The 56,114-nt window shown below is 60.1% G+C and carries 52 protein-coding genes and 3 pseudogenes (1 of these 55 only partly in view); 20 read left to right on the forward strand and 35 right to left on the reverse strand.

Translation table 11 applies throughout. From position 1 onward, the window contains the following. The 3 genes from V6766_RS16085 to V6766_RS16095 form a co-directional block, all read right to left on the reverse strand. Positions 1–121 carry the 5' portion of an ABC transporter ATP-binding protein gene (locus V6766_RS16085; protein WP_448468126.1) on the reverse strand. It extends 986 nt beyond the left edge of the window, so the window shows 121 of its 1,107 coding nt (coding positions 1–121); it begins with the start codon at positions 119–121; its stop codon lies off the left edge, out of view. A gap of 2 nt (positions 122–123) precedes the next feature. Then, complete coding sequence (locus V6766_RS16090) at positions 124–1,206, reverse strand: extracellular solute-binding protein (RefSeq protein ID WP_448468128.1); 1,083 nt, start codon at positions 1,204–1,206, stop codon at positions 124–126. A 135-nt stretch (positions 1,207–1,341) separates the two neighbouring features. Then, positions 1,342–2,235 (reverse strand): MurR/RpiR family transcriptional regulator, encoded by an 894-nt coding sequence (locus V6766_RS16095; RefSeq protein ID WP_448468130.1) that lies wholly within the window; start codon positions 2,233–2,235, stop codon positions 1,342–1,344. Between the two features lie 115 nt (positions 2,236–2,350). Between V6766_RS16095 and V6766_RS16100 the strand changes: the two genes are divergently transcribed. From V6766_RS16100 to V6766_RS16110, 3 genes are read left to right on the forward strand one after another with little or no spacing between them, the layout of a single operon-like run. Next, a complete protein-coding gene (locus V6766_RS16100) occupies positions 2,351–3,571 on the forward strand; it encodes a diaminopropionate ammonia-lyase (protein WP_448468132.1) in 1,221 nt (406 codons plus the stop codon). Next, positions 3,568–4,818, forward strand: a complete 1,251-nt coding sequence (locus V6766_RS16105) for a Zn-dependent hydrolase (RefSeq protein ID WP_448468134.1) — start codon at positions 3,568–3,570, stop codon at positions 4,816–4,818. The genes V6766_RS16100 and V6766_RS16105 overlap by 4 nt, the downstream gene beginning before the upstream one ends. Continuing rightward, positions 4,818–5,735 (forward strand): N-carbamoyl-D-amino-acid hydrolase, encoded by a 918-nt coding sequence (locus tag V6766_RS16110; protein WP_448468136.1) that lies wholly within the window; start codon positions 4,818–4,820, stop codon positions 5,733–5,735. The genes V6766_RS16105 and V6766_RS16110 overlap by 1 nt, the downstream gene beginning before the upstream one ends. Positions 5,736–5,737: 2 nt before the next feature. On the opposite strand, the gene V6766_RS16115 is transcribed toward V6766_RS16110, so the two are convergent. The 9 genes from V6766_RS16115 to V6766_RS16155 form a co-directional block, all read right to left on the reverse strand. Next, complete coding sequence (locus V6766_RS16115) at positions 5,738–6,181, reverse strand: NAD(P)H-binding protein (protein ID WP_448468138.1); 444 nt, start codon at positions 6,179–6,181, stop codon at positions 5,738–5,740. 532 nt (positions 6,182–6,713) lie between these two features. Continuing rightward, positions 6,714–7,379: an alcohol dehydrogenase catalytic domain-containing protein gene (locus tag V6766_RS16120; RefSeq protein WP_448468140.1), complete on the reverse strand. Its 666-nt coding sequence runs from the start codon at positions 7,377–7,379 to the stop codon at positions 6,714–6,716. A gap of 10 nt (positions 7,380–7,389) precedes the next feature. Next, complete coding sequence (locus V6766_RS16125; protein ID WP_448468223.1) at positions 7,390–8,172, reverse strand: SDR family NAD(P)-dependent oxidoreductase; 783 nt, start codon at positions 8,170–8,172, stop codon at positions 7,390–7,392. A gap of 11 nt (positions 8,173–8,183) precedes the next feature. After that, positions 8,184–9,839: an ABC transporter ATP-binding protein gene (locus V6766_RS16130; protein ID WP_448468142.1), complete on the reverse strand. Its 1,656-nt coding sequence runs from the start codon at positions 9,837–9,839 to the stop codon at positions 8,184–8,186. Continuing rightward, positions 9,832–10,653, reverse strand: a complete 822-nt coding sequence (locus V6766_RS16135; RefSeq protein ID WP_448468144.1) for an ABC transporter permease — start codon at positions 10,651–10,653, stop codon at positions 9,832–9,834. The genes V6766_RS16130 and V6766_RS16135 overlap by 8 nt, the downstream gene beginning before the upstream one ends. 10 nt (positions 10,654–10,663) lie before the next feature. Further along, positions 10,664–11,623 (reverse strand): ABC transporter permease, encoded by a 960-nt coding sequence (locus tag V6766_RS16140; protein WP_448468146.1) that lies wholly within the window; start codon positions 11,621–11,623, stop codon positions 10,664–10,666. A 7-nt stretch (positions 11,624–11,630) separates the two neighbouring features. Then, positions 11,631–13,217 carry an ABC transporter substrate-binding protein gene (locus V6766_RS16145; RefSeq protein ID WP_448468149.1) on the reverse strand — a complete coding sequence of 529 codons (1,587 nt, stop codon included), beginning with the start codon at positions 13,215–13,217 and terminating at the stop codon, positions 11,631–11,633. A gap of 114 nt (positions 13,218–13,331) precedes the next feature. Continuing rightward, complete coding sequence (locus tag V6766_RS16150; RefSeq protein ID WP_448468151.1) at positions 13,332–14,777, reverse strand: carnitine 3-dehydrogenase; 1,446 nt, start codon at positions 14,775–14,777, stop codon at positions 13,332–13,334. Then, positions 14,777–15,697, reverse strand: coding sequence for a 3-keto-5-aminohexanoate cleavage protein (locus V6766_RS16155; protein WP_448468153.1), 921 nt, complete (start codon positions 15,695–15,697; stop codon positions 14,777–14,779). Before V6766_RS16155 ends, V6766_RS16150 begins: the two co-directional genes overlap by 1 nt. A 424-nt stretch (positions 15,698–16,121) precedes the next feature. Between V6766_RS16155 and V6766_RS16160 the strand changes: the two genes are divergently transcribed. Continuing rightward, positions 16,122–17,048, forward strand: coding sequence for a GlxA family transcriptional regulator (locus tag V6766_RS16160; protein ID WP_448468155.1), 927 nt, complete (start codon positions 16,122–16,124; stop codon positions 17,046–17,048). Between the two features lie 7 nt (positions 17,049–17,055). On the opposite strand, the gene V6766_RS16165 is transcribed toward V6766_RS16160, so the two are convergent. Continuing rightward, positions 17,056–17,940, reverse strand: a complete 885-nt coding sequence (locus tag V6766_RS16165) for an alpha/beta hydrolase (protein ID WP_448468157.1) — start codon at positions 17,938–17,940, stop codon at positions 17,056–17,058. A gap of 217 nt (positions 17,941–18,157) precedes the next feature. Between V6766_RS16165 and V6766_RS16170 the strand changes: the two genes are divergently transcribed. Then, positions 18,158–18,535 carry a GFA family protein gene (locus V6766_RS16170; protein ID WP_448468225.1) on the forward strand — a complete coding sequence of 126 codons (378 nt, stop codon included), beginning with the start codon at positions 18,158–18,160 and terminating at the stop codon, positions 18,533–18,535. 546 nt (positions 18,536–19,081) lie between these two features. Here the strand turns inward: V6766_RS16170 and V6766_RS16175 are convergent. From V6766_RS16175 to V6766_RS16240, 14 genes and pseudogenes are all read right to left on the reverse strand, one after another. Further along, positions 19,082–19,843: a TIM barrel protein gene (locus V6766_RS16175; protein ID WP_448468159.1), complete on the reverse strand. Its 762-nt coding sequence runs from the start codon at positions 19,841–19,843 to the stop codon at positions 19,082–19,084. After that, positions 19,840–20,490, reverse strand: coding sequence for a 3-oxo-tetronate 4-phosphate decarboxylase (gene otnC, locus V6766_RS16180; protein ID WP_448468161.1), 651 nt, complete (start codon positions 20,488–20,490; stop codon positions 19,840–19,842). The genes V6766_RS16175 and otnC overlap by 4 nt, the downstream gene beginning before the upstream one ends. After that, entirely contained in the window at positions 20,487–20,651 is a 165-nt protein-coding gene (locus V6766_RS16185; protein ID WP_448468163.1) for a nucleotide-binding domain containing protein, read from the reverse strand. Before V6766_RS16185 ends, otnC begins: the two co-directional genes overlap by 4 nt. Positions 20,652–20,893: 242 nt before the next feature. Beyond that, a pseudogene (locus V6766_RS16190) lies at positions 20,894–21,726 on the reverse strand (four-carbon acid sugar kinase family protein). A gap of 81 nt (positions 21,727–21,807) precedes the next feature. After that, positions 21,808–22,569 carry an SDR family NAD(P)-dependent oxidoreductase gene (locus V6766_RS16195; RefSeq protein ID WP_448468165.1) on the reverse strand — a complete coding sequence of 254 codons (762 nt, stop codon included), beginning with the start codon at positions 22,567–22,569 and terminating at the stop codon, positions 21,808–21,810. Beyond that, on the reverse strand, positions 22,566–23,897 hold the full coding sequence (hisD, locus tag V6766_RS16200; RefSeq protein WP_448468167.1) for a histidinol dehydrogenase: 1,332 nt from the start codon (positions 23,895–23,897) through the stop codon (positions 22,566–22,568). The genes V6766_RS16195 and hisD overlap by 4 nt, the downstream gene beginning before the upstream one ends. Before the next feature lie 60 nt (positions 23,898–23,957). After that, a complete protein-coding gene (locus tag V6766_RS16205; RefSeq protein ID WP_448468169.1) occupies positions 23,958–24,899 on the reverse strand; it encodes a 3-hydroxyacyl-CoA dehydrogenase in 942 nt (313 codons plus the stop codon). Next, entirely contained in the window at positions 24,899–25,789 is an 891-nt protein-coding gene (locus tag V6766_RS16210; RefSeq protein WP_448468171.1) for an N-acyl homoserine lactonase family protein, read from the reverse strand. The genes V6766_RS16205 and V6766_RS16210 overlap by 1 nt, the downstream gene beginning before the upstream one ends. A 35-nt stretch (positions 25,790–25,824) precedes the next feature. Continuing rightward, the gene (locus V6766_RS16215; RefSeq protein WP_448468173.1) at positions 25,825–26,373 is read right to left on the reverse strand and encodes a hypothetical protein; all 549 of its coding nucleotides are present in this window, start codon (positions 26,371–26,373) and stop codon (positions 25,825–25,827) included. Further along, on the reverse strand, positions 26,360–27,382 hold the full coding sequence (locus V6766_RS16220) for a LacI family DNA-binding transcriptional regulator (protein ID WP_448468175.1): 1,023 nt from the start codon (positions 27,380–27,382) through the stop codon (positions 26,360–26,362). The genes V6766_RS16215 and V6766_RS16220 overlap by 14 nt, the downstream gene beginning before the upstream one ends. Positions 27,383–27,590: 208 nt before the next feature. Beyond that, positions 27,591–28,808 (reverse strand): sugar ABC transporter substrate-binding protein, encoded by a 1,218-nt coding sequence (locus V6766_RS16225; RefSeq protein WP_448468177.1) that lies wholly within the window; start codon positions 28,806–28,808, stop codon positions 27,591–27,593. A 44-nt stretch (positions 28,809–28,852) separates the two neighbouring features. Next, positions 28,853–29,878 (reverse strand): ABC transporter permease, encoded by a 1,026-nt coding sequence (locus V6766_RS16230; protein WP_448468179.1) that lies wholly within the window; start codon positions 29,876–29,878, stop codon positions 28,853–28,855. Further along, the gene (locus tag V6766_RS16235; RefSeq protein WP_448468181.1) at positions 29,875–30,873 is read right to left on the reverse strand and encodes an ABC transporter permease; all 999 of its coding nucleotides are present in this window, start codon (positions 30,871–30,873) and stop codon (positions 29,875–29,877) included. Before V6766_RS16235 ends, V6766_RS16230 begins: the two co-directional genes overlap by 4 nt. After that, positions 30,870–32,435 (reverse strand): sugar ABC transporter ATP-binding protein, encoded by a 1,566-nt coding sequence (locus V6766_RS16240; protein ID WP_448468183.1) that lies wholly within the window; start codon positions 32,433–32,435, stop codon positions 30,870–30,872. The genes V6766_RS16235 and V6766_RS16240 overlap by 4 nt, the downstream gene beginning before the upstream one ends. 314 nt (positions 32,436–32,749) lie before the next feature. Here V6766_RS16240 and V6766_RS16245 point away from each other — a divergent pair. Further along, positions 32,750–32,878 (forward strand): annotated as a pseudogene (locus V6766_RS16245) (IS3 family transposase); the annotation flags it as partial. Positions 32,879–33,765: 887 nt separating this feature from the next. Here V6766_RS16245 and V6766_RS16250 read toward each other — a convergent pair. Beyond that, positions 33,766–34,692, reverse strand: coding sequence for a LysR family transcriptional regulator (locus V6766_RS16250; protein WP_448468185.1), 927 nt, complete (start codon positions 34,690–34,692; stop codon positions 33,766–33,768). 71 nt (positions 34,693–34,763) lie between these two features. Between V6766_RS16250 and V6766_RS16255 the strand changes: the two genes are divergently transcribed. Both V6766_RS16255 and V6766_RS16260 read left to right on the forward strand, forming a co-directional pair. Then, complete coding sequence (locus V6766_RS16255) at positions 34,764–35,006, forward strand: hypothetical protein (RefSeq protein ID WP_448468187.1); 243 nt, start codon at positions 34,764–34,766, stop codon at positions 35,004–35,006. A 30-nt stretch (positions 35,007–35,036) separates the two neighbouring features. Next, positions 35,037–35,699: an alpha/beta hydrolase fold domain-containing protein gene (locus tag V6766_RS16260; RefSeq protein WP_448468189.1), complete on the forward strand. Its 663-nt coding sequence runs from the start codon at positions 35,037–35,039 to the stop codon at positions 35,697–35,699. Between the two features lie 191 nt (positions 35,700–35,890). Here the strand turns inward: V6766_RS16260 and V6766_RS16265 are convergent, their stop codons facing one another. From V6766_RS16265 to V6766_RS16290, 6 genes and pseudogenes are all read right to left on the reverse strand, one after another. Further along, a complete protein-coding gene (locus V6766_RS16265; RefSeq protein ID WP_448468191.1) occupies positions 35,891–36,121 on the reverse strand; it encodes a helix-turn-helix transcriptional regulator in 231 nt (76 codons plus the stop codon). A 338-nt stretch (positions 36,122–36,459) separates the two neighbouring features. Further along, entirely contained in the window at positions 36,460–37,386 is a 927-nt protein-coding gene (locus V6766_RS16270; RefSeq protein WP_448468193.1) for a hypothetical protein, read from the reverse strand. Further along, entirely contained in the window at positions 37,383–37,547 is a 165-nt protein-coding gene (locus V6766_RS16275; protein WP_448468195.1) for a hypothetical protein, read from the reverse strand. The genes V6766_RS16270 and V6766_RS16275 overlap by 4 nt, the downstream gene beginning before the upstream one ends. 312 nt (positions 37,548–37,859) lie before the next feature. After that, positions 37,860–37,994, reverse strand: a complete 135-nt coding sequence (locus tag V6766_RS16280; protein WP_448468227.1) for a GCN5 family acetyltransferase — start codon at positions 37,992–37,994, stop codon at positions 37,860–37,862. A gap of 6 nt (positions 37,995–38,000) precedes the next feature. After that, positions 38,001–38,369: pseudogene (locus V6766_RS16285) on the reverse strand (GNAT family N-acetyltransferase); the annotation flags it as partial. 3 nt (positions 38,370–38,372) lie between these two features. Beyond that, positions 38,373–38,672, reverse strand: coding sequence for a type II toxin-antitoxin system TacA family antitoxin (locus V6766_RS16290; protein ID WP_372084976.1), 300 nt, complete (start codon positions 38,670–38,672; stop codon positions 38,373–38,375). A gap of 338 nt (positions 38,673–39,010) precedes the next feature. On the opposite strand from V6766_RS16290, the gene V6766_RS16295 reads away from it, so the two are divergent. Genes V6766_RS16295 through V6766_RS16305 form a run of 3 tightly spaced genes read left to right on the forward strand, consistent with a single transcriptional unit; the run spans position 39,011 to position 40,874 of the window. Beyond that, on the forward strand, positions 39,011–39,190 hold the full coding sequence (locus V6766_RS16295; RefSeq protein ID WP_448468197.1) for a hypothetical protein: 180 nt from the start codon (positions 39,011–39,013) through the stop codon (positions 39,188–39,190). 19 nt (positions 39,191–39,209) lie between these two features. Beyond that, a complete protein-coding gene (locus V6766_RS16300) occupies positions 39,210–40,277 on the forward strand; it encodes a recombinase family protein (protein ID WP_448468199.1) in 1,068 nt (355 codons plus the stop codon). Then, positions 40,278–40,874 (forward strand): hypothetical protein, encoded by a 597-nt coding sequence (locus V6766_RS16305; RefSeq protein WP_448468201.1) that lies wholly within the window; start codon positions 40,278–40,280, stop codon positions 40,872–40,874. Position 40,875: 1 nt separating this feature from the next. Here the strand turns inward: V6766_RS16305 and V6766_RS16310 are convergent, their stop codons facing one another. Then, positions 40,876–42,021, reverse strand: a complete 1,146-nt coding sequence (locus tag V6766_RS16310) for a cysteine desulfurase family protein (RefSeq protein WP_448468203.1) — start codon at positions 42,019–42,021, stop codon at positions 40,876–40,878. Positions 42,022–42,097: 76 nt separating this feature from the next. Between V6766_RS16310 and V6766_RS16315 the strand changes: the two genes are divergently transcribed. The 9 genes from V6766_RS16315 to V6766_RS16355 all read left to right on the forward strand — a co-directional run. Next, complete coding sequence (locus tag V6766_RS16315) at positions 42,098–43,036, forward strand: DUF4007 family protein (RefSeq protein WP_448468205.1); 939 nt, start codon at positions 42,098–42,100, stop codon at positions 43,034–43,036. After that, positions 43,033–46,326, forward strand: a complete 3,294-nt coding sequence (locus V6766_RS16320) for an ATP-binding protein (protein ID WP_448468207.1) — start codon at positions 43,033–43,035, stop codon at positions 46,324–46,326. The genes V6766_RS16315 and V6766_RS16320 overlap by 4 nt, the downstream gene beginning before the upstream one ends. Continuing rightward, the gene (locus V6766_RS16325) at positions 46,323–47,156 is read left to right on the forward strand and encodes a phosphoadenosine phosphosulfate reductase domain-containing protein (RefSeq protein ID WP_448468209.1); all 834 of its coding nucleotides are present in this window, start codon (positions 46,323–46,325) and stop codon (positions 47,154–47,156) included. Before V6766_RS16320 ends, V6766_RS16325 begins: the two co-directional genes overlap by 4 nt. A gap of 39 nt (positions 47,157–47,195) precedes the next feature. Next, positions 47,196–49,592 carry a sensor histidine kinase gene (locus V6766_RS16330; protein WP_448468211.1) on the forward strand — a complete coding sequence of 799 codons (2,397 nt, stop codon included), beginning with the start codon at positions 47,196–47,198 and terminating at the stop codon, positions 49,590–49,592. Continuing rightward, entirely contained in the window at positions 49,589–51,535 is a 1,947-nt protein-coding gene (locus tag V6766_RS16335) for a hypothetical protein (RefSeq protein WP_448468213.1), read from the forward strand. The genes V6766_RS16330 and V6766_RS16335 overlap by 4 nt, the downstream gene beginning before the upstream one ends. Before the next feature lie 3 nt (positions 51,536–51,538). Continuing rightward, positions 51,539–53,989 carry a hypothetical protein gene (locus tag V6766_RS16340; protein ID WP_448468215.1) on the forward strand — a complete coding sequence of 817 codons (2,451 nt, stop codon included), beginning with the start codon at positions 51,539–51,541 and terminating at the stop codon, positions 53,987–53,989. Positions 53,990–54,223: 234 nt separating this feature from the next. After that, positions 54,224–55,183 (forward strand): ArdC family protein, encoded by a 960-nt coding sequence (locus V6766_RS16345; protein WP_448468217.1) that lies wholly within the window; start codon positions 54,224–54,226, stop codon positions 55,181–55,183. Next, positions 55,180–55,557 (forward strand): DUF2958 domain-containing protein, encoded by a 378-nt coding sequence (locus V6766_RS16350; RefSeq protein WP_448468219.1) that lies wholly within the window; start codon positions 55,180–55,182, stop codon positions 55,555–55,557. Before V6766_RS16345 ends, V6766_RS16350 begins: the two co-directional genes overlap by 4 nt. 133 nt (positions 55,558–55,690) lie before the next feature. Next, on the forward strand, positions 55,691–56,114 hold a 424-nt coding region (locus tag V6766_RS16355), incomplete at its 3' end, for a ParB/Srx family N-terminal domain-containing protein (RefSeq protein ID WP_448468221.1).

The raw sequence follows: 56,114 nt of genomic DNA on the forward strand, positions 1-56,114 counted from the left end.
CAAAATCGATGCCGCGCACGGCATGGACCTTGCCATATTCCTTGTGGACGGCCACGCCCTTCAAAAGGGGCGCGGCGGCCCTTGCGGCCTCGACCGGTTTCGTCGGGGATGCGGATTTCATGCTTAGCTGGCCTTCACTTCGTTCCAGATGGCGACCCAGTCATTGTAGCGCGGCGGGTTCTGTTTCCAGACAAAGCTGTCCATCACCGACAGATCGCTGATGAAGATCTTTTCCTTCTGGTCCTCCGAGAGCATATCGCGCGCGGCAGAGGTCGACTGGGCATAGGGACCGCCGAAGGCGAGTTTTTCGCCATACTGGGGCCCGAGCAGATAGTTGACAAGATTGAAGACCGCATCGAGCTTCTCGCCTTCGACGCCTGCGGGAACGGCAAGCGTGTCGCACCAGCCGATGACGCCCTGTTTCGGCTTGGCCATGCCCATGTCGAGGCCGCGCTCCTTCAGGTCGTAGTAGGGCGGGACCCAGGAGAAGGCGCAGACGACTTCGCCGGAGGCAAAGAGATTGGTGAGATCGCCGATCGAATTCCAGTAGGTGCGCAGAAGCTTCTTTTGGGCCATCAGCGCCTTCTTGATTTCGGCGAGTTGTTTGTCGTCCATCACAAACATTTCGTCGCGCGGAATGCCGAGATACATGGCGGCGATCATGATGCCTTCCAGCGCATAGTCGCGCATGGCGAGCTTGCCGGCATATTTGTCGCCCTCGAAGAAGACCGTCCAGTCCGGCTCTGCGTCCATCAGATCGGCGCGATAGACGATCGGATTGATGCCCCAGTAGAAGGGTATGCCGTAGGCCTTGCCGTCCTTCTTGCCGAGATGGGTGTTCTTGAAGGTGTCGTAGAGCAGGTCGCCGTTGGTCACCTTGGAAAAATCGATCGGCTGCAACAGGTCGGAGGCGACGTAGTACTCCACCTTGTCGAGGCCGGGCGTGATCAGGTCGACGGCGGAAGCACCACCGGCGCGCAGCTTGGCGAACTGCTCGTCATCCGTGCCGATGAAGGTCTTGGTGATATTGATGCCCGGATTTTCGCTGAGGAAAGCGGAGAGATAGTCCGGCTTGGCCAGGTTTTCCCAGGTCATCCAGGCAATGTCGGTGGCGGCGAAGGCGCGGCCGAGCGGTGAGAATGCGCTCAGCGCCGCACCGGCGGCAGCCGTTTTCAGAAGTCCGCGGCGATTGATGTCAAAAGTCATTGCTCGATCCCTTTTCAAAGTTCCCCATTGTCATTCGAGGTGATGGCCGACGGTTTTCGCGCGACCCGGATCAAGTAAAAACCTTTTTCATAAATTCATCAAGGTGAAAATTATGTTTCATTTTTCGGCAATTGACTAAGCCTTGGGCAATTTGCGCGTCACAAGCGGCGCGCCGAGCTGATCAAGCGCCGAATGCAGCTCCTCGATCTCGGCTAAGCGATCGACCGCCTCCTCGCCCAGAACCTGGCTGGTCGTTGAACAGAGGTAATTGATCAGGCTCATCGGCGCGACATAGCTGTCGAACAGCGCATGGCCGCGATTGTGGCAACGCAGCGTCAGCGTCGCCAGTTGCGCCGTTCGCGCCGCCGTCATATCGGCAATCAGCAGGATCGGCGTACCGGCCTTCTGCACGGCGGCCATGATGTCGCGCAACTGCGCGGGCCGGCGGCGAAAGCCGAAGACCAGAAACAGATCCTCCGGACCCATGCCGGCAAGCTCCTCGCCCATGGACATGCCGGCTGCGGGAATCAGCCGTACATCAGGCTTCAGATTGACCAGCAGCGCCCGAGCATAGGTGGCAAGCGCCATGGAATTGCGGAAACCAAGGATCCAGATGCGCTTTGCCCTGGCCAGCATTGCCACCGCGCGCTCGATCTCGTTCTCGCCCAGCATTTCCGCCGTGCGCGTCAGGTTCTGCAGGTCCTGGGCGACATGCAGGCCGAAATCGCCGGCCGAAAGCCTTTTGCCGCCCGTGCCCGTCAGTTCGTAAAGCGGCGAACCCCAGTCCTCGCTCTGGCGCGCCATCACCCGCGCCTCGTTATAGCTGGCATAGCCGAGCCGCTTGAAGAAACGCGCCGCGGTGGCGTTGGAAATGCTGGCCTTCGCGGCCAACTCGCCGGCGGTGAAGCTTGCCAGATTGTTCTGCGATTCCATCACCACTGCCGCGAGGCGTCGCTCCGATGCGGTGAGCTCGTCATAGATCTCCATGATCCGCACATCGATCGGTCGGCTGTCATCCTGCTCGCTCATGGCCCGCCCTTTTCATGATACTTCATTTACGAAAAATTATTTTCATTTTTTGTTGACTGATCCATCGCCGGAGCTATCCTTCGCATAGTTTCGTGATTTTTGGAATGTTTCCGCAATGACCAAAGACTTCTCCGCCTTCCGGGCACGCCTCGTCTCCGGCCACCCCCATGGCAAAGGCCCCTACCCTGACGCGTTCAAGGAAACGTTGAGCCTGGCTGCCGGAAAGCGGGCCTTCGAGACCGTGACCGCCTGGTCCGGCTATGCCGAGACGCCGCTTGTCGCTCTCGCGCCGCTTGCTGAAACGACCGGCGTCGGCGCGATCCACTTCAAGCACGAGGCCGGACGCTTCGGTCTCGGCTCGTTCAAGGCGCTTGGCGGGGCCTATGCGGTTTTCAGGTTGCTGGAGGCGAAGATTACCGAGAAGACCGGCGAGTCCGTTGAAATCGCCGCACTGCTCGATGGCGCATATGCAGACATCGTTTCCGACATCACCGTCACCTGCGCCACCGACGGCAATCACGGACGGTCTGTCGCCTGGGGCGCGAGCCTCTTTGGCTGCAAGGCGGTGATCTTCATCCACGAGACCGTTTCCAAGGCACGCGAGGATGCGATCGCCCATTACGGCGCACGGGTTGTGCGCGCCAAGGGCAATTACGACGACAGCATTCGCGAGGCAGCCCGTCAGGCGGATGCAAACGGCTGGTTTGTGGTCTCAGACACCTCCTATCCGGGCTATACCGATATCCCCCGCAATGTGATGCAGGGCTACAGCGTGATGGCCGAAGAGGCGATCCGCCAGTTGGACGGCAAGCCGCCGACCCATATCTTCATTCAGGGCGGTGTTGGCGGCCTTGCTGCCGCCGTCACCGCGCATTTCTGGGAGACTTTTGGCGCCGATGCGCCCCGCGTCATCGTCGTTGAGCCGGAAAACGCCGCCTGCCTTCTGGAAAGCGCGGCCGCCGGAAAGCCCACCGTGGTCGGTGGCGCGCTGGACACGATCATGGCGGGCCTTGCCTGCGGCGAGCCATCGATCATCGCCTGGCCGATCCTTGAGGCAGGCGTTTCAGAATTCATCGAGATCGAGGACGAGGCAGCAGCCGAGACCATGCGGCTTCTGGCCTCAGGTGACGCCGGCAGGCCGCTAGCCAGCGGCGAAAGTGGCGTGGCCGGGCTCTCCGGCTTCCTCTGCGCCGCCGCCCGGCCGGACTGGAAAGAAACGCTCGGCCTTAGCCCCAAATCCGTCATCCTCTGCTTCGGCAGCGAAGGCGATACCGATCCGGCGCTCTATGAGGAAATCGTTGGCCATCCCGCAAGCGAAGTGGAGCAAGGCCAATGATGATCAATGCTCTTCGCATCGATGGCGCGCGCCTCGTCGCCCGCCTTGAAAAGCTTGGCACAATCGGCGCGCTTGAAGGTGGTGGCGTTTCGCGACTTGCGCTGACGGCGGACGAAAAGCGCGGCCGCGACCACCTTGTCGACGAGATGAAGGCCCTCGGCCTCACGATCTCCATCGACCCGATCGGCAACATTTTCGGCACCCGCAAGGGACGAAGCGACGGCCCGGTCGTCATGCTCGGCTCGCATATCGATACGGTCGCCGCCGGCGGACTTTACGATGGGGCGCTCGGCGTTCTGGCCGGCCTCGAGGTTGTCGCAACGCTCAATGACGCCGGGATCGAGACCGAACACCCGGTCGTGGTTGCCGCCTTCACCAATGAGGAGGGTGCGCGTTTTCAGCCGGACATGCTCGGCAGCGTCGTCTTTGCCGGCGTCATGCCGCTGGAAGAAGCGCTCGATATCGTCAGTATCGATGGCAAGCGGCTCGGTGACGAACTTGCGGCGATCGGCTATGCCGGAAAAGATGTCGGGCCGAAGGATATCGCCGCCTATTTCGAACTGCATATCGAGCAGGGGCCGGTGCTGGAGGACGAGGGCCTGCAGATTGGCGTGGTGCGCGGCGTGCAGGGCATTTCCTGGACCGAGATCACCATCTCCGGGCGCTCGGCCCATGCCGGGACCACGCCGATTCGCTTGCGCCGAGATGCAGGCCTTGCCGCGGCCCGCATTGCCGCCGGCGTCGGCGATCTGGTGCGCGAGATTGGCGGGGACATGGTCGGCACGATCGGCGCCATCAACCTTTCCCCCAACCTCGTCAATGTCGTTGCCGAAAAGGCCGTGATCACCGTCGACCTGCGCCACCCTGATGCCGAAACCCTGACAAGGGCCCGGGCGTCGCTTGCAAATCTCGTCAGCGATGTAGCGCTGAAGGAAGACGTCGAGATCACCGCCCGCACGCTTGCCGATTTTCCCCCGGCCGATTTTGCGCCGGCGCTTGTCGACAGTGTCGAACAGGCGGCCATCGGCCTTGGCCTTTCAACCCGGCGGATGTTTTCGGGCGCCGGCCATGATGCCCAGCTCATCGCGAGCCTTGCGCCAGCGGCCATGGTTTTCGTTCCGAGCGTCAACGGCATCAGCCACAACGTCACGGAATTTACTGCACCGGCAGATCTCGAGAATGGCGCGAACGTGCTGCTGCAGGCAGCGCTTCACAAGGCCATGCCAACCAATGGAGAAAATGCCTGATGGCAAGATTTATTGTTGTCGGCGCGGCCCAGCTCGGCCCGATCGCCCGTTCGGAAACCCGCGCCAGCGTCGTCGAGCGCATGATCGCCCTCCTGGAGAAGGCCGCCAGCCGGCAATGCGATGTCGTTGCCTTTCCCGAACTAGCGCTGACGACCTTTTTTCCGCGCTGGTTCATGGAAGATCAGGCCGAAGTCGATTTCTTCTTCGAAAGATCCATGCCGAATGACGATGTTGCGCCGCTTTTTACCCGCGCGAAAGAGCTGAAGATCGGCTTTTCGCTCGGCTATGGCGAGCTGACCGAGATCGACGGCGTCACCCATCGCTACAATACAACGATCATCGTCGAAAAGACCGGCGAGATCGTGCACCGCTATCGCAAGATCCACCTGCCCGGCCACCCCGGACACGAGCCCTGGCGGCCGTTCCAGCATCTGGAGAAGCGCTATTTCGAGCCGGGACCTGAGCCGTTTTCAACGGCTGAGGCCTTTGGCGGCGTCTTCGGCCAGGCGATCTGCAACGACCGCCGCTGGCCGGAGACCTATCGCGAGCTGGCGCTGCGCGGGGCGGAAATGGTGCTGATCGGCTACAACACGCCGGTGCACTACCCGCTCGCCCCCGAGCACGACCATCTGCAGAACTTCCACAATCACCTGAGCCTGCAGGCCGGCGCCTACCAGAACGGCATGTGGGTCGTCGGCATCGCCAAGGCGGGCAAGGAGGAAGGCTGCGACCTGATTGGCCAGAGCTGCATCGTCGCCCCCACCGGCGAGATCGTCGCCATGGCCGGCTCGCTGTCCGACGAGCTGATCACCTATGATTGCGACCTCGACCGCTGCAAGGAAATCCGCGAAAACATCTTCAACTTCCGCCTGCACCGACGGCCGGAGCTTTATACCGCGCTGACGAAGACGGACTGAGTTCAGCCGCGAACAAGGCTGGCAACCGCCTCTTCGGCCGGCGTTTCACCGTCCGTGAGTTCGATGATCTCCCGCCGGATCTCCGGATGCTCGATCAGGCTTGCCAGCACGCGCGCGACATTGCCGCGCGCCACATTGCCGTAGGGCACCGCCGGGCCGAGGGTCACCTTTCCGTCGCCGTCCTCATGCTGAAGCGTTCCGGGCCGCACGATCACCCGGTCGAGCCCCGAGGACGCAAGGGTGACATCGGCCCGTTTCTTTTCCGTCATGTAATGCTCGAACCGGTCATTGCGCTCGCGCCTGCGACCGGCTTCCGGAAAGGCCGAGACGAGATAAAACCGGGCGATACCGAGCCTTTCGGCCGCTTTCGCCGCCTTTTCCGGCCCGTCGCCATCAATGGCCGTGGTTCTCTCGAGCCCGCTTCCGGCCGCCCCTGCCGAGAACACGATGGCATCGCAGCCTTCAGCGGCACGGACAAATCGTCTTCAGCCATTTCCATGAGGTCGCCCGATACCGGCTCGCCGCCGGCAGCCTTGATCTGATTAGCCTGCTCAGCAATCCCCTCGAAATCGAGGTCGATCCAGGATGCATCGCCGAGACTGTCACTGCGGCCGAGTGTCACGAAGGGCGTGTTCGCGCGTCGCAGAATATTGAAACGTTCATCGTGCGTACGAGTCGCCGTCAGAATCACTACATCAACAATTCGTTGCGCCACCATGCGCTGGAGAAAACTGCCGGGGTCCTCGTCACGCGAACACAGAGGAAGCACGAGATCGAGCTTGTGCTTCTTCAATGCGGCCTGCAGACCGCGGATCACGCCGAAAAAGAAGTTGTCATTGTTCTCGCCCAGGCTGTTGCCTTGTGTCAGGATCAGGCCGACCGTGCTCGTCGTCCCCTTCCTCAAGCTGCGGCCCGACTGGTTGGGCACATAGCCAACCTCCATCGCCGCCTTCAAAACCCGCTCGCGCGTCTGCGCATTCACGTCCGCCTTGCCGTCAGCGCACGCGACACCGCACCAAACGACAGTTGCAGGTGATCAGCGAGCTGGCGAATGCCCGCCATGGTCTCTCCAATTTTGAGGTTCGTACCTCTACTGACAGCAGAAGCTGTCTGGCAGTGGCGATCACGCGGGTGCCGGAAAGCGCCGCCCACTGAATGGCATAAAAGCCGACCCGGCCCGCCCCGCCGGTGACGAGCACGGTCTTGCCATTCACCGATCCATCGGCAAAGACGCAGCGATGCGCGGTCATGGCCGGAATGCCGAGGCAGGCGCCGACTTCGAAGCTTGCTGCCTCCGGCAGGCACGGTGCATGGGCCGACGGCAGCGCTGACATATTCCGCAGCCGTGCCGAAACGGCGGCCGTATTGCGCATTGAAGGTGAAGACCCGTTCGCCGACGCGCGAAGACGGCACGCCCTCGCCCACCGCTTCGATCACGCCGGCGCCATCTCTGTGGGGAATGACATAGCCGTCATCGAGCAGGTTCGGGAAGGAGGCCATCCGTTTCTTGGTATCGGACGGATTGACGGCACTGGTCTCGAGCTTCACCAGCACTTCGCCGGGGCCGGCGACCGGCGTTTCGACATCGCCGTAGATCAGCACCTCATCGGCGGGGCCGAAAGTTTCGAACCGGATGGCTTTCATCATAACGCTCCTAAAAGGGGACTGAGAGGCTTTCGGTGTGCCCATCGACGGCGATCACCTGGCCGGACACCATGCCCGCATCCCTCGACGCCAGAAACACGCACATGCGGGCGATATCGTCGGCGCTGACAAATTTGCGCATGGACGCCTGGCTCTCGTAGATCCTGCGCACATCGCCTGCGTCCATGCCACGGTTTTTTGCATCGCGCGCAATGACGCCATCGATACGCGGGCCTTCCACCGATCCGGGACAGATGGCATTGGCGCGGATGCCGAAGGGGCCAAGCTCCATCGCCAGCGTCTTTGTGAGCCCGATGATAGCCCATTTGGAGGCAGCATAGGAGGTGCGGTTCGGATAGCCGAAAAGCGCGGCCGTCGAGGCGATGTTGATGATCGCGCCCTGCCCCTTCGCCTTCATCGCCGGCACCGCTTCCTTGAGGAAATAGAATGTGCCGTTGACATTGACATCCATGGTGCGGCGGAAGTCGTCGGCATCGACCGCTTCCACCGGCGCATTCATGCCGGAAATGCCGGCATTGTTGACCAGAAGGTCGAGCCTGCCACCGGTCGCCGCAAGAACCTCCGCCACCAGACGAGAAACCGCCGCCTCGTCGGCGACATTGCAGACGCTGGCGGTGACGCCGGCGGCCTGCATGCTTTCGACGGCATTAGGGTCGACATCGCAGATGAACACGCGAAACCCCTCGGCCTTCAGATTGAGGGCGATCGCCTTGCCGATGCCGGAGCCGGCGCCGGTGACCAGAGCCACCGGGCCATCAGTTTCGGGTCTCATTGCAGACAAGATCAGGCTCCTTCAGGCACGGCTGAAGCCGGCAGATGCTCCGCGAGCAGTTCCAACGTATCTTCCAGCCAGCCGATCCGCATTTCCGGCACGGAGCGCATCAAAAGCTCGGTGTAATCGTCAAACGGCGGCGACAGGACCTCCTGCTTGCCGCCATAGCGCACCACTTCGCCCTGATACATGACCGCAATCGTGTCGGCGACTTCGCGCACGGCGGCGATGTCATGGGTGATGAAGATATAGCTGACGCCATCTTTCAGCTGAAGATCGCGCAGCAGCTTCAGGATGCCCTTGGCGACCAGCGGGTCAAGCGCGCTCGTCACCTCGTCGCAGATGATCAGCTTCGGCTTGGCGGCCAGCGCGCGGGCAATGCAGACGCGCTGCTTCTGCCCGCCGGAAAGTTCGGCCGGATAGCGGTCGATGAACTCCTCGCCAAGTTCGATACGGTCGAGCAGTTCGATGACGCGTTTGCGTTTTTCCTTGCCTTTCATGCCGAAATAGAATTCGAGCGGCCTGCCGATGATCGTGCCGACGGTCTGGCGCGGGTTCATCGCCACGTCGGCCATCTGATAGATCATCTGCAGTTCTTGCAGGTTCTGCCAGCTGCGCCCTTTGAGCGCCGGAGACAGGACTTCGCCGTCAAAGGTGATTTCCCCGGTATGAGGCGGCAACAGCCCTGTCAGCACGCGGGCAAGCGTCGACTTGCCCGAGCCGCTTTCGCCGACAATCGCGAGCGTCGTTCCGGGCTGGACCTCCATATTGATGTTCTTCAGCACATCGAAATCGAGGCCGCGATAGCGCGCCGAAATCTCCTTCAGCATCAGCACCGGCTTTTCGTCCGGGTCGCGCTCACGCCGCTCGACATTGATCGCCGACACGAGGTCCTGGGTATACTCTTCCTGCGGATGGTTGATGATCTGGTCGCAGGTTCCGTATTCGACCGTCTCGCCACCGCGCAGAACCATGATGTCATCGGCAATCTGCGCGACGACGGCAAGGTCATGCGTGATGTAAAGCGCGGCCACGCCGAAGTCGCGGATCGCCTTCTTGATCGCCGCCAGAACGCCGAGCTGGGTGGTCACGTCCAGCGCCGTCGTCGGCTCATCAAAGACAACAAGATCCGGCTTCGGGCAGAGCGCCATGGCGGTCATGGCGCGCTGAAGCTGGCCGCCGGAGACCTGGTGCGGGTAGCGATTGCCGAAGGTTTCGGGGTCGGGCAGGCCAAGGCGGGTGAAGAGGTCGACGGCGCGTGCCTTTGCCTCCGACCGGCTCATGCGCTTGTGCTTGACGGTCGATTCAATGACCTGATCCATAAGCTTGCGCGCCGGATTGAAAGCGGCGGCGGCCGACTGCGCCACATAGGTCACCTCGGCCCCGCGGGCGGAGCGCAATACCTTGCCAGGCGCCCGGCGCATTTCCCGGCCATTGAGCCTGATCGAGCCGCCCGTCAGCCGAACGCCGCCACGGCCGTAGCCCATGGCGGAAAGGCCGATGGTGGATTTGCCGGCGCCCGATTCCCCGATCAGTCCCAGCACCTTGCCCGCTTCGAGCGACAGCGAGACGCCGTTGACGATGGTGATCTTCTGCGGCTTTTCGCCCGGCGGGTAGCTGGTTGCCTCGATCTTGAGGTCCTTGATTTCAAGAAGAGCCTCAGCCATTGCGGCCTCCCTTCAGCGATGTCGTGCGTTCCAGAATCCAGTCGGCGACCAGATTGACGGAGATGGCGAGCGCGGCAATGGCGACAGCCGGCAGCAGGGCTGCGGGAATGCCATAGACGATACCATCCTTGTTTTCCTTCACGATACCGCCCCAGTCGGCATTCGGCGGCTGGATGCCGAGACCAAGGAAGGAAAGCGTCGAGATGAACAGAACGACGAAGATGAAACGCATGCCGAGTTCGGCAATCAGCGGCGAAATCGCATTCGGCAGGATTTCCCGGAAGATCACCCAGATCTGGCCTTCACCGCGAAGCTTTGCGGCCTCGACGAAGTCCATGACCGCAAGATCGGCCGCAACGGCGCGTGACAGGCGGAACATCCGCGTTGCCTCCAGAAGACCGATGACGACGATCAGGATCGGCACGGTCACCGGCATCACCGACAGCACGACCAGCGCAAAGATCAGCGATGGAATGGCCATGATAAGGTCGACGAAACGCGACAGAACCTGATCGAGCCAGCCGCCTACGGTGGCCGCAAAAAGCCCGAGTGTGGTGCCGACAACGAAGGCGACCATGGTTGCCGCGATTGCCACGAAAATCGTGGTGCGGCCGCCATAGATCAGGCGCGACAGCAGATCGCGGCCGATATTGTCGGTGCCAAGCCAGTGCGCGGCAGACGCCGGTTCCCAGACATCGCCGACAACCTGGCTCATGCCATAGGGCGCAAGCCAAGGCGCGAAGATGGCCGCGAGGAAGAAGCAGACGGTGACAAACAGGCCGACAAGGGCGGGATAAGGTATTCTTTTTATCATGTTCTTCTCCTCATCGGGGATGCCGCAGGCGCGGATTGGCGAGGATTGAGAAGATATCCGCCAGCATGTTGAGGCTGATGTAGACGGCGGCAAAGATGATGCCGCAGGCCTGAACCACCGGCACATCGCGCTTGGCTACATGGTCGACCAGATATTGGCCCATGCCGGGATAGACGAAGACCACTTCGACCACCACGACGCCGACGACCAGATAGGCCATGTTCAGCATCACCACGTTGACGATCGGGGCGATGGCGTTCGGAAACGCATGACGCCAGATCACCTTGAAGCGGGACAACCCGTTGAGTTCGGCGGTTTCGATATAGGCCGACTGCATGACGTTCAAAAGCGCAGCACGTGTCATGCGCATCATATGCGCCAGCACGACCATCACCAGAACGGTGACCGGCAGCGCAATGGCATGCAGCTTGGCGAAGAACGACATGTTCGCATTGATCATCGCCACCGATGGCGCCCAGCCGAGCTGCACGCCGATATAGAAGATCAGGATGTAGCTCAGCATGAATTCCGGCACGGAGATCGATGCGAGCGTAATGGTCGAGATCAGCTTGTCCGGCCAGCGGTTGCGGTAGAGCACCGAAACGAGGCCGAGAATGATGGCAAGCGGCACCGAGATGATGGCAGCGCAACCCGCCAGAAACAGCGTGTTCGACAGCCGGCCCTCAATGGCGGTGGCAATGTTCTGACCGTTGGTCAAGGACGTGCCGAGATCGCCGTGCAGCAGACCGACGAGCCACGACAGGTAGCGTTGATAGACCGGCGCGTTCAGACCGAGTTCGGCGCGCAGGTTTGCCAACGCTTCAGGTGTGGCGGACTGGCCGAGAATGGCCTGGGCGACATCGCCGGGCAGCATCTGTGTGCCGGCGAAAATCAGGATCGATACGAAAAAGATCAGCATGAGGCCCAGCGCCAAGCGCTGGACCACAAGCTTGAGAAGGGAGGCGTTCATGGGCGCCTCAAGCCTTCCAGCATTTGACGGGAGCAAGACCGTTCATCAGCTCGAAGACGCCGTTTTCTTCCCAGCCCTGAACACCGGTGCTGACGGCCTGAACGAACTCGTTGAACATCGGGCAGATGAGGCCGCCTTCGTCACGCAGGATCTTCGCCATCTGACTGTACTGTTCCTTGCGGGTTGCCTGGTCCAGCTCGCCCTTGGCTTCCAGAAGAAGTTCGTCGAACTCCTCATTGTAGAAGTGGGTGTCGTTCCAGTCGGCGCTGGAAAGATAGGCGGTGGTGTACATCTGGTCCTGAACCGGACGGCCATCCCAATAGGAGGCGCAGAACGGCGTGTTGTTCCAGACATCCGACCAGTAGCCATCATCCGGCTCGCGCTGGATCTGCAGCGGAATGCCGGCGGCCTGTGCGCTCTGCTGGAAAAGCTGCGCCGCATCGACAGCGCCCGGGAAGGCGGTCTCGGCAACACGCAGGATGATCGGGCTGCCGTCATGACCGGAAGCCTTGTAGAGTTCGGCGGCCTTTTCCGGATCGTAGGTGCGCTGCTCGATGCTGTCGTCGAACAGCGGATAGCTCTCGTTGATCGGGAAGTCGTTACCGACCGAGCCATAGCCACGCAGGATCTTTTCGACCATTTCCTCGCGGTTGATCGCGTATTTCAGCGCGTTGCGCAGCTCCTTGTTGTCGAAGGGCGGCTGGTCGCACTGCATGATGAAGACGTAATGGCCACGACCGGCGACATGGTCGACGGTGATGTTCGGCGCACGGTCAAGCAGACCGGCAACGCGGGGCGCCACCTGGTTGACGATATCGACCTGACCGGACTGAAGCGCTGCATTACGCGCCGTCGCATCATTGATGATGGTCATTTCGATCGTGTCGAAGTGACCGCGGCTGTCGTCCCAGTAGTCCTCAAACTTTTCGAAGGTGTAACGAACGCCGGGTTCCGCCTCGACAATCTTGTAGGCGCCGGTACCGATACCGGCAGTCGGGTCTTCGCGACCGCCGCCCGGCTGGATCGCCAGATGGAAATCGGAAAGGAGATAAGGAAGGTCGGCCGTCGGCACGTCGACCTCGACGATCAGGTTTTCGCCATCGACGCGGATATCGGAAATGCCGCGCATGATGCCGAGCGCGCCGGACTTGGAATCCTCATCGGAATGGCGCAGCAGCGTCTGGCGCACATCTTCCGGCGTCATCGTCTCGCCGTTGTGGAACTTGACGCCCTGGCGGATCTTGAAGGTCCAGGTCTTGGCGTCGTCGGAGGCTTCGAAGGATTCAGCCAGACGCGGGTTCAGCGAACCATCGGCGTTCACTTCGAGAAGCTGTTCGCCATAGGCGCGAACGACGTGGAACGGCACCTGGCTGGCAATCAGCGCCGGGTCGAGCGAGGTGGTGGACGAGCCGCCGCCGAGGCCCATGCGCAGCGTGCCGCCCTTGACCGGCTCCTGCGCCATGGCCATGCGGCCGAACATCGAATTGGCCGCGACAGCGCCAACGCCGAGCGCCGTGGTGCGGGCGATAAATGCGCGACGCGACATGCCGCTCTTCAACATGCTGGATGTGAGAGATTTCCGATATTTTTTCATTTTGCTTCCGTCTTGGTTTGGGTTTGTCCGCAAACGAGGCGGCTCGCATACCTCTCAGAGTGGGCGGAATAAATTTGTTGAAGCGAGCCCGGATGAAACTTTGCCCGGTCGCAGCTAACGGGTGCCGGGGCGCTCGCCAACAAAGCGGCCGGCGCCATCGGCATCTAAACCGGAATGTATGCGCTCGAATTCCGCCAGCTTTTCGGCAACCTCACCTTCCGGCACGCATGTGCGGCGGGCATTGAGATCCGTGTGCAGCAGCAGCGTCTCGACGGTGGCCGCCAGTTCGCCGTCGCCGCGGAAAAGCCGGTGATAGAGATGCATCTTCTTGCCCTGGCCGGAGAGCAGCTGCGAGGTCGCCATCAGCCTGTCGCCTTCATGTACTTCGTTCAGATAGCGCACATGGCTTTCGACGGTGAAATAGCTGAGACCGCCGGCGATATAGGCGGCATCCGCGCCGATCAGTTCCATGAAGCCATCGGTCGCCTTGGAGCCGGCCTCCAGATAGAAAGTCTCGTTCATGTGGCCGTTATAGTCGGTCCATGACGACGGCACCTGGCGGTTGAGCGTGACGGGAAGGCCGTCGCGCTCACCGGTGACGACAAGATCGGCCTCATGCGCCGACACGACCTTGCCAGCGGCATTGTCGCTGACCTTCAGCGCCCGCAGGATGCCAACAAGGTTGTCGTCGCGCTCCCGCTCCAGTTCACGGATGGACTTTTTCCCGGACTGCGCATCCGACTGACCGGCGATCAGCTCGACAAGCTCGTCGTTGAATTCCGGCACGTCCATCAGCTTCGTCCACGGCCAGGAAAGGGCCGGGCCGAACTGCGCCATGAAATGCTTCATGCCCGCCTCGCCGCCGGCAATGCGGTAGGTCTCGAACAGGCCCATCTGCGCAAAGCGCAGGCCGAAGCCCATGCGGATCGCCTCGTCGATATCCTCGGTGGTGGCAACGCCGTCCTTGACCAGCCACAGGCTCTCGCGCCAGATCGCTTCGAGAAGCCGGTCGGCGATATGGGCATCGATCTCCTTCTTCACCGTCAGCGGATACATGCCGATGGAGCGGAGAATTTCGGCGGCCTTTTCGCAGGTCGCTTTGTCGCCAACGAGCTCGACCAGCGGCAGCAGGTAGACCGGATTGAACGGATGGGCGACGATGGCGCGGGCGCCCTTTTCATTCAGCTCCGACGGTTTGAAACCGGACGTGGACGAACCGATGATCGCCCCCTGCCCTGCCGCCACAGAAATGGCGGCATGGGTTTCATGCTTCAGCGCCAACCGTTCCGGCACGCTTTCCTGCACCCAGATGGCATCGGAGACAGCCTCTTCCAGCGTATCGCAAAAAGTGAGCGTCCCCTCGGCGGGCAATGGCTTGTCGTAGAGCGCCGGCAGCGAGCGGCGTGCATTGGCGATGACTTCGCCGATCTTGCGCTCGGCTTCCGGATCAGGATCGAACACCGCAACGTCAAAACCGTTCAGCAGGAAGCGCGCGGCCCAGCCGCCGCCAATCACGCCGCCGCCGATAATCGCAGCCTTCGATAGGCCATCCCCGCGCATCACGCAGCACCCTTCGGCGCGCGCTTGACGAGACCGAGCTTCTCACGCACGGCTTCCGGGCCAATGACGCGGGCGCCCATGTTCTCGGCAACCGTCACAGCCTTTTCGACGAGCTGGGCATTGGTGGCGAGCACGCCCTTGGACAGATAGATATTGTCTTCCAGGCCGACGCGGATATTGCCGCCGGCAAGCATGGCTGCTGCCGCATAGGGCATCTGGTCACGGCCGAGCGAGAAAGCCGACCAGTGCCAGTCTTCCGGCACATTGTTGACCATAGCCATGAAGGTGTTGAGGTCGTTCGGCGCGCCCCACGGAACGCCCATGCATAGCTGCACCAGCGCCGGCGAGTTCAGAATGCCTTCCTTGACCAGCTGCTTGGCAAACCAGAGATGGCCGGTATCAAACGCCTCGATCTCGGGCTTCACGCCAAGATCGGTCATCATCTGCCCCATGGCGCGCAGCATGCCGGGCGTATTGGTCATCACATAATCGGCTTCGGCGAAATTCATCGTGCCGCAGTCGAGCGTGCAGAGTTCGGGCAGGCATTCGGCAATGTGGACGACACGTTCTGCAGCGCCGATCATGTCGGTTCCGGCTTCATTCACCGGCAGCGGCGCCTCCGTCGACCCGAAGGTGATGTCGCCGCCCATGCCGGCCGTGAGGTTCAGCACCACATCAACCTCGGCATCGCGGATGCGGTCGGTCACTTCGCGGTAGAGTGCGGGAAGGCGCGACGGCACGCCGGTTTCGGGATCGCGAACATGACAGTGGACGATGGCCGCGCCCGCCCTGGCGGCATCGATGGCGCTCTTTGCAATGGCTTCCGGCGAACGGGGAACATGGGGCGAGCGGTCCTGGGTACTGCCTGAACCGGTTACGGCACACGTGATGAAGACATCCCTGTTCATTGTCAGCGGCATGAATACTCCTGTTGTGTCACTCCCGTCGTGAAGAGGCGGAGAGCGAAATGCCATTTCGCGCACGGAGAGACCTTCGGCCTGTTCACCCGCGTGCAAATTCCAAATTTTCCTCGCGCAGATTGACGCCCTGCGCAGCGTTTAGACGTGCAAATCTGAAATCGGACCTCGGACGCGATAATGCATCCCGGCACGCGGCGTACAGCCATGTGCATGAGCCGGCGGAAAATAGTCACATGCCGCTTGGGAAAGGCATGCCCCCGTCAGGGTAGACTTCGTCACCGGTTCTTCCGATTGTCCAAGCGACGGGCCCGAGGCGCGCTGTCGCGAGAACTGACGGTTTCGATGGCGAGAGAATAAGGTAGCCATGAGCAGGCGTTTTATCCTATTATGCCATTTTATTGTCCAATAAAGCCAATTTCGCCCCATGAACGTCACATTCCTGCTCCTTGACGGTTTTTCGAACCTGGTTTTCTCCTGTCTTCTCGAACCGCTTCGCATGGTTCACGATCTTTATCGGGAGGATATCAGATGGCAGGTCATCAGCGCTGACGACGCGCCGGTTGAGAGCTCTTCGCACCTGCTGCTCGTCCCCACGGCAAAGCGCGAAGACATCGACGCCTCCGATCTTCTGGTCATCGTCTCCAGCAACGGCTACCGCCAGCATCCGACGCCGGAAAACCAGCGTCTCGTGATGGCGCTCGCCCGACAGAGCCGCAATGTCATAGGCGCGGATGCCGGTGCATGGATGCTCGCCTCTACCGGTCTTCTGGACGACCTGACGGCAACGCTGCACTGGTCGGTGATCAGCGAATTTGCGGAGACCTTTCCGGACGTTCACGTCAGCCAGGCAAGCTACGTCAAGGAGGGGCGGCTGTGGAGCTGCGGCGGCGCCTCGACGGCGCTGGAACTGATTCTCGCCTTCATCACCGAGGAGTTTGGCGCGGCCAGAGCGTTCATGGTCTCATCCATGTTCATGCATGATGCAAGCCCACAGAGCGACGGCGCGCGCATGCCGACGGCGCTTTCCGTGCCGGGTCGCGACAAGATGGACGCCATCATCAACATCATGGTGGAAACGATCGAAGATCCGCTTTCGCTCAGCACGCTTGCCGAACGCGCCCACATGTCGACGCGCACCCTTAACCGGCTGTTCAAGGCCGAGCTCGGCATGTCGCCGGGCCAGTACTACCAGAACATCAGGCTGGCCCACGCCCGCGAAATGGCGGAAAACACGGCGCTGGGCCTGCGCGAAATCGCAATCCGCTCCGGCTATTCGAACGCCCCCGCCCTCAGCAAGGCCTTTCGCAAGGCCTATGGCCACTCGCTGCGCAAGATCGAAAAGAAGCCGTAACCGGACGTCAATCGCCGTGACACAGGAGCGAAAGCCGCTCCGTGATCCGCCGGAACATATCCGCCGCCCTCTGGCTGCGGTGGCGGGCCCGCAACCAGCCATGAACCAGTCCCATGCCGGTTTCGACATGGACGGCAGCGCCAACGGCTTGCGCGGCGGCCTGATAACGCAGCGCATCGTCATGCAGCGGATCGCATTCGGCGGGATAGATAAAGGTTGGCGGCAGGCGGGCGAGATCGCCGGCGCGCGGCGTTGCCCTCGGATCGTCCAGCGTGCCGCCGCGCACATCGCCATAGCCGCGCAACTCGTCACGGGAAAGCAACGGCGCATGGGCGTGGGTCTCGAAGCTTCCGCCCTCCGGTGCAAAGCCGAGCGAGGGATAGATCAGCACCTGCCCCGCAAGCGCCGGCCCCACCCATGTTCCGGCCACGCAGGCGCAGAGCGACGCGCCGGCACTATCGCCGCAAAGCACAAGCCGGTGCGCCTCCGCAAGCGCGCGCACGACGGACATCACATCATCATAGGCGGCCGGATGGCGATGTTCCGGCGCCAGCCGGTAGTCAACGGACACCACCTGAACGCCGGTCGCGGCGGCAATTTCCGCGCAGACGTCATCGTGGCTCTCCAGCCCGCCCAGCACGAAGCCGCCGCCATGGGCATAGACAATAACCGTGTCGGTCTCCGCCCCATAGAAGCGGACCGGCACGCCGGCGATCGCCCCGTCAAGAACCGTAAGCCCTACCGGTCGTCCGGCAAGAAAATGCGCCGCCATGCGATTGTAAGCCGCCCGCTGCCCGTCCCAGTCGTCGCCCTTCAGGTCCGGGGGGTAGAAAGCCATTGTTTCATTGACGAAGGCAAGAATGGCCTGGTCCAGATAAGTCGTATAATCCACGAAGACGCTCCCTTGGCTACACGAATCGTTAGCTCATTTTCTCATCGGCAAACAAGTTCCCGCGAACAGGCGGGGGGGAAGGCCGTATCCAGCGCATGCATGGACCGGTATTATGGGCGCATATACCAGCGCCGGCTTCGCCGCGCTCGCCGCCAATTCGAAAGCCGAGCGATCATGTGCAAGCAGTTAAAAAATGAGGGAGAGGATTGAGATGATCATGGGTAGATGCGAATGCGGCGCGGTCGCTTTCGAGGTGGAGAATGTGCGCGAAACCGTCACGGTCTGCCATTGCAGCCAGTGCAGACGAACGAGCGGTCATCTCTGGGCATCGACCCACGCGCCGTTCGACAAAATGACATTCATGAATGACAAAGGACTGCGATGGTACGCATCGTCCGATCACGCCAAGCGCGGCTTCTGCACGCATTGCGGATCCAGCCTGTTCTATCGCATGAATGACGAGGCCGGCATCGGCATCGCCGCTGGTTGCCTGGACGACACTTCCGCCTTGCGCATCAGCAAGCACATCTTCGTGACCGATAAAGGCGACTACTATCCGCGGCCAGAAGTCCCCGAAATTATCGAGGATAGCTAAAACCGTTCCGGTTTCAATGAAGGCGATTCTGTTTCGGCTAACCGGAAGGGCTCTGTTAACTACGGCTCACCCGTTGCCTCTGACCTATCTGTTGCGACCGGTATTTCGTCGGGAGACGACAAAAAGGCCTCGCTAGCTGAGAACGAGGCCTTTGATATGATTGATAAAACAGTGTTGGTTGCGGGGGCAGGATCTGATCACAACTTGCGCCCCGAGCAAGTAAAGATGGTTGCGGGAGGGCGCACCCATCATAACTTGCGCCCGGATGGCCAACCCATCGGGCCGGCCGATGTTGGTGAAGTTGCCAAACAAGTAAAGGTGGTCGCGGGGACAAGCACGGATCTTCACTTGCTGTTTCGCTCAGCAGCGTAACCGCTGGCTTCGGGCGAAATGCTCCCTTAGAACAACGGAGAAGCGTAGGCGCCAAGCGGGCACCAGTTGGCGCTTACCGAGGATGGGGATTTCGCAGCAAACAAAAGACGCCGAATGTCAGTCGTCGGCCGGCTGTCTGCACTCTTCAAGCCAGACATCGCCCAGCCCTTTAGTCTAAATCCCCCGACACCAATCTCGCCAGGCGAGGCGAGCATTGGTGTCACCGGACGGCACGTATTCGCAGCCGAAGCAGGAGCGATAGCCGGCGGCCTGGAAGGCCGGCAGGAGACGGGAATAGTCGGGCTCGCCGGTTCCGGGCTCGGAGCGGGCGGGCCAGGAGGCGATCTGGATGTGGCCCACGGCTGCCCTCACCCGTTCAAAGGCTGTCAGGATGTCGCCGCTTTCCTCGCGCACATGGAAGCAGTCGAACATGATCTTCAGGTTCGGCTTGCCGACATCCGCCAGGATTTCCGAGGCCTGATCAACATCTTTCAGAAAATAGCCCGGCATCTTCGCACGGCAGATCGGTTCGATGAGAACCGTGCGGTCCGTCTGGCCGCAACAGAAGTCCAGGACTTTTCGGTATTGCTCGGCCGCTTCAGGCCCCTCCGCATACCCTGCAAGCATGTGGATCGCGCCGGCATCGACGCTTTCGGCAACCTCGAGCGCCTTGAGAAAATCGTCACCAGCCCGCTCCGCTTCTCCCGGCGCCGCCGCACAGCCGGCGGTCGCTCCCATGCGGACGTTGAGCCCGCAGACAGGCAGCCCGGTGTCTTCGAGAACCGCCTTCAATTCGGCGGGCGCTTCCGACTGCGCCTCGTCGTGAAATTCCACCGCGTCGAACCCTGCGGCCGCGGCGGCGCGAATGCGATCGAGAAACGGACGATCCTTCCAGAGAAAGCCCGTATTTGCGGAAAAACGAAAGCGTTCGGTCATGATTGCCACTCGATATCGTAGGTTTGAACCAGGCTGCGTATCTGGGCCTCCGTCAAAACGCGTGGCTGCATTCCACGGGTCATCAGGGCCAGCTTCGCGGTTTCCTCCAGTTCCTCGGCCGCGTAGACGGCCGCCTCAAGGTCCTTGCCGGCCACGACGGGGCCGTGGTTGGCCAGAAGAACGGCCGAGCGTTTCCCGGCTAGCCCGCGCACCGCGGCGCCCATCGCCGAATCCCCCGGCAGAAAGACCGGCAGCAGCTTGACCTTGCCGAGACGCATGATCGAATAGGGCGTCAGCGGTGGAAGCACGTTGTCCGGGTCCGTTTCCGGCAGCATCGACAAGGCGATCGAATGACAGGAATGGAGATGGACCACCGCGCCGGTTCCGGACCGCGTCTCGTAAAACGCGCTGTGAAGCGGCATTTCCTTGGTCGGCCTGGCACCGGAAAGGAAGCGGCCGCCGCCGGCAAGACGGCTGAGCCGCGATGGATCCAGCGTCCCGAAGGAGGATCCCGTCGGCGTCACCAGAAGGGAGCCATCGTCGAGGCGCACGGAGATGTTGCCGGAGGCCCCGGCGGTCAGCCCGCGATCGAACATGGATTTTGCCAGACGGCAAATCCGTTCGCGAAGATCGGCTTCCCGGCTCATCCGCCCTCCAGAACGCGCGCGGCCTTGAGGAAGAAGTCGTCGGCACCGAAATCCCCCGATTTCAGGGCCAGTGCGAGCGGCTGACCGACAGTGACGACGGCGGGAACACCCGGATCGATCATGGGCCCGATGCGCAGCGCATCCGCCTCAAGTGCATTCACGACAGCGCCAGAGGTTTCTCCCCCCCGCCGATATCAGACGTGTCACGCCGCGTCTGACCGCGTCCACGGCCAGCGAGGCGAAGAAGTCTTCGATCGCAGCCGCACTCGCCGCAAGGCCGAAGCGGTCCTGCGCCGCGCGAACCTCCGCCGGGTCTGCGGAGGATAGACCAGAGGCAGGCCATCGCAGGAGAGCGCCCAGTCAAGCGTCTCCGCGACAGTCACGGAACCGCTGATCAGATTCTCTATCCTGATCCTGCGTTGCGGCTGTCCGTCGCGGGCGTGTTCGGCAACCTGCCGCCGGGTGGCCGTCGAGCAGGACCCTGACGGGCGAGCGCCGGCCCCGGCACACCCGACCAGGGTGCCGGGTTGCGCCTGTCTGCGCCATGGGCGGAGGGAAGTGCGAGCGCAATTCCGGAACCGCCGGTCAGAAGCGGAAAGTCGCGGGCGGCGTTGCCCAGTGCGACGAGATCGCTGTTTGAGATCGCATCGCACACCACGATCTGGCGACCTTCCCTCGCCTCGTTCAAGAGGCCCTCACGAACCCTACCCGTAGCGATTTCCGAGTGCGGCAGATGCCCGACGGGGGTTCGGACCTGCAGGCCGAGAAAGCGGCGCAGATCGGGGTCGGTCATGGGTGTCAGCGGGTGATTTTCCATGCCGGATTCCGACAGGAGCCGGTCGCCAACAAAGAGATGGCTCAGGTAGACGGTGCGCCCTGTTGCGGGAAACGCCGGACACACGATCACCGGAGCCTCCGTTCCCAGTTCCTCGATAATGGCTTCGATGACCGGACCGATGTTGCCTTCAGGGGTGCTGTCGAAGGTCGAGCAATATTTGAACAGGAATTGTGTACAGCCCTGCTCACGAAGCCACCTGAGGGCTGCCAGTGACTGGGCACCGCTTCCTTCACCGGAAGAGACCGCGATTTCAGGGCAACGATGCCCGCTTCTACATCCGGAGCCGCCCCGCCTGCCGGAACGCCCACATATTGCACGGTTCGCAGCCCACCTTCGGCCAGCGTCAGGCCGAGATCGGAGGAGCCCGTGAAATCGTCTCCAACAGCGCCAAGCTTCATGACCCGCCTCCCAGGTGTTTCATCCGGTCAAGGCCGGGTTCGCCGAAGATATCAGACGGCATCCTCATGTTGACACCGGGGTCAAAGCGCCGTCCAGCCGCCGTCCAGCTTCAGGGCGCTGCCTGTCATCAGGGCTGCCGCGTCGGAGGCCAGGTAGACCGCCGCGGCGGCGACTTCCTCCACCTGTCCCAACCGTCCCAACGGGATCTTGGCCAGAACTTCGTCGCGGAATTTCGGATCTTCGAAAAAGGGTTTCGTCATCGGTGTTTCGACAAAGGTCGGGCAGATGGTGTTGACTCGGATAGCGGCCGGGGCAAGTTCCACCGCGAGCGCCTTCGTGAACCCCTCAAGCGCCCATTTCGAGGCGCAGTAGATGGTCCGGTTCGCCGCTCCGACATGGCCCATCTGCGAGGACATGTTGATGACCGATCCCGACCGGCCCTCTCCCAGCATCCGCGCCGTTACCGCCTTGGCGGCAAAGATGGCCGCCCTGAGGTTCAGGTTCAGGACGGCGTCATAGTCGTCCTCGGAGACCTCTGCGAGCGGCTTAGGACGGTTTGTCCCGGCGTTGTTGACCAGAATATCGAAGGCTGGAAGGGCCGCGACGGTCGCCGCAAAAGCCACGGTATCGGTCACGTCGGCCGCCAGTGTCTTTGCCTGAAGGCGTTGCGCGCGAAGGGTTGAGACCGTCTCATCGATCTGGCCCGCCGAGCGGGCGCAGAGTGTCACCTCCGCGCCTGCCGCGGCCATCGCCTCCGCGACGGCCCGGCCGATACCCCGGCTGGCGCCGACGACGAGCGCGCGGCGCCCGTCGAGGCGAAATGTCGGACCGGCAGCCGTCATTCGGCAACCTTGCGGTAGGGAGCGCCTTCGCCGTAGGGCACGTTGATCCCGCCGTAGCGGCGGACCCGGACGTTGCACTGTTCGGCGTGACCGACAAACCCTTCCAGCATGCACAGGCGCGAGCCGTATTCACCGATCATGGTGGCAGCCTCGTCTGTCAGGATGCGCTGATAGCTGTGAGTCTTCAGGTATTTTCCGACCCAGAGCCCACCGGTATAACGGCCCGCCTTCTTGGTCGGCAGGGTATGGTTGGTGCCGATGACCTTGTCGCCATTGGCAACGTTGGTCCGCGGCCCGAGGAAAAGCGCTCCGTAGGAATGCATGTTGTCCAGGAACCACTCGTCCCGGTCCGTCATGACCTGAACGTGCTCGGAGGCAATGTCGTTGGCGGCCTGCAGCATTTCGTCATAGGTGTCGCAGACGATTACCTCGCCGTAATCCTGCCAACTGACCCGGGCCGTGTCGGCCGTCGGCAGCATGCCCAGCAGCCGCTCGACTTCCGCCATGGTGTCGCGCGCGATCTTTTCCGAGTTCGTCAGGAGCACGCAGGGGCTGTTGTAGCCGTGCTCGGCCTGGCCCAGCAGGTCGGTTGCGCAGAGTTCTGCATCGGCCGCCGTTTCGTCCGCGATGACCAGCGTCTCCGTCGGCCCCGCGAACAGATCGATGCCGACGCGACCGAACAACTGGCGCTTTGCTTCGGCAACGAAAGCATTGCCCGGCCCGATCAGCATGTCGACCGGATCAATCGTCTCGGTTCCGATCGCCATGGCACCGATCGCCTGGATGCCGCCAAACACATAGATTTCATGAGCACCGCCCATCTGCATGGCCGCAATTACACCCGGGTTGGGTTCGCCCTTGAACGGGGGCGTTGCCGCGAGAATGCGCGGCACGCCCGCGACCGAGGCGGTGGCAACGGACATGTGGGCCGAGGCGACCATCGGAAACTTGCCACCGGGAACGTAGCAACCGACGGATTGCACGGGGATGTTCTTGTGGCCAAGCACCACTCCGGGCAGCGTCTCGACTTCGATGTCCAGCATGGAGTCCCGCTGGGCCTGGGCGAAATTCCGCACCTGGTCGTGGGCGAACCGGATATCGGCCATTTCCTGGTCGGAAACCTTCGAAACGATCGATTCAATGTCGCTTTCCGACAGACGGAAGGACGGCGGGGAGTATTTGTCGAACTTCTCGGAAAGCTCCCTTACGGCGGTGTCACCGCGCTCCTCGATATCCTTGAGCGTGCTTTCGACGACGGAACGCGTCTTGGCGTCGTCATCAGCGCGGTCCGCTTCGGGCTTTCCTCGCTTGAGATAGGTTATGGACATCATCTTTTTCCTTGTTTCGGGTCTTTATTGGTCCGGGTCGTCAATACGGCTTTCCGGGCCTCAAGGCCCCAGACCCTGGGATTTCTTGAATGCGGCAAGACGTGTCAGCGCGGCGTCCCGCCAGGCACGGCGGTCGGCAAGGTCACCTTCCGGCAAGGCCTGCCGGCGTTCCTCTCCCGCCTTGCGGATTGTTTCTTCGGGCCACGGCCTGGCCACGCGTTTGGCCGCCATATCGTGGTACATGCCGCCCAGCCGGGCGGAGTAGTCGGTGATGCCGCCAGGGGCGTTGAGATCGATGGTCTCGAAAGGGCCCATGAAGGACCAGCGCAACCCCAGCCCGTGGGCCACGGTCGCATCGATATCCTCAAGGCTCGCATAGCCCGCGTCGTAGAGTGCCCAGGCCTCGTTCAGGAGCGCGCCCTGAAGCCTGTTGAGAATGAAGCCGTCGATCTCGCGGGTCAGGGTGACCGGAACCTGTCCGACCTCTGACATGATCCGCCGTGTTTCGGCCATGACCTCGTCGTCGGTCCAGGGCGCCGGCACAAGTTCGACCACCGGCACGAGATGCGGCGGGTTCACCGGGTGCGCGATCAGAAACCGGTTCCTGTTGCGGCAGTCTTCGGTAAAGCGCGACGCCGGAATGCCGGACGACGAAGACCCGACGATGGCGTCGCTTCGCATGACCGCATCGATCGCACAGCACACTTCGGACTTCACCTTGACCGTCTCGAAAACGGATTCCTGGATGTATCCCGCGCCGTCGAGCGCGTCCTCAAGGGCTTCGCAGACCGAAAGGCGCTGCAGAACCTCTTCGCCGCCGGAGACAAGGCCCGCCCGAACAAGTTCCTCCACGGAGGCCGCCGCCCAGGGCAGCACCCGGTCCCGGACGGTTGCATCCGGATCGAAAATCCTGACGTCATGCCCGGCGCGTGCGAAGACGAGAGCCCAGCCGGAGCCGACAAGTCCGGCGCCGACAATGGCAACGACCGATTTGTCCGCCATCAGGCCGTCACCTTCGATGTTTCACCGTCCGCAAGACAGATTTCGGTGATCCGCAGCCCCTCTTTCGATATCCGGGACGGGAACGTGTCACGCAAACGCTCCTCGTGAACCGGAATGATGCGGTGGCTGTCGTAACCGACCTGTTTCATCATCTCCTCGGTCGCCAGAACCAGGTTGGCCTGGCTTCCGGTGGCAAGGCCGACCGGTGTGTAGATCTCATCCGCGTCCACGGCAGCGCCCGGACCCTTGATGTTCTCAAAGACATAGATCAGGTCGCCGGCCAGGACCCAGGTGTCCTCGGACTGGGCCTGGCCGTCGTTGCGGACGGTGACCCACATCGAGCCCCAGGTATGGCTGTCTTCCGCTGGATGCAGATCGATGCCCGGCAGGACGTTGGTGAGTGCGCCATTGACCGTTTCCAGCCGCCGGTCGCGCGCCAGGTCCACGCCCCGAACGATGTCGCCCGGGTCGACGGCCACCATCATCCAGCGCATGCGGTCAGGCAAAGACATGGCCCAGACCCATTTGGAAATCTCGCGCTCCTGGATATAAAATTTGGCGTTCGGGAAATCCTCGACATTGCCGAAGTGATCGAAATGGGCGTGGGTGATAAAGCAGGTATCGACATCCTCAGGCGACAGACCGAGCTCGGACATCACCGTCTTGGGATTGCGCCAGTTTTCCACGCCGAAACGGTCGCCGAGCGTCTTGCCGTAGTCCTTGTCGTTGTATCCGACATCCACCATGGCCACATGGTCCTTGCCCTTGATCACGACGTAGCAATAGGGAAGCTTCACGTAGCCCTGATTGTGCGCGCCGTAGAGAACGCCGCTCTTGTGGTAGTTGGGGACGTATGAATATTCGCAAATCCAGATCGAATAGTCAGCCATAGGTCTTATCTCCTCCGTTTGTCGTTCTGTCCCGCTCAGCGTCCGCAGGAGCAGCAGGCATGTGTCAGATCCACCATTTCCAGTCCGGCCTTTTCGGACGTGACGGCGCGCAGGTGGACGTATGCGCGCCGCACGTGGCGCGCGATGTCGTCGAACAAGTCATCGTTGTCCCGGCTCGGCCGGATCAGTGAGAACGTTCCCAGAGCACGGCCACAAAAAACATGTGCCGCCGAGATCTGCTCCAGATGTGCGGTCAGCGCAGCCGGCGCGGAAAGCGCGGCAAGTCTTTCACCGCTGCTTTCCCAGCGGGCCCGGCAGGAGGAAAGCTCCGACAGGTCCGCCACTTCGGTCGACCGGGTCAACTGGGCCAGGATCATGAGACCGGCAAGCTGTCCGATCACGCGGCGCAGATCCTCGAACACCGGCCGGCACGCGTCCGCGTAAGCGGCTGCCTCCGACGAGCCCAGCATGCGTGCGACTTCTTCCGGATCCGGTGCCGGTTTGGGTACGGGGCCGTCTTCGAACAGCGCGCAGTCCGGCCGGTGCACGGTGCTGAGACGGGTAAAGAGATCAGCGCTCTGCATGGGTATCCTCCTTGGCGGCTGAACGCGGCATCGTCGTGCTCCGCTGGACCAGTTCGCCCGGCGGAATTCTGTTGATACGAGGCTCCAGGTGGCGCTCGCGGGCCAGTTCCACGGACAGTTGGACGGTGGCCTTCATCATTTCCTGCAGTGGCTGGGCGATCGTCGTAAGCTTGTGCGACGGCCAGCCCGCCATCGTGATGTCGTCAAAGCCGACAACCGAGAGATCCTCCGGAACACGCAGCCCGAGACCTTCCTGAACGCCTTCGATGAAGCCGATGGCAACGATATCGTTGGCGCAGAACACGCCGTCAGCGGGACCGGGAACATCGGCCATACTCAACCCGGCGGAATACCCGGCCTCGTAAGTGAAATAACCCGCCTCGATGACCCGGGGCTCCTCAAGACCGCGTTCCACGGCACGCCGGCAAAACCCGTTCTGCCGTTCGACATTGGTGGAAGCGCCGGGAAAAGCGGAAATGTAAACTAGGTGTCTGTGACCGCTGTCGATCAGGAAGTCGGCCACTCGCCGCCCTCCTTCTTCATTGTCGCAGCTGACGCCGAAACCCAGCCCGTCCGCTGAAAGACGATTGAAGAATATGCACGGAGCCCCTGCTTTCTCGCATTTTTCCTGTGCATGGGAGGACAAGGTAACGGCAAGCACGATCACCAGATCCGGTTGATAGGACAACAGCAGGTCCACGGCTTCGTCGGTCTTGTCCGGTTCGTTTGCCGCCGCCAGCATGACGTTCATACCGGCGCCCTGCAGTCTTGCGGTCAGGCGTGTCATGACCTCCGGGTAGAACGGATTGGTCAGGTCCGAAACGACCATTCCGACGATCTGGGATTTCTTGGTGATGAGACTTTGCGCAAACGGATTCGGTCGGTAGCCGAGTTCGGTCGCCCGTTTCAAGACGGCTTCACGTGTTTTTTCAGCGACAATGGCATCCGGATAAAAGGCACGCGAGACCGTCGATACCGACATTCCCAAATCCTTCGCCAGATCCTTCACGGTTATGCGTCCCGTCCTCGGTTCTTTTTGTTTCGTTGCCACTTGAAACCGTCCCCTCAAAGTTTTCTTTTCGCTGCCCGCAACCTGGACCCTGGAACACATCCACATGTTGCGACGCCGGTCAATTCAGCAGGTTGGTCTGTCTCTCTCCGTCCCGGCAGGCGTGAAGGGAAACCGGCGGGCGAACCCGCCGGTCGGGCGCATGGTCCTAGGGCTGGACCGTCGGCTCGATTTTTGTGAGTTCGTAGAGCGTTTCCGATGCCTCGCAACGCGAACAGTTGATGCCCGGTTCGTTAGCTGCCTCTACAACTTCCGCAGGAAGCGGCTGGATCGTGGCACCGGCGACCGGCGTTCCGTTCAATGCCGATTCCACATTGACCTCAGGCAGAAGAACCGGGTTCAGGACTTCGCTGACGAAAGAGGACGGAACACGGTCCGCGGGAAAGACGTTACAGCCGTTCTCGTAGACATCGCCTTCGCAGACCTGAACGCTTGCGGCTGGAACCCAGGGCAGCGGGTACTCGATGTTCATGGGTTCCAGCTCGCGCTTGCCCGTGAGAATTTCCATCATCAGCTTGAAGGCGTAACCCGACTGGGCAGGAGGCGAGCCGGCGGACACGCCCGACAGGCCTTTTTCCTGCATGTCCGGGTTGGCGAGCGCCAGACGGAAGCCGGCGGAATTCTCACCGGTCATCGGAACCAGCCGGTCACCGGCGTCAAGCAGCGCCTGCACGGCACCGTATTCGCCGGCCTGGGCCCAGATGCCGTCTACGTCCGGATGCGCGGCGAGAGCCTTTGCCGTTTCCTGCTGCGTGGTCCGGTCATCCCAGTAGGAGTAATATTCGGACACGACCTCGATGCCCGGGTACTGGTTAAAGATGTGCATGGCGCCGTCGGTGTGGCGCTTGTCGACCGAGTTGCCCGGCACGCCGCGCGACAGGAAGATCTTGCCCTTGCCCTCGAGTTCGTTCACCAGCGCCTGCGCGGTGTTTTCCCCGAAACCGGCCGTCAGGTAGCTCACGTTGTAGGCGCAGTTTTCCGTGACGGTGGCGTCGTACATGAAGAACAGAACACCTTCTTCGCAGCCCCGGCGGATCGTCCGGTTCAGCGCCGTGGAGGAGATCGGAAAGCTGACGATGCCATCCGCGCCTCCATCGATCATGCTTTCATAGGCGGAAATCTGAGCCTGCGGGTCGGTACCCGAAATGACTTCGATCAGTTCGACCGTTTCGTTGTAGGGCGGGGTCGCGGCCAGGGCCTTGACGATATTGGCCGCTTCTGACTGCCAGGCGTTGCCGGAATAGCTGAGGCTCAGGTAGATCTTGAACTTCTCCTTGTCCTGGGCGGCCGCCGGCTGGATGCCCGCGAGTGCGGTCGAGCCAAGCCCCAGCGCCAGGGCTATGGATTTGACTGTGTTCAATTTCATGGTCATTCCTCCTCTTATGGATAGTTTGTTCAAGGTTCGCGCGGTCACTTCCAGAGCGAACCCAGCTTCTGAAAAAGCTCTTCCCTCAAAAGCAGCAGGGCAGTCAGGACGATGGCTCCCTCGATGATCGTGCGGAGGCCGAATTCCAGACCGATTGCGGAAATGATGGTGCCGAGCGTGGTCAGCAGCAGCGCGCCGCCGACCGTGCCGAGAAAGGTGCCGCGCCCGCCCAGGATCGACGAGCCGCCGATGACGACCGCCGCAATGGACGGCAACAGGTAGTCGTCGCCCATACGCAGCGTCGCACCGTTCGAATAACCGACCAGCATGATTCCGACGAGCCCGGCGCAGGTTGCGCTGAAGACGTAGGGCAGCACCTGCGCGGTGAAGACCGGCACCCCGGCGATACGGGCCGCCTCGACATTGGTGCCGATGGCATAGAGGTAGCGGCCGAAGATCGAACGGCTCTGGACAAGCCAGCCGAGGATCACGAACCCGATGGTGAACAGGATCGGTGCCGGCAGACCGAAGGCGGATCCCTTCATCAGCGCGATCGCCATTTCAGGCGCGGCGCCGCGGGGCGTGCCCTTGGTGTAGCCGAGCAGTGCCGAGGAGACGATGATCGACATGGCAAGCGACATGATGAAGGGCGGAACACGCAGGATCACGATCCCGAGCGCCGTCAGGAACCCGACGCCGGCACACACCAGCAGCACGACGGGCAGCAGGTACCATGCGCCCGGATCGCTCGAGCCGATCCAGTTGGTCGCGAGGATGCCGCCGAGCGTGATCATCGCCGGCAGGGACAGATCGAGCCCGCCCGACAGGATCACGAGCCCCTGGCCGAAAGACAGGACGACCAGAAAGGACCCGAGGATCAGCACCGTTTCCACCTGCGACCAGGACCCGAGCGACGGGCTGACGAAACGGGCGCCGAGCAACAGCACGACGCAGAGCACCGCGACAGCGATGGCGCTGATCGTTTCCCGGCTGATCTTTGCGCTGCGACGCATGTCCCCGGACTGGACGAAAGTCGTTTCGGCGAGCGGGTTGTTGTTGGCCACTGTCATTTTTCCTCTCCGATCCGGGAGATTGCGGTGCTGAAGACGACGGCCAGGATCAGAACTCCGCCCTGGAAGATGCCTGTGTAGAAGGACGAAACACCGGTCGAGAACAGGACTTTTTGCAGGAGAGTCAGGGTCGCAGCACCGATCACGGAGGCAAGCAGTCCCCCGCGTCCGCCGGCCAGGGACGTCCCGCCGAGAGCGACGGCCGCGAAGGTCAGCAAAAGAAGCGGTGTTCCGGAATTGGGGTTGCCGGTGGTCGTCTGGGCACTCAGCATGAACCCCGCAAGGCCGTAGAGAAGCCCGGCACAGACAAAAGCCCCGAAGCGAACACGCCTTACGTTGATCCCCGACAGCGACGCCGCCTGCTCATCCGCACCGACCGCATAGATCGCGACGCCGAAGTCCGTGCGCCGAAGCATCAGCCAGAGCGCGACGACAGACAGGATCACAAGCCCCGACACAGGAACCAGGCCCCAGAGACGATCCGTCATCTCGTAGACGATCCATTCCGCGACAAAGCCCCCCGGCGCGTTCAGGATGACCAGCGCGATCCCCTGGCAGATGATCATCGTGGCCAGTGTAGCCGCGATCGACTGAAGCCTGAGATAGGCGACGAGAAACCCGTTGACCGCACCAACCGACGCCCCGATGGCCAGGCAGAGGAGCACGGAAAGCGCGGCGCCTCCCGGCCCTTCGATGGGAACGACCGCGAGCGTCACGTTGCAGATCGAAATCACACCTGCCAGCGACAAGTCGAAGCCTCGGCTCAACACGACGAAGGTTTGCCCGGCCGCGGCAAGCGCAAGCGGGGCCGTGTTGTTCATAAGGGCGGCGATCGCGTAGGGCTCCAGGGCGCGCGGCTGGAGATAGCCATAGATGGCGTAGAGCGCAACGTAGAGGATGACGATCAGTCCCGCCCCCTGGGTGAGCTGCCTCAACAGCTTGCCCATGTCCGGAGCAGGCGACGTGGATGCCTCGTTCGGGAGAACCTCGCTCATCGGGCAGCCTCCTGTCCGGCGGCATCGTGGTGACCGATCATGGCAGCGACGAGCCGCTGTTCGTTGATGTCCTCGCCCGAAAAGCTCTCGAAGACCCTCCCCCTGTAGAGAACGAGGCAGCGGTCGGCGAGCTGAACGATTTCGGGGAGTTCGGAGGAATAGAAAAGGACCGACCCGCCCTCATCGGCGAATGCGCTGATCGCCGCGTAGATAGATTCCTTGGTGCCGACATCGACGCCGCGCGTCGGGTCGAAGAGCAGCAGCGTCTTGGCGCCCGAGGCAAGCGTGCGGGCCATCAGGGCCTTCTGCTGATTGCCGCCCGAGAGATCTCCGATGGGAAAGGTCAAATAGCGCGGGTTCATCTCGACCGCGTTCGCCGCATCCTGAGCCGCGGAGACTTCGCGACCCTGGCCGACCATCCCCACACGGGAGATGCGCGGCAGGAACGGCAGCACGACATTGGTGGCGGCGGAAAGACCGGCGAGAATTCCCTCGGTCTTGCGTTCCTCCGGCAGATAGCTGACGCCACTGCCGAAGCGCAGGGCCTGGCGGGGCGACCGGTAGGACGCAGGCCGGCCGTCGATGCGGATTTCCCCGGCTTCCGGCTTCTGCAGCCCCGCAAGACAACGAAACAGCTCGCGCTGACCTTGCCCTTCCAGCGCCGCCACACCCAGAACCTCACCGGCGTTCAGGTCGAAGGACACGCCGTTCAGTTCCGAGTCGGCAATGTCCGTCACGGCCACCCGGGCATCGCCGGATCCGGATGCGGAGCGGGCGGCGGCGCGCGCGGGATCGACCCTGTGGCCGACCATCATTTCGAAGATATCGCCGTCGCTCGCATCGCTCAGGTCGACGGTCGCTATGGAGCGGCCGTTCCGCAGCACCGTGGCGACCGAACAGACGGCGCGCACCTCGGCAAGGCGATGGGAGATGTAAAGGATTGCCACGCCTCGCGCCTTGGCTTTCTCCACCTGTGCGAACATCCAGTCCGTCTCCGCGAGGGACGCACTGGGTTCGTCGAGGATGAGCACGCGGCCCGCATTCTCGGCCGCCCGCGCGATCTCGATCCGTTGACGATCCGACAGCGGCAGGTGCGCCACCTCGGCCGCGGGATCGATCCGCTCGAGGTCATGACGGAGGAGAATCTCGCGTCCCTTCGCCAGAACGTCGGCCCGCGAGATGAGCCCCGAACGGGAGGAGGCCAGCCTGGGCAGCAGAAGGTTCTGCGCCACCGAAAGGTTCGGCACCAGGCTCAATTCCTGAAAGGCCGTCGCAACTTCGACCGCCCGGGCATCGGTTATGGAATGGGGGGCGTAGGTCGCTCCATGCAGGTACATCCGCCCCGCGTCCGGCGTGACCGCCCCTGTCAGAATGCGTACGAGCGTTGATTTGCCGGCGCCGTTTTCCCCGAGCAGGGCGTGGACCTCGCCGGCCTGAAGCGCGATGTCGGCATGCTCCAGCGCGACTGTGGCGCCGTAGGACTTGCACACTTCCTCGGCGCGCAGCTCAAGTACCGCGCCCGGCACGGCTTCCCGGCCAGCGACCGCAACCGCTCCTGTCATCAGCTTCCTCCCGATGTTCCTCCCGCGCACAGAAAACGTTCTCTGCAAACGTTCTCTGCAAACGTTCCCACTTTTCAACAGATGATGTCAGAACTGTCAAGCCTCTTGATTATTTACGGAGATTTTCAGCGAGCTGACCCAACACGAAAACGCGATAACATATTGATAATTGGAGTTTTTGTTTAAGGAAAACACCAACCCGCATTCTTGCAGACCGAGCGGACGCGGCCCTGAGAACGGGTACATGTGGCCGGTTCATTCGGTGTTTCCAGACTTCCCCTGTCGCGCATAGGACAAGCCGCGACGAGGGCCCGACCCGCGCCGCCGCGGAAACGGCCCTTGGCCGATACATCGACGGCTTCTACAATCCACGTCGGCGACATTCCGCATTGGGATACAAATCGCCGGTATTATTCGAGGCCGAAACGGCAATAACAGAGTGAAAGCCTCTCCATTAAGTCCGGGCAAGCCCAGTCGCACAGAGGCGGCAGAACTGATCAGATCACTCATCGAGAAGATCGTTTTAACACCGGACGAACACGGAGACCGTCTGGTTGTTGATCTTCACGGTGATTTGGCTGGGATCCTGGCGATCACGGCGGACCTCCCGTCTCTCCTCAAATTGGACGAGACAGAGATCCTCAAACACAAAAAGCTCCTGGAACCGGTTAGGGCTTCAAGAGCGGATGATTTTGATGATCGGCAAGTTAATTTGGTTTCGGGGGCCGGATTTGATTGTTTTCCGTCCCGCTGTGTCGGGCATTGCCCTCCTGGCGGGAGCCTGGCCAGATTAAAATCTGTATCCGTTACCAACAAAAAAACCCGGCGCGAGGCCGGGTTATTTGTTGGTTGCGGGGGCAGGATCTGATCACAACTTGCGCCCGGACGGCCGACCCATGGGGCCGAATGACGTTAGGAATGTCGCGAAGCAAGTAGCGGTGGTTGCTGAGACAGCCAGCGTTTTGCGATTGTTATTTCGAGCAGCGGCTTAGCGCTGGCGACACCGAGACAGCACACTTGAGCATCATCCTCCGAAGGCGGAGGCCAGAGGTTCGGATCCTCTCGAGTGCGCCATTTTTCAAATCAATTCAGATATTTGAGCGAAAGTGACCTCCGTACGCTGCCCGAGACAAGGCAATGTCGGTCAACTTCATGACAGTATGACGTTGACGTGGTTACCACGACAACGCACCGCCGACACTAAACCTGGGATAGAAACTGCGGATCATTGAGACGAGCTGTGACCCAAACTCCGGCTTTTCAAGCCGGTGCACCGCAAAGCTACCGTGAGCCACAAGGATCTGCCAACCAAACCGCAAATAGCAGCGCATCACAGATATTCCAGAAAACTGTCGAGAAACACCCGTACTCGGGCCGGAAAGTACCTACGGCTCGGATAGATCGCGTGGATGCAGATTTCTTCTCCGGCATGGTTCGGGAACAGGCGGACCAACCTGTTTTCTTCGACATCCTTTTCGACAAGGAATTCCGGTAGAAAACCGATGCCCATGCCTTCGATCGTCGCAGAGCGAATGGCATCGCCGCTGCTGAACCGAATCTGCGAGGGCGTATCGATCGATATCGTCTTTCCGTCGGGATCTATAAGCGTCCAGAGGCTGCCTGCAGCATTTGAGCCATAAATCAGCCTTTGATGCCCGCCGAGATCGAGGAGGTCCGGGGGAACACCTTTCTCGTTGATGTAAGCCGGTGAAGCGTACAGATGCGGGCGCGTTCGGTTGATCACGCGCGCGATCAACTGCGCGCCTTCGAAGCTGCGCCCAACCCGAATTCCCAAATCAAATCCTTCTTCGACAAGATCGACGAGCCGGTCGGTGAAACTGACCTCGATCTTGAGATTCGGCCACGTCTGCAGGAACGATTTCAAAAATGGGATGAGGACGATGCGCCCATAGGCCTCGGACACGGTCACCCGGAGCGTGCCATGCGGCGCAGGTGCACCCTTCATGACGCTTGCTTCGGCTTCCTCCAAATCTTGCAGTATCTGAACGCAACGCTCGTAAAACGTCTGTCCGTCGGTTGTCAGGGACACCTGGCGTGTCGTCCTGTGAAACAATCTGGTGCCAAGATGCCGCTCGAGCCTTGCCATCCCCTTTCCGGCTGCCGAGCGTGTCAAACCAACAACTTTGGCACCGCCAACGAAGCTGCCAGTCTCCGCGATCGCGACGAATATCCGCAACGCACTGATGTCGATGTCATAGGCTCCCGACTGTCGATCAGGGATTTTGGTTGAAGCCATTGGCGACCGCCATTCTCCAATTGTGCATCTATATGAGTTTTGAAGATCACATATCGACAATGGAGTAAGCAATGATTCCCGAGAATGCAAAGAAGGCCCTTGATGCCTGGGTGCGGGCAGCCGGTCCGATCGGCGAAAAATTCTTTGGTAATTCCGATGCTCACTGGAGTGATATCCGCGCTTCCTATATGGATGCGCTGGACGGTCTGTTTCCTGCGATTGACGGCGTCACTTTCGAGCAGGCCGATCTTGGCGGTGTGTCGGCAATGGCGGTGACACCGAGAGAGGTCGTGGATGGCCGTACGATGCTCTAACTGCATGGCGGCGGTTATGTTCATGGCGGGGTGAAGGCCTATCGCGGATTGACGTCGCGCTATGCGCAGGCGCTCAATGCCAAAATCTATGTCCCCGACTATCGTCAGGCGCCGGAATTTCCGTTCCCCGCACCGATTGAAGACGCCGTTTCCGCTTATGGAGCGCTGCTAAAAAGCGGAGTGGACCCGCGCTCTTTGGTGCTTTCCGGCGATTCTGCTGGCGGCACGCTGGTCGTGACGACAATGCGGAAACTAAGGGATGCTGGTACCGCGCTTCCGGCTGCCGGCGTGGCGATTTCACCATGGGCCAATCTGACCCATAGCGGCTTGTCCGCAACCGTGCGCGATGGCCTTGATCCGCTATGTTCAGTCGAGTTCCTCAATATGCTGGCTCGGACCTATCTAGCCGGCGAATTGCCGACACATCCGGATGCGTCGCCAGTCTTTGCGGATGTTCATGGCCTTTCGCCGATCTTGATTCAGATCGGGGAGAATGAGGTCATGCTCAGTGATGCGATCCATCTTGCTGCAAATCTGGGCGAAGCCCGCGTGCGCACCTCGCTCGAAGTCTGGCCAGAAATGTTCCACGTCTGGCATCTGTTTGCCGGCATTCTGCCACAGGCTGACCAGGCGCTACGCAACGCAGTCCGTTTTCGGGACGACGCCCTCGCGGCGGCCGTGTCCGGAGCGTAGCAGTCCATCGCCGGGACTAGACAGTAAAACCTCGGGCTGGTTCGCAGACGATTTTTAATCGGGACCGGCCCAGGCAAAATGCTTTATCTCGCACAAATCTGAAACTGGACTGGCGTATCGTTTCGCGTGAGCGAAGCGACGGGTAAAGCCCCCTGAGCCAGCCGCGTGCCGATCTCATATCGCGTGCGCCGTCAGCCGTTCGACCGGGTCAGATCAATCGGAAGAAAGGCCTGGGTCCGTACCTTGCCCGGCGGCTGTCCGGTCGTGCGCTTGAAGGCACGGGCAAAAGCAGCCTGCGAACCATAGCCGAGACGTTCGGCGACGATGCTGATCGGCATGCTGTCGCGACCAATCCATTGCGACGCTTTATGCATGCGAAGCGCTGTGACATATTTCTGCGGGGTCGTACGCTCGAACACCATATGGCGGCGTCAAGGTACGGGTTCCTTGATATGTTCCAGGCGCTTGACCGGGACTCGCGCCTATCAACCGGGCTTCGGACAGGAGAGCTAGCGGGCCTAAGGCTTTTTACCGAGCGCGTCGCCCCGCTAGTCGCGGCTGCACAGGCGAACAATGCCTTCGCAGTCATGGCTCACCTCCGCGCAACTTCTCCCCTTCTGAAGCGATCCGCGATTGCTGACCCGGATCGACAAGACGCGCATTGCCAAGTTGAACGCATCCAAAGAACGACCATCGTACTCAAGCTTCGAGGCGTACACACAAGCAAGACCTTCCCGAAGGGAAAGGTGAGGCAGGTTCGTCATTCACCCGTCGGCGTTTGACGTTCTTCGGCGAGAATGTCCGTGACTTGCCAGTTCTCACCATCCCGCGTCGCAACGAACTCCCGGTCCCACACGCCCCATCGTTCTGAAAGCGGACGGTGTGCGAGCGGATTGTGCACATAGGTGAGAGGACGAACGCGACGGGATATATTGCCGAGGCCGATGCGCGACCAAACAACACCCGAGATGTCGGCGAAGCGCTCGTCGAGAAAGGCCGTTCCCGGAATCGGATCACCGTCGCGTTCAATGACTGGCGTAGCGTGAAACCCTTGGTCAACGATTTCGCCGGTCTCGCGGTCGATGGCGACATAGGCGTCGCCGATCGGATAGAGCGAGCTTATGATCAGAGGTGGATCTTCGCCGACATACGGCCCGAAACGGCTCGCGCTGATGGCAATGATGCGGACATCGTCCGCCGCGATGACACCCTCGTCCAGATAGCGCGCAATCGCGCGTGATTTCGTCCAGAAGGCGCTCGTCGTGCGAAGTTGAGCCTGACGAACGGGCACAGCAATCAATCCCCCGCCCTCGTTGATGGGCACGGGACGCACGATCTGGTCCGGTCCAGGCTCGCCGTCATCTGGTGTGATCGCCTCGATCCAGATCCGGCGGCCGTCCTCCACGATGCAAAGGTCGGGCTGCCCCCCTTCGCGGAGACGCTCGGCCGCAGGCAGAAGCGCGCGCCCAGCTTCCAGCAATGTGCAGCCGAGGTACATTTCCCAGAAGCGGCCATCGACGTCGCGAGCGAAACCGTGCCGAAAATCGGGATCGGCGTAGGGCTCGTAGGTCTCCCACATCGCCTCGATGAGCTCGTACATTTCCTGTTCGGCCCGGTATTGCTGCGCCTTGATATTGACGAAGCCCGGATCGAGATTGTTGCCATCGACATCGAATATGCGGCTCACGGATTTGCGGCTCCGACTGGATCGACGGCAAGGTTGGTCGGGAAACCACCATGGGGTGGCGCGATATAGGCCTGGCGCGCCTTGGCGATCGGCCACGCCTTGTCCCGCGACCAGTAGAAGTCGAGGTGCCCCTGCGCGGCCTGTCGTATTTCATGTTCCATCTCTGTGCTCTCCCGCGTTCCGGGGACAGCTAGGAGGCGTCCTGTCGCAAAGCAGCGCACTGCGCCGCGAGCAGTCCTCTCAGCGTCGAACAGAACGTCTTCTAGGCATATGCCATAGATATCGCGTGTTATGACGCCCGTTTCGCTTTCAATGAGAAGATCCTTCGACGCCTTGTCGAACCAGACCTTGACACGGCTCCCGATGGCCGGTGGCTGCCGCTGGATGTGGGGAATGGCCCGCTTGGCCAATTTATCTGTCGGCATTGCTGAAACTCTTCATCTGTGTTGAACGCGAAGGGCCATACTCGATTCTCAGCGCCTTGTTGCTGCGATCGACGCGGCGATGTCGGCAATCGAGCGAAACAGAACCAATGGATCGTCTTTCGAAGGCAAAAAACCGCGGCGTTGCCAGAACTGCGCTGCCTCCGCATCGACGGCGTTGACCATCAGTGCGCGTCCACCCACGAGTGCGGCTGCTTGGACGCAGCGCTGCAGTGCGTGCTTCAGCAGCCCTGTGCCGATCCCGTGACCAGCCCAAGCGGTGTCGGTGGCCAATTGGCCGAGAAGGAGACAGGGAACTGGATCTGGTGGTTGACCTGTTCGAACTGAGCGAGGCAATACCGAAGGAACAACGGCCGTCGGTGCAAGACCATAGTAGCCGATGACACGGCCATCATCGTGGACGACTATGACGGCGGTAAAGCCCTTCTCTTGGTTCGATAGTGCCCGAGTCCTAAGCCAGTGATCGAGTGTCGGCTTACCGCACGAGAATTCGGAGACATCATGCGCTGCGGTGAGCGCTTCCGGAGCTGATAGAGGCACGACTCACCGCTTGGCAACGTAGCCGGGCTCCCACGGTGCGGGCCGCTTGGCTAGATCGACCATCTCGGGAACCGGAGCAGCCGGGCGGGACAGGACATCCATGAAGTCAGCGAAGCCTTCAGGGCTCATGCGGATTAGCCGGTTTTCCATCACGACCTCCTCGGCGGCTCGAACGGCTGCATCGCGCACAAAGTCGGTGCGCGAACGGCCACGCAACGTGGCGGCACGGTCGATCATCGCAACGTCCGACTCTGGCAGTCGCATCGAGATAGGATATTCCTTACGGTCGGCTGTGGTGGCCATGGGGCACCTCCTTTGGACCCGAAGATAATACCTTGTAGCGCAAATAGCAATACGCTATGATCGTTGCTGTCTGGTCTTTCGCTCAAGATTGGAAGATCGCGGGAACAAGAGGAGTTTCAGGGCGGTAACTCGTATGGACCACGCGCCGAAATCGCAAAACCGAGCTAGGTTATTTCACTATGCTGGCGCCAGCTATGATGCGCCGCAGGGCGCAGACATGCGAATGAACCTGCCTAACACCGCCGAATATTCTACCGTGATTTCAGTTGTTTATTGTCGATCAGGCGTAAATTCTGGTGAGTATGAGCCGGAAAGCAAGCCAACCGAGATCAACGACTGTGCCGAGCGGCCGCGAAGAGCTGCTCGAGGCTTTGCTCGTCGAGGCGCCGGAGCTGAGCTTCACGCCGCGGGGCGATCCCGACCCTCGCCTCGTCCGGTTGGTCGAGTTTCTCGCACGACAGGCGGCTCGCGAGTTCTACGAGCAAGAAGTCAAGAAGCAGGGCTCGCGCGGCTCCTGATCGCCTTGGGAGACGCACAGTGAAGGTCGCCATCTACGCCCGTTATTCCTCGGACAATCAGCGCGACGCCTCTATCGCCGATCAGTTCCGCATGTGCCGACTCCATGCCGAGAAGCAGGGCTGGATCATCGTCGAAGAATATTCCGATCATGCGATCTCAGGCGCTTCGCTGCTACGTCCGGGCGTGCAGACACTGATCTCCGATGCTACACGCGGCCGCTTCGATCTCGTCCTTGCCGAGGCAATGGACCGTCTCTCGCGCGATCAGGAAGACATCGCCGGCCTCTTCAAGCGGATGTCCTATTCGGACGTGAAGATCTTCACCCTGTCCGAGGGCGAGGTCTCGCACCTGCATGTCGGCCTGAAGGGCACGATGAACGCGCTTTTCCTCAAGGACCTGGCCGACAAGACGCGAAGAGGTCAGCGAGGGCGCGTGGAGGCTGGCAAGTCGGGCGGTGGCAACGCCTACGGGTATGACGTCGTCAAGAAGCTCGACGGCAACGGCGAACCAATTAGAGGCGATCGAACTATAAACGAGCCTCAAGCAGAGGTCGTTCGGCGCATCTTCCGCGACTATGCCGCAGGCAAATCGGCCAAGACGATCGCCTTCGCGCTCAACAAGGAAGGAATCCCTGCACCGTCCGGTGGGGATTGGGGCTTCAGCACGATCAACGGCAACCCGAAGCGCGGGAACGGCATCCTCAACAACGAGATGTATGTCGGCAAGATCGTTTGGAACCGACAGCGCTTCGTGAAGGACCCCGACACGGGCAAACGCCAGGCACGACCGAACCCGGAAGAGGAATGGGTGATCCAGGACGTGCCGGAACTGCGTATTTTGGAGGACAAGCTCTGGGAAGCCGTGAAAGCCCGACAAGCCAGAAACAGACTCGCACGGGATGAGAACGGTCACGCCGAGGTGGCAGCAGTCCATCGGCGCCGCCGTCCGAAGTACCTCTTCTCGGGCCTGACCAAATGCGCATGCTGCAGTGGCGGATACTCGGCGATCTCCGCGACGTTGATCGGCTGTTCTACGGCGCGAAACAAGGGCACTTGCGACAATCGCGTCAACATCCGCCGCGATTAGTTGGAGTCCCGTGTACTGAACGCCCTGCGCACCCGGCTCGTGGACCCGGCGCTATTCGCCAGGTTCTGCGAGGTCTTCACGCAGGAGGTCAATCGCCTGCGCATGGAAGGTCGCGCCAGCGTGGCCGCGGCAGAGGCCGAGATAAGGAAGATTGATCGCGAGCTGGATACCCTGCTCGACCTCATCCTCAAGGGAGGCGCGGCCGACAGGATCAACGAGAAAATGGTTGGCCTGGAGCAGCGCAAGAAGGAAGTGGAAGCCTTCCTCGCAGAGGCTGACGAGCCTCCGCCGCTTCTGCATCCCTCGATGGCGCAGCTCTACCGCTCGCGTGTCCAAGGCCTCTACGACGCCCTACAGGGTGAGGACGAGGAGAAGCGGACAGAAGCCGCCGATATCATCAGGACGTTGGTCGAGGACATCGTGCTGACGCCGGTTGATGGCAAGGTGGAGATCGACGTTCGCGGCGATCTCTCTGGAATCCTTACGCTTTCCGTTCAAACGAAAAACCCCGCCGGAGGGGCGGGGTCATCGCAAGTAAAGATGGTTGCGGGGGCACGCAACCCCCGATACCAACACTCGATTGAAGTGGAGGTCTGACCTAGATGATATTCCGCGTCAACTCTTCAATCAAAAGTGCCGCTGCGCGATCAACCTGACCACTATCCGAGAATCGACCAAAACCGAACCTTATGCATTCCGACGCTGCCTCACGATTTACTCCCATGGCACTCAGAACATGCGAGGGCTCGATCGTTCCAGACGAGCAAGCAGACTGCGTCGATGCAGCTATGTGCGGCTGCAGACGAGCCAAGAGGTCGGCAGCATTTTGACCGCGGACATGCATAAGCGCATTGCCAGGGTGACGATTCTCCCGTCCCCCAACCAAGCTAGCAATCTGTTTTTCCTCAAGTATTTTGACAAATCGATTTCTTAGTAACGAGATCCGCTCGCGCTCAGCCTGTCCATCAATCGAAACGAGCCGGCAAGCCTCTCCGAACCCCATGATCAGCTCTGTAGGCATCGTTCCGCCACGACGCCCTCCTTGTTGACCTGCGCCAACGATAACGGGCTTTACCAAGTCGGACGCCCCGGGCCCCACAAGAAGCGCCCCGATTCCCTTGGGCCCATACAACTTGTGTGCTGAGATCGTCGCGAGCGGGATGTCGAGGTGAAGGAGATCGATATCCAATGCAAGCGGAGCCTGAGCAAGGTCCGCATGGAACAGGACCCTGCGAGACTTGCAGAGGGTCGCTATTTCGGCAAGTTCCGCGATAGCGCCGTTTTCGTTGTTCACGCCCACGACGGAAACAAGCGCCGTGCCATCGCTTATCATCGCACGCAGGTGGTTGGGATCCGGAGCACCTCGTCTGTCGAGTGAAATGTGCCTGACCGTCAAGCCGCTGCTGTCCGCCTCGGCACGAATGGAACCATGGTCTGCCGAGCCGATCAAAACCTCTGCTCGTCCCGTGCGAGATGCGACCGCCTTGGCAGTGTTCAACGCCATCGCGTTTGCTTCGCTCGCCCCTGACGTGAAAACCACATCATCAGCTTGAAGCCCGAAAAGGGCGGCCACCTGCACCGCAGCGGCGTCAATTGCCGCCGCCGCTCGCCAACCGAGGACATGATCGGCCGCATGCGGGTTGGCGAAGTACGTCGCATATGCCGTCTGCATCACCCGCAAGACGCGGTCGTCCAATGGGGTCGCCGCCTGATAGTCGAGATAGATGGTGTCTCCAACTTGCATAAGGGCCTCGGTGCTGGACGAACTCTCCAGTAGCTTGTATAACTTTTTGTGCTGGATGACATCCCCAGGAGGCAAAGTGAGCGCTCAAGAACTGAAGAACGGTCAGTACCGCCCATGCTTCTCGGGGCATGAGACCTTTCCTTTACGCTACGGTTGGCTGCAAAAGGCCTATGTTGCCGTCAACGACGCCCCCTCACCCAAGGATGCAGTCCATGTATTCCGTGACCCGGAATCCATCGCTCGCTTTGGTGTTGGCCGAAACATGGTGGGCGCAATTCGGTATTGGGCTACCGGCGCCGGGGTCCTCGATGAGACCGATGACGGCCTCGAAACCGCGTGGCTCGGAGACATGTTGTTCGGTCCGGACGGTATCGACCCCTACCTTGAGGAAGACTCCTCCCTTTGGCTGCTCCATTGGAATTTGGCTGCACGCCCCCGCCTGACGTCAGCCTATTGGCTCTTCAATGAGTTCCGTGGCGGCAGCTTCGTTAGGCAGGATATCGTTTCCGCTCTGCTCGCACTCGCACAGGAATGCGGATGGAGCCGAGTAGCTCCGACCACCGTGGACCGTGACCTACAATGTCTGTTGAGAACATATATCGGCGGTCGCGGTTCAAGCGACGCCGGAGATTCCATTCTAGCCGAACTCGGGCTGATCCGCCCTATGGATAAGCACCGCTCACGGCTTTCGCGGGGGCAAAAGCCCAATCTCCCCGACGCCGTCTTTCTGTTTTGCCTCAATGAGTTCTGGGAAAACTTCGCGCCGGCGCAGAATACGATGTCATTCGAAAACGCGGCATACGCGCCACGATCTCCCGGTAGGGTCTTCTTGCTCGATGAGGAAGACATCGTGGAACGCCTTGAGCGGCTCGAAGAGATTTCCGATGGAATGCTTGCCTGGTCGGAGACAGCCGGACTCCGGCAGATCATCCGCAACAGAAATCATTCAGAGGGTCTTGAACGCAAGAATCTTCGTAACGCTCTCATTGGTGCACATATCCAGGTGGCTGCATGACCGACCCAATAGGAATCACACCAAGGTTCCGCCGATCGGTACGGATCGATTCCGATTTTGCCTCCGCCACCGCTATTGACGGCTTCTATTGCCCGCCATCGTTTCAAGCCGCAGTGACCTTCATGGCCGCGCATGTTGCCGACACTCAACAAGGCGCGTTCACATGGACCGGCCCATATGGTGGTGGCAAATCGAGCCTTGCACTAGCACTTGCCTGCCTATTCGGCGCACCCAAGCCCGTGCGGGAACAAGCCGCAACATTGTTTGGCGAAGCGGTCATGAGCGCCTTGAAAGCAGCTCTACCCCACTTTCCGGCTCGCTGGAGCGTTTTGCCGCTCGTTACCGAACGCCGCTCGATTTCTGCACAACTCGCTGAACATCTTGAGCTTCCTCCCGATGCGGCATCGGCCAAAATTATTAGGGAAATTGAGCGCCGATCTAAGGATCGCGGTCTTCTTCTTATTATGGACGAACTCGGGCGAGGCCTGGAAGCCGCTGCCGACGGGGACGGTGATATTCACCTCCTGCAGGATCTTGCTGAACTCGCTTCCCGAAGCCACGGCAAACTGATCTTTCTCGGAATCTTGCATCAGGCCTTCGAAGAGTATGCCGAGCGGCTGAGCCGAAACGCGCGGGATTCCTGGGCAAAAATCCAGGGCCGGTTTGTCGACATTTCGATTTCCGTTTCACTGGAAGAGACCATCGAGCTGATCGGTGAGGCATTGGGCCATCAACGTGCGGTCCGAAAAGCACTTCCACTGGCCGAAGCGTGTGTCGGACATCTCAGACCGGCGAGAAGCAAATCCGATGCGAAGCGCCTAACCGGCAAACTCGCGCGAACAGCGCCGCTCCATCCCTTTACGGCTTGCCTTCTTGGCCCCTTGTCTCGCAGGAGGTTTGGCCAAAACCAGCGGAGCATATTCTCGTTTCTGAGCTCTGCGGAGCCCTATGGTTTGCAGGATGCGCTGACAGGAGAGGCAACCGACAGTGTCTACCCGCCTTATCTCCTTTGGAGTTACCTGCAAGCAAACTTCGAGCCTGCCATCCTATCTTCCCCCGACGGACGTCGTTGGGCGTTGGCCCATGATGCAATCGAAAGAGCGATAGCACGAGGCGCTAGCGATACGGAGCTGAAGGTTCTGAAGACAATAGCGACGCTGGATCTACTTAAGGACAGGTCCGGGCTTGCAACACAGCCCGCAACGATCGCAATGGCCCTCCATGAGGTTAACCGTGTCGACGTCGACAGCGCATTGGCGCACCTGGAACGTCAATCGGAAATCGTTTTCCGAAAACATGCTGGCATCTATGTGCTCTACGCAGGATCGGATTTCGACGTAGAAGCACGGCTTCAGGAAGCAATCGCAGAAGCTAACGATATCGATCTCAATCTGGTCCGGACTCTGGCTGATCTGCAGCCAATGCTGGCCAAACGTCATCATGAAAAAACCGGAGCCATGAGATGGTTCGAGATGTCGATCGAACCGGTATCGGAGCTTGAGACTCTACCCACACCGACATATTCCCAAGACACGATTGGCCGCATTGTTTTCCCTTTGCCCACGCGAGGCGAATCATCAGAGGAGGCAATCGGCACCTACGAGCGCGCCATAAGATCTTGCAAATCTCATCCATTGTTCATCGGACACCACCGCAGCGCTGGCAAGTTGCTCGATCTTGCACGCGAATTGACCGGCCTGAGCGGCCTTGTGAACCGGTTTCCTGAACTAAGAGGGGATCCGATAGCACGGCGCGAGATCGATGCGCGCGTCACAGAAGTGCGCCAGAAGCTCGAAGACAACCTACACGGCTTGATTGGAGAATGCGTGTGGTATGAAGGCGCCAACGAACCTCGCCGCCTGACCAAGCGTCGCCTGAATGAGCTCTTGTCATCCCGCGCCGGCACAATTTTCAGAGACGCACCTGATATTCGCAATGAGCTTCTGAACTGCTCGGAGCCATCCTCAAACGCGGTTAGCGCGCGAACCAAGCTCATGAAGCGGATGACAATGCATGCATCCGAATCGAATTTGGGATTTGAGGGCAAGAACTATCCGGCCGAGCGCGGCCTCTACATATCCCTGCTGCAAGAAACGGGGTTGCATATCGAGGGTGAGTACCAAGTACCGAAGCAGGGAGATCAATTGCATCCACTGTGGCGGGTGGCTGACGCGTTGCTGGATGATGCCGAGCACGGCATCGTTACGGCCGATGAAATCATCGAGACCTGGGGTAAGGATCCCATAGGCCTCAAGCTAGGACTCGGCCCCGTATTTGTCGTAGCCTACATTATGTCACGCCGCGCTCAGGTCGCAGTCTATGGCGAAGGTGTATTTCAGAGCAACTTCAACGAACTTTGTGTCGAATTCCTAGCAAGAAACGCCAAGGACATCGGCCTGCGGCGTGTGGAAATGGAAGGGTTCATCGGAGAAACGCTTGAGGAATTGGGGGGCCTCCTGAAGCTTAAAAGGCCGGCCGAACCGCTACTTGTCGCGCGAACGATCATTGGGGAGTTCGACGCGCTTGTACCGTGGACCGCGCGGACTCAATCGCTTTCACCGCAAACACTACAGGTTCGCGAAATCCTCAAGCGGGCTAACGATCCGAACAAGCTCCTGTTTGACGATTTGCCGCGGCTTACAGATCCGCTTTCGGACGGCCGTTTCGACCCCAAAGCAACCGCGCTTCTTCTCAGAGATGCACTAGCGGAAATGCGCGCCGCCTATCCCAAGGTTCTTGACGATCTCAAGGGCTTGATGCTGCGCGAGCTTGATGTTCGAGGTCAAGGTGAAGACGCGTTCAAGGATCTGCGCGACCGGGCGGACAACATCCGGCAGATCGGGGGCGATTTGCATTTGGAAGCCTTCGTCGGCCGACTGACGCAGTTTCATGGGACACGCGAAGACATGGAAGGTGTTGCCAGCATCGCCGCCAACAAGCTGCCGCGGGATTGGAATGACGGGGACCGCGAGCGTGCCGCTGTCGGGATCGTCGAACTCGCGTCCTCATTCCTGAAGACCGAAACAATGGCGCGAGTGAAAGGCCGCAAAGATCGCCGCCATGCGCTCGCCGTCGTGGTCGGTAAGGACTCCGCACCGCATTCTCTCTTCCGAGAGTTCGAGGTGGCGGATGCCGACCGACACGATGTGGAGCAGTTGGCCGGCATTGTCGATAAGGTACTCAGCGAAGCCGACCAGCAACGACGTGATATTATTCTGGCCGCTCTTGTCGAGGTCACATCAAAGTATATCGATTGGGACAGGCAACACCGTGTCGGAGAGCGGGCATGACCAGAACCCGCCACGTTCTGGGCTTGTCGGGAGGCAGAGATAGCGCCGCCTTGGCGGTTTTTATGCGCCAGCGGCATCCGGAAATCGATGTGGAGTATTTCTTTACCGATACGGGAAAGGAACTGCCCGAGGTCTACAAGTATCTCACACGGCTCGAAGGCTATCTTGGCAAACCCATATTGCGGCTGAATCCCGACAGGGACTTCGACTACTGGCTGAAGAGTTACAAGAGCTATCTCCCTTCCCCGCAATCACGCTGGTGCACACGGCAGCTAAAACTCCGCCCTTTCGAGCGATGGGTGCACCAATTTGTCGAAGCCGGCGAAACGGTAATTTCCTATGTCGCCATTCGTAGTGACGAGGAATATCGCGAAGGCTACCAGTCCAACAAAGACAAGCTGCTTGTCCGACTTCCATTCAAAGACACTGGCATTGATAAGGCGGGTGTAATCGAGATTCTCGAAGGCTCAGGCCTTGGCCTGCCGGACTACTATGGCTGGCGAACACGAAGCGGCTGCACGTTCTGCTTCTTTCAGCAGAAGATCGAATGGGTGCGCCTACGAGAACGCCATCCGAAGGCTTTTGAGGAAGCCAAACAATACGAGAAGAACGCTATCGAACACGGGTCTCCGTTCACGTGGAGCCAAGGTGAGTCTCTAAGTGAGCTCGAGAAGCCTGAACGCCAGGAGCAGATCAGAGTAGAACACGAACGGCGCCTGGAACGCGCACGCGCGCGCCTCCAAGCAAATCCGTTGCGGCCAGAAACCTCGATCGACCTAGACGATGTCTACGGCGGAGCGGCGAAAGCATGTCTTACTTGCCACAAGTAACATTATGAAATGTAAAGGCTCTCGGCTTATGGTTCATGTATGTTCAAGGTAACCGCCCGAACTATTCTGGAATTGGGATCGGAGCTCATCAGCTCCGATGCCATTGCATTTTATGAGCTAATCAAGAACGGGATCGATGCCGGTTCCAAAACCGGTGTAACGATTAATTTCGATATCGTCTTGGGACGACGGGACTATCAGGAATCCAAGTCCCAAGTCCTCAGCGCCATCGAAAGCAAAGATGACGAAGACGCACCCGAGTTGGATGACCTCAAGGACGAGCTCTCCGCCAAACTTAATACCGAAGCCGACGAGCTCTGGGAGGATGCCAGTGATCTTATCGAAGAGGCCGAAACACTAGAGGCATTGCTCGAAGCGCTTGAAGAGATCGACGCGCTGAACTCCATCACCATCTCGGACACGGGATCGGGCATGTCGTTGACGGAACTCGACACCGTCTTCCTTGTGATCGGAACCTCATCCCGAAAGAGCGAGATCGATGCGGCTGTTGCTGGTGGAAAGTCGCACACTCCCTTTCTCGGAGAGAAAGGGATCGGGCGCCTCTCCGCCATGCGACTTGGCGATTGTCTCTCCGTGCGAACGGCACGAACAAACGACAAGAACTACAACCTCATCGACATCGATTGGTCGCAGTTCGACGATGCCTCGAAAATGATCGAAGAAATCGACGTCGAACCAAGACGAGGCAAGAAGAAGGACGACCCGGATTTCAGCGGAACCGATATCAAGATTGGGAAACTGAATGCCGACTGGAGCGAGAAGCGTGTCGATCGCCTCGCCATTGACGACTTTTCTCTGCTTGTAAACCCCCTTGGCAAGGTCTCTGGTCAGCGTATAGCGGTCTTCTGGAATGGCAAGCGGGTCAATATCCGGAGGCTTGAGAAAAGCTTTCTTTCACACGCCAATGCTTTGGTGAAAGGCAAGTATCGCGTAAGCAAGGCCGGGCCGGAATTGGAACTTAGGATCGAACTCAACAATATCGGATTTGAGCATCCCCACGAAGTAAGCATCGAAACTGCCACGGCAGATGTTCTTCACGGTGCGTTGGTTGGGCCAAAGGCGAAACGCCGAAGAATGAACAAGCGAGATCTCGACTATTCCGCGCTGAAGCGCGTCGGTCCGTTCGATTTCGAGCTCTATTGGTTCAACCGATCAATCCAGCGCAAAGGCAAGTCGACGGGCGACTATCAAGCTTTGCGCAATCTGCTCGATCAATGGATGGGCGTGCGCTTGTATCGCGACGGTTTCCGCGTCTATCCATATGGCTCCGAAGACGACGACTGGCTGGAATTGGACAAGACTGCCTTGGCGTCGAAGGGCTATGCACTCAACCGAATCCAGCTTGTCGGACAAGTCGAGATCGGTCGCCTTCAAAATCCCCAGCTTATCGATCAAACCAATCGCGAAGGCCTTCGGCAGACCCCCGAAGAAGCTATTCTCAAAGAGACAGTTCAGTTCGCCGTCGAACGCCTCAGAGACGAGATGAATCGCGTTACCAAAGAACAAAAGGACGCCAAAGAACCCTTCATCGCCGACGAGACAAAAACGGCCGATCTCGAAAAACGGATGAAGACAGCCATCCAGTCAATTCGAAAGGTTGTTCCTTCCGAACACCGAGAGGTTGTCCAAGAGCTCGAACTGATGCGCGAGGAGTTTGCACGATACGCAGCCCAGGCCCGCGAGCGCATTGCAGACATGGAAAAAGATGCCGACCAAATGCTCGCTATGGCGGGTATCGGATTGATGGTCGAAGTCGTCGCACACGAACTTACCCGGTCGGCCGAAGACGCGCTCGACGTTCTGAATAGCCTGAAACGCAAAACTGTTCCCGACGAAATCCGCCGTCGGCTTGAGAGCCTCAGGGCGTCAATGACAAGCATCAGCAAGCGGTTGCGCATTCTCGATCCTCTCAGCGTGACGGGGCGACAACGTAAAGAGCGTTTCAACCTCGATGAACTGTTAAACGACATCTTGGAGGCGCATGAGGCGCAGTTCGAACGGCATCAGGTCGAACTGGACGTCCTGCTTCCTGAGCGATCTGTGCAGGTATCCGCAGTCAAGGGAATGGTCGTTCAGGTGCTCGAAAATCTGATCTCCAACTCTGTCTACTGGATGGACGTCGAAAAACAGAGGAAGATGTCATTCAGGCCGGAACTGACGATTTCTCTCGAAGACAACCCGCCGCGAATACGGTTCTCTGACAACGGCCCGGGCGTTTCCAAGCAATACAAGGACCGCATCTTCGATCTCTTCTTCTCGCTAAAAGACAAAAGCCGCCGTCGAGGTTTGGGCCTCTACATCGCCCGGGAAGCAGCGGAACACAATGGCGGCGCTCTAACTCTGGACCCAGACGCACTCAATGAGGAAGGGCGTTTTTCCACCTTCGACTTTCGCGTAGTGGGGGAAGATCCTTGACCGACAGGGAACAGGTACGTGACGCCGGAATCGGCTCCGCAATTATCGTCGATGACGGTTACGACGAGATCCCAGAGGTTGCAGAACTGCGAGACGAAGGCGCTTGGGATAGCTTTTTTGATGACGCCCAGGGTGTCGAAGCAGAACGGATCACAGCCCATTTTCCCGCATACAATCCAGATGACCGCGAGGAGCTGAGGTCTAATCAAGAGTTTATCAATGCGCTCTGGGAGGCTCGGGGGACTATACGGGATCTGCTCGGCGGGCTCTTTGACAACTATGAGCGAAAGATTTCGGATAATCGCCCTTTTCTCGATGCCGCAGAAGCGGCCCTAACCGCACTCGGCATCCCTTATGAAACATGTGGTCGAGATTTCGTTGGGTCAGCAATCGATGTTGATTTAATCGTCATTGACCTCTTCCTCGGTATCCAGCAGGGAGCACCGGATCGCGAATTTACTGTCGAGCGGCTCAAAGAGGTTATTAAGCGCCGAGAAGACCGCCCCCTTCCCTCTATTGTCCTCATGTCTCAGGTTCAGGGGATCGATAAGCTGGCTAAGGACTTCCGCCGCGATGTGGAGCTACATGCTTCAGCATTCCGGCAAATCAGAAAGAATGACCTGCAAAAACCCGGGCGCATGGAAGGGCTGATCCTCACCCTCGCTACGCATCGATCTGACAGCCTGGCTTTGGCCAAGTTCGTAGATACTTGGGAGGACAAAGCCATTGAAGCTGTCCACGCTGCCGCCGGCACATTGCGCAAAATCGACATCGACGACTTGCAGCATATTCGGAGCATGTTGCTCCGCTTCGAGGGTCTCAACACCTCCAGCTACATGCTCGACGTCTTCGACCGCGTCCTCCAATATGAAATCGAATCCCACAAAACTGTATTGGAAGCCGCGATCCCACTCGATCAAATGGCGGATGATCCGGCCCCGCTGATGATTTCGAATGATCGCGACACCTACGCCATTCTTGAGCAAACCCTCTTTGTAAATCCAAAACGCCGCAACCACGCCACCGGCGCTGAGTGGCCAATTGCCTTTGGCGACATTTTGGGACCGAAATCTGGAGTACCCGTGAAACGTCGCGGCTTCTTTTCTGGCCGCAATAATCTCGTCTTCTTCGTCGCTTCACCCGAGTGCGACCTGATCCGGAAAGACGGACTGACTACGGCTTTGTTGGTGGCGGGATCGCTTAAAGGCATCGACATGGCCAAACCAGGGCTTGCAGTGACGGCAAAGACAACTCCGGTACTAGTCATGAACGGGGACCAACGTTTTCAAGTCGATTGGGACTTTGGCGACCTGCGGACAATCAATCTGGATCAAGCAAGGCGATTGCTCCATACGAACCGCGGCGACATGTCGATCGTTGCGCGACTTCGGGAAGGGACCGCCCTTGGTTTACGCCAGCAGTTGCTTAGCAATGTCGGGCGGATCGGCGAACTTGCGCCACTGCCGAGATCATTGCGATTTCGAGCCAATCTTCATCTCCCTTTGCAACAAGGGGGCACACAACCGATCACTCTGCCTAACGGTGTTGAGATCACTGGAAACGTACTCATTCCGCGCCGCGGGCAGTTTGCTGCGGCGATTTTCGATTCCAATTGTGAGGATGACCTAACAGCAGCTTTGCTCGAACTGGATCTCACACATGTGGCGGCCCGCAGTCGCGCGATGTTCGAGATCCTCAAAGAGCAGACTAGGATTCGACAGATATTTCGATCAGGCTTGCAGGGAATTGACCTGCCTTTGAACGGCTTCAAGATTGCGGGATTGCTTAAACTTGACGAAGAACAGCCCGCTTCAGACGATAAGAAGCCAAAGACCGACAAGGTCGCCACCATTGTGAAGGGAGAAGATATCGTCGACGTGCTGGGGGACAGTCTTTCAAAAGCCGGTCTCATTGTTCAAATTCACGTCGATGATGCGGACTAGGTTATGGACGTCGAGGCCCTGTTCTGGAAGCTCTATCGCTGCCCCGTCGAAGCCGATGTTCACAATGTTCTTGATGACGCAGCCCTGCTCGAATCGCCCCAGAACTGGAGGCCATATGGTGGAACTGAAAATAACTACGGCGTCGTAGAAAACCAGCAGGCGTCGCCGATCCCGGCTCTCGTTGAAAAGATAACCAACGGCATAGACGCCATTCTGGAGCGACGATGCCTTGAAGAAGGGATCGACCCCAAATCGCCAGAAGCGCCAAAATCCATTCCGGAGGGCGTCTCTCGGTTCTTCCCGGGTCACAAGAACTGGGATCTGACCGCACACCGGAAGCAGCAATCCGAAACGTTGCAGATTGTTGCCGACGGCCCTCGCATGGAAACGTCCCTCGTCATCTTCGATGAAGGTATCGGACAGGCGCCGGATGATTTTGAGGACACTTTTCTGTCGCTCCTCCGCGGCAACAAAAACGAGATCCATTTCGTACAGGGCAAATACAATATGGGTGGTGCCGGCGCTGTCGCGTTCTGCGGCAAACACCGCTACCAGCTCATCGCATCAAAACGCTTCGACAACAGTTCCGAGTTTGGTTTCACCCTCGTCCGCCGACATCCGTTGACAGCGTCCGAGGAAAGCACCCGCAAGAACACCTGGTATGAGTATCTTGTGATCGACGATCGCATCCCGCGCTTCAAGATTGACGAGATCGAGCTGGGCTTGGCCAACCGAAGATTTCGAACTGGTAGCGTTGTTAAGCTCTACTCCTACGATCTGCCATCTGGCTCGCGATCAGTCATATCCCGTGACCTCAACCAAAGCCTGAACGAGTACCTTTTTCGGCCTGCGTTGCCGATTCTGACAGTCGACACAAAAGAACGGTATCCCGACGACCGAAACCTGGAGCGGGATCTCTTCGGTCTACAGCGGCGGCTGGAAGAAGACGACAGCAAGTACGTCCAGACCTACTTCTCGGATGAGATCAACGACGCCGAGATCGGGGCGCTGAAGGTCACCTCCTACGTCTTCAATGCTCGAGCGGAAGGGCGATCTTCCAAGGACACACGCAACACGATCCAGCGCGAATTCTTCAAGAACAATATGGCGGTGATCTTCTCGATGAATGGCCAGGTCCACGGCCATCTCACATCGGAATTCGTCACGCGCTCTTTGAGATTTCCCTTGCTGAAGGAGCATCTGCTGATCCATGTCGATTGCACCGGGATCAGAACCGGCGTGCGAAACGAGCTGTTCATGGCATCACGCGATCGTCTGAAAGGCGGCGAAGAGTCCCGCGATTTGCGCAAGCGCCTTGCAATGCTGCTTGCCAGCGGCCGCCTTAAGGAAATCAATGCCGCGCGCAAGGCATCCTTGAATATCGAGAGCAACGATGCGGAAGATCTCTTGCGCAACATGACCAGGCACCTGCCGCTTAAACAGGATTTGGCGAAGCTACTCAACCAAACCTTTCGACTCGATGACTCACGCGAGGGTAAGCGCCAAAAGCCGGAGACGAAAAAGAAGACCGACACCCCGAAGCCCGAAAAGCCTGAGTTCAATCCTCAACGGTTCCCGTCTACTTTCCAAATTGACGTCAAGGCGAAAGACCAGTCCGGAATGCCTTTGGTGATGCTCCCTGCAGGGAGCTCCAAGACCATACGGTTCTCAACGGACGTCGAGGACCACTATTTCGATCGCGTGTCCGAACCCGGGGAGTTACGGATCGCCGTCCTTGGACCGGAACCGTCCGACAGTAAAGGTGGAGACGAACCCGGCAGGCTGACTGACATCAAATCGGTCCTGAACGTTGTCAAATCCAGCCCGACATCCGGCACGATTCGCGTGCATATCAATGCAACGGAAGATCTTGCTGTCGGGGATGCTGTCACCCTGCGCGCCGAGTTGTCTCAACCCTCCGGTGCGTTGGAGCAAGTCTTCATGGTGAAGCTGACGAACCCCGAAAACAAGAAACCATCGACCGATCCCGGCGATACCCCGGACGACCGTCTTGGTTTGCCCGAACCCGTGATGGTTTACAAAGAACCTCGTGAGGATGGCCCCGCCAACGTGATGACATGGGAAAAACTTGATGAAAATGGCATCGACATGTCCCACGAAACCGTTGTTCATCCACTCGCCGACGAAAACGGTTTGAGCGCGGTCTACGTCAACATGGATAGCTCAGCGCTGCTTAACTACCGCAGCGGTCTGAAAACCCCGGAAGCAATCACCGTCGCAGAAAAGCGCTATTTTTCGGCGGTGTATTTCCACACCCTGTTCTTGTTTGCGATCACCAGGAACCGCAAATATGTCATTCAGCGCGAGGCTGAAGACGCGGACAGCGTGTCGATAGAAATTACCGAGTATATTTCTGACCTTTTTACCAATGCCTATGCACAGTTTCTTCTCAGCTTTGATACCCAAGAACTCATCAGTGCATTAGAAACTTGACGCCTGAGCCAACAGCAGCCAGCCATCAAAGCCGCTTCCACATTTCTGTGGCTTTACGGAGTATTCTGGAGGGGAAGGCCTTCCCCTGCGGCCGAGCCTGCCGTCTCGGCCGACCCCTTCGAGCGGGGGATTCCCCCGCAACGCCCCCTTTTGAGAGTGAGAGTGCGGACGGGTTTGCCGTGACGGGATGAGGACCGGAGGAGAGGCTTCCGGCGCCCGTCGCGGAGACCCGCGATGTCCAGTAAGAACCGCAAATCCGGCGCCCGGCGCGACCGGACCAATCTCTATTCCGAAATCACCGACAAGATCATCGCAGAGCTGGAGGCCGGCCGTGTGCCCTGGGTCCAGCCCTGGGGAACGGCGGCGACGAAGGCATCCATTGGCCTACCGAAAAACGCCTCCACCGATCGTCAGTATTCGGGCATCAACATCCTGCTGCTTTGGGGCGCCGTGATCGAGCGCGGCTTTACCGGCCAGAGCTGGCTGACCTTCCGCCAGGCGCTGTCGCTCGGCGGCAATGTCCGCAAAGGCGAACGCGGCACCACTGTCGTCTATGCCGACCGTTTCGTCCCGGAGGACGAGAAACGCCGTGCGCGCGAGACCGGCGAGGACGCCCAGGCGATCCCGTTCCTGAAGCGCTTCACCGTTTTCAACACCGACCAGTGCGATAACCTGCCCGAGGATGTGGCCGCCGCCGCGCCGCCCATGCCAACGGGTCTGATCGAACCGCGCGTCGAGGCGTTGATCGCGGCGACGGGCATCGACTTTCGCATTGGCGGCAACCGGGCCTTCTATGTGCCGACGCACGACTATGTGCAGGTGCCGCCGCCACAGGCCTATTTCGAGCCCATCAATTGGCACCGCACCGCGCTGCACGAGCTGGGCCATGCGACAGGTCATGCCTCGCGTCTGGGGCGGGATTTCTCGGGCTCCTTCGGCACGAAGAAATACGCCTTCGAAGAGCTCATCGCCGAGATCAACGCCGCCTTCTGTTGCGCCTCGCTCGGCATCGCGCCGACCGTCCGGCATGCCGACTACATCGGCTCCTGGCTCGAGGTGCTGCGCGAGGATAATCGCGCCATCGTCCGCGCCGCCAGCCAGGCGGGCAAGGCCGCCGACTGGCTCCTGGCCTTCGCGCCAGACGATGCGGAATCCAATTCGGCAAAGACATCCTGCGACAGGAGGGTGGCATGATCCTCTTGACCGACGACCTGCGCAATCGGCTGCTCGCCAATGGGCGACAGCGGGACATCGACCATGTGCCCGTGGTAAAATTCTTCAATCCAGTCGGCGCTGCCACCTGGCTCATCACCGAGATGGAGACGGACGGCGACACGCTGTTCGGCCTTGCTGATCTCGGCTTCGGATGTCCGGAGTTGGGCTCCTGCAGCCTCGCCGAACTCACCTCGGTGCGCCTACCGTTCGGTCTCGGGATCGAACGCGACATCCTGTTTCAGGCGACAGCCCCAATCTCGGTCTATGCCGAGGCCGCGCGCCGGGCCGGCCACATTGTCGAACGCGGGGATCTGCTGGAGCAAGCTGCGGCCGCAATTTCACCGCGGCGGTGACGTGGCGCTCAGACTGTCACCTTCGTGTGTGGCTCTGGCCAAGCACAGGAAAGTGAGAGGGCTGCGCCCTGTTTCCGTGACGGGTTTCAAGTCGAGAGAGAGGCTCTCGGCGCCCGTCGCGGAGTAACTCACCATGGCGACAGCAGCCAAGAAGATCACCCTCAGCGCCTCGCGCGACATCCCCTTCAACAAGCTCGTCCTCTCCCAGTCCAACGTCCGGCGCATCAAGGCCGGTGTCTCGATCGAGGACCTGGCCGAGGACATCGCCCGCCGCGGCCTCCTGCAGAATCTCAACGTCCGTCCTGTCCTTGATGGCGACGGCAAGGAGACCGGCACGTTCGAGGTTCCGGCCGGCGGCCGCCGGTTCCGGGCGCTCGAACTTCTCGCCAAGAAGAAGCGGTTGGCCCGGACCGCGCCGGTCCCCTGCAACGTACGCGAGTCCGACAGCGAGATTTCGGCCGAGGAAGATTCGCTCGCCGAAAACGTTCAGCGTGCAGCGCTGTTAGGTTCTGTGTCGCAACTGTCCTGTTGGGTTCGTACGGCCGTCATGGTTATGG

This window comes from Martelella sp. AMO21009, assembly GCF_053484295.1.

Excerpts from the sequence above, each read along its gene's own strand:
- V6766_RS16090 (WP_448468128.1), bottom strand. The coding sequence starts at position 1,206 with ATGACTTTTGACATCAATCGCCGCGGACTTCTGAAAACGGCTGCCGCC.
- V6766_RS16095 (WP_448468130.1), bottom strand. The coding sequence starts at position 2,235 with ATGAGCGAGCAGGATGACAGCCGACCGATCGATGTGCGGATCATGGAG.
- V6766_RS16100 (WP_448468132.1), top strand. The coding sequence starts at position 2,351 with ATGACCAAAGACTTCTCCGCCTTCCGGGCACGCCTCGTCTCCGGCCAC.
- V6766_RS16105 (WP_448468134.1), top strand. The coding sequence starts at position 3,568 with ATGATGATCAATGCTCTTCGCATCGATGGCGCGCGCCTCGTCGCCCGC.
- V6766_RS16110 (WP_448468136.1), top strand. The coding sequence starts at position 4,818 with ATGGCAAGATTTATTGTTGTCGGCGCGGCCCAGCTCGGCCCGATCGCC.
- V6766_RS16120 (WP_448468140.1), bottom strand. The coding sequence starts at position 7,379 with ATGAAAGCCATCCGGTTCGAAACTTTCGGCCCCGCCGATGAGGTGCTG.
- V6766_RS16125 (WP_448468223.1), bottom strand. The coding sequence starts at position 8,172 with ATGAGACCCGAAACTGATGGCCCGGTGGCTCTGGTCACCGGCGCCGGC.
- V6766_RS16130 (WP_448468142.1), bottom strand. The coding sequence starts at position 9,839 with ATGGCTGAGGCTCTTCTTGAAATCAAGGACCTCAAGATCGAGGCAACC.
- V6766_RS16135 (WP_448468144.1), bottom strand. The coding sequence starts at position 10,653 with ATGATAAAAAGAATACCTTATCCCGCCCTTGTCGGCCTGTTTGTCACC.
- V6766_RS16140 (WP_448468146.1), bottom strand. The coding sequence starts at position 11,623 with ATGAACGCCTCCCTTCTCAAGCTTGTGGTCCAGCGCTTGGCGCTGGGC.
- V6766_RS16145 (WP_448468149.1), bottom strand. The coding sequence starts at position 13,217 with ATGAAAAAATATCGGAAATCTCTCACATCCAGCATGTTGAAGAGCGGC.
- V6766_RS16150 (WP_448468151.1), bottom strand. The coding sequence starts at position 14,777 with ATGCGCGGGGATGGCCTATCGAAGGCTGCGATTATCGGCGGCGGCGTG.
- V6766_RS16155 (WP_448468153.1), bottom strand. The coding sequence starts at position 15,697 with ATGCCGCTGACAATGAACAGGGATGTCTTCATCACGTGTGCCGTAACC.
- V6766_RS16160 (WP_448468155.1), top strand. The coding sequence starts at position 16,122 with ATGAACGTCACATTCCTGCTCCTTGACGGTTTTTCGAACCTGGTTTTC.
- V6766_RS16170 (WP_448468225.1), top strand. The coding sequence starts at position 18,158 with ATGGGTAGATGCGAATGCGGCGCGGTCGCTTTCGAGGTGGAGAATGTG.
- V6766_RS16175 (WP_448468159.1), bottom strand. The coding sequence starts at position 19,843 with ATGACCGAACGCTTTCGTTTTTCCGCAAATACGGGCTTTCTCTGGAAG.
- otnC (WP_448468161.1), bottom strand. The coding sequence starts at position 20,490 with ATGAGCCGGGAAGCCGATCTTCGCGAACGGATTTGCCGTCTGGCAAAA.
- V6766_RS16195 (WP_448468165.1), bottom strand. The coding sequence starts at position 22,569 with ATGACGGCTGCCGGTCCGACATTTCGCCTCGACGGGCGCCGCGCGCTC.
- hisD (WP_448468167.1), bottom strand. The coding sequence starts at position 23,897 with ATGTCCATAACCTATCTCAAGCGAGGAAAGCCCGAAGCGGACCGCGCT.
- V6766_RS16205 (WP_448468169.1), bottom strand. The coding sequence starts at position 24,899 with ATGGCGGACAAATCGGTCGTTGCCATTGTCGGCGCCGGACTTGTCGGC.
- V6766_RS16210 (WP_448468171.1), bottom strand. The coding sequence starts at position 25,789 with ATGGCTGACTATTCGATCTGGATTTGCGAATATTCATACGTCCCCAAC.
- V6766_RS16215 (WP_448468173.1), bottom strand. The coding sequence starts at position 26,373 with ATGCAGAGCGCTGATCTCTTTACCCGTCTCAGCACCGTGCACCGGCCG.
- V6766_RS16225 (WP_448468177.1), bottom strand. The coding sequence starts at position 28,808 with ATGAAATTGAACACAGTCAAATCCATAGCCCTGGCGCTGGGGCTTGGC.
- V6766_RS16230 (WP_448468179.1), bottom strand. The coding sequence starts at position 29,878 with ATGACAGTGGCCAACAACAACCCGCTCGCCGAAACGACTTTCGTCCAG.
- V6766_RS16235 (WP_448468181.1), bottom strand. The coding sequence starts at position 30,873 with ATGAGCGAGGTTCTCCCGAACGAGGCATCCACGTCGCCTGCTCCGGAC.
- V6766_RS16240 (WP_448468183.1), bottom strand. The coding sequence starts at position 32,435 with ATGACAGGAGCGGTTGCGGTCGCTGGCCGGGAAGCCGTGCCGGGCGCG.
- V6766_RS16250 (WP_448468185.1), bottom strand. The coding sequence starts at position 34,692 with ATGGCTTCAACCAAAATCCCTGATCGACAGTCGGGAGCCTATGACATC.
- V6766_RS16255 (WP_448468187.1), top strand. The coding sequence starts at position 34,764 with ATGATTCCCGAGAATGCAAAGAAGGCCCTTGATGCCTGGGTGCGGGCA.
- V6766_RS16265 (WP_448468191.1), bottom strand. The coding sequence starts at position 36,121 with ATGGTGTTCGAGCGTACGACCCCGCAGAAATATGTCACAGCGCTTCGC.
- V6766_RS16275 (WP_448468195.1), bottom strand. The coding sequence starts at position 37,547 with ATGGAACATGAAATACGACAGGCCGCGCAGGGGCACCTCGACTTCTAC.
- V6766_RS16280 (WP_448468227.1), bottom strand. The coding sequence starts at position 37,994 with ATGGTCAACGCCGTCGATGCGGAGGCAGCGCAGTTCTGGCAACGCCGC.
- V6766_RS16290 (WP_372084976.1), bottom strand. The coding sequence starts at position 38,672 with ATGGCCACCACAGCCGACCGTAAGGAATATCCTATCTCGATGCGACTG.
- V6766_RS16310 (WP_448468203.1), bottom strand. The coding sequence starts at position 42,021 with ATGCAAGTTGGAGACACCATCTATCTCGACTATCAGGCGGCGACCCCA.
- V6766_RS16320 (WP_448468207.1), top strand. The coding sequence starts at position 43,033 with ATGACCGACCCAATAGGAATCACACCAAGGTTCCGCCGATCGGTACGG.
- V6766_RS16325 (WP_448468209.1), top strand. The coding sequence starts at position 46,323 with ATGACCAGAACCCGCCACGTTCTGGGCTTGTCGGGAGGCAGAGATAGC.
- V6766_RS16330 (WP_448468211.1), top strand. The coding sequence starts at position 47,196 with ATGTTCAAGGTAACCGCCCGAACTATTCTGGAATTGGGATCGGAGCTC.
- V6766_RS16340 (WP_448468215.1), top strand. The coding sequence starts at position 51,539 with ATGGACGTCGAGGCCCTGTTCTGGAAGCTCTATCGCTGCCCCGTCGAA.
- V6766_RS16345 (WP_448468217.1), top strand. The coding sequence starts at position 54,224 with ATGTCCAGTAAGAACCGCAAATCCGGCGCCCGGCGCGACCGGACCAAT.
- V6766_RS16350 (WP_448468219.1), top strand. The coding sequence starts at position 55,180 with ATGATCCTCTTGACCGACGACCTGCGCAATCGGCTGCTCGCCAATGGG.